Here is a 43,774-nt window from a genome sequence, read left to right as displayed (position 1 = left end):
TGGTGTGTGGACGTAAAGCGAAGCAGTCCACACACCAGCCCCCGGAGGCCCGTCACCGCACCCCGACAGCCCCGCGCAGCGGACCCGCCCGCCGCAGGCGCAACGGCGAGAAAGCCGAACACGTGGGAAGAAAACGCTAAAGCTCAACCTCGCGCATCAGCATGCCTACCTCGGTGTTGGTCATCCGGCGGAGCCAGCCCGACTTCTGGTCGCCCAGGGCGATGGGGCCGAAGCTCGTGCGGACGAGCTTGTCGACCGGGAAGCCGGCCTCCGACAGCATCCGGCGCACGATGTGCTTCCGGCCTTCGTGGAGCGTGACCTCGACGAGGTAGTTCTTGCCGGTGTTCTCCACGACCCGGAAGTGGTCGGCGCGGGCGTAGCCGTCCTCCAGCTGGATGCCGTCCTTGAGCTGCTTGCCCAGGTCACGCGGGAGCGGGCCCTGGATCGCAGCCAGGTAGGTCTTCTTGACGCCGTAGCGCGGGTGCGTCAGGCGGTGTGCCAGCTCACCGTGGTTGGTGAGCAGGATGATGCCCTCGGTCTCGGTGTCGAGCCGGCCGACGTGGAACAGCCGCGTCTCACGGTTGGTGACGTAGTCGCCCAGGCACTGGCGGCCGTCCGGGTCCTCCATGGTGGAGACGACACCGGCCGGCTTGTTCAGCGCGAAGAAGAGGTACGACTGGGTGGCGACCGTCAGGCCGTCAACCTTGATCTCGTCCTTCTCCGGGTCGACCCGGACACCCTGCTCCATGACGATCTGGCCGTTGACCTCGACCCGTGCCTGGTCGATCAGCTCCTCGCAGGCCCGGCGCGAGCCCATACCGGCCCTGGCCAGCACCTTCTGCAGCCGCTCGCCCTCCTGGTCGCCGAACGTCTTGGGCGTCTTGATCTGCGGCTTGTTGTGGCGGGCGCGGTTGCGCTCCTCAACCTGGGCGTCGTACTCGCGGGGCCGCGCGGGCGCCTGGCCACGGCCGCGCTGCGGGCCGCCCTTGGGACCGCCCTTGGCGCCGGGACCGGACTTGGCGCCGGTACGCGGACCGCCCTTGGCGCCGCCACGGGCCGCCGCACCCCGGCTGCCGCTGCTCTTCGGGCCGCCGCTCTTGGGGCCGCCGCCCTTGGTGCCGCCGCCCTTGGTGCCGCCGCGCTCGTCCTTGCCGCCCGGGCCACCGGGGCCGCCGGTTCCGCCCACGTCGTAGCGGCGCTCCTCCGGACGGGGACGGCCGGCGCGCTGCTGCTTCTCGTCCTTCTTGTTGCCCGCGCCGCGGTAGTTGCCCCGCCCGCTGTCGTTGTTCCTGCCGCTGCTTCGCATCAATGATCCGTCTGAGAGTCGCCGCTGTCGTCTACGTCGAACGACGGGATACCTTCCGGGGAGTCGCCCTCGACCGCGTCCGCCTCCGGGAGGAACGGTGCGAGCTCAGGGAGCTCGTCCAGGCCGCGCAGGCCCATCCGCTCCAGAAAGTAATTCGTCGTCCTGTACAGGATCGCACCTGTTTCAGGTTCCGTCCCCGCCTCCTCCACCAGGCCGCGCTGGAGGAGCGTGCGCATCACACCGTCACAGTTCACGCCGCGTACGGCCGAGACACGGGAACGGCTGACCGGCTGACGGTACGCGACCACGGCCAGAGTCTCCAATGCGGCCTGGGTGAGCCGGGCCTGCTGCCCGTCCAGGACGAAGCTCTCCACAGCGTCCGCGTACGCGGCGCGGGAGTAGAAACGCCAGCCGCCGGCCACCAGGCGGAGGTCGAAACCGCGGCCCTGGCGGGTGTAGTCGTCGGACAGCTCGCGCAGCGCGAGCGCGACCGCGCGGCGGGGCCGCTGCAACACCCTGGCCAGGTGTTCCTCGGTCGCGGGCTCGTCGACGACCATGAGGACGGCCTCCAGCGCGGGCTTCAGCTCCAGCTCGGCGGCGCCCAGCGTCCCGGCCGGTGCCCCGGACCGCTCTCCCGGGGTGCCGCCCGCACCGGTCTCCGTGATGTCGTACGCCTCGCCCTCGCCGCTCATGCCCGCTCCTCTCCTGCTCGTTCTGCCCGCTCCGTCCCGGCGGTGCGCTCCCCCGGTTCCTGGTCGAACTCGTCGGTGACCACCGGCTCGGCCCCCTCCGTGCCCGTCCAGCGGACCGTCAGCGCCCCCAGAGCCTCGTCCTGGTCCAGGACGACCACCCGCTCCCGGTAGAGCTCCAGGAGGGCCAGGAAGCGCGCCACGACGGTGAGGGTGTCCGGTGCGTCCGCGCACAGCTCCTGGAAGCTGCACTCGCCGGCCGCCCGCAGCCGCGCCATCACCACCTCAGCCTGCTCCCGCACGCTCACCAACGGCGCATGGATGTGGTCGACATAGACCTGCGGCCGCGCCTTGGGCTGCATCGCCTTCACCGCGAGCCTGGCGAAGCCCTCCGCCCCTGTGCTGATGACGACTTCGGGCAGCAGCTCGGCGAGGTGCGGCTCCAGGCCGACCGTACGGGGGTGGCACCGGGCCTCGTCCGCCAGCCGGCCGCTGAAGATGTCCGCGATGCGCTTGTAGGCGCGGTACTGCAGCAGCCGGGCGAAGAGCAGATCGCGGGCTTCCAGGAGCGCGAGGTCCGCCTCGTCCTCCACTTCGGCCGCGGGCAGCAGCCGGGCCGCCTTCAGATCCAGCAGCGTCGCCGCGACGACCAGGAACTCCGTGGTCTGGTCCAGGTCCCAGTCCGGCCCCATGGCGCGGATGTGCGCCATGAACTCGTCGGTCACCTTCGACAGCGCGACCTCGGTGACGTCCAGCTTGTGCTTCGAGATCAACTGCAGCAGAAGATCGAAGGGGCCCTCGAAGTTGTCGAGCCGGAGGGTGAACCGGCCGTCGCCGTTCTCGGGGGCCTCGGCAGGAGCGGCACCGGGGGCGGCCGCGGGGTCCTCCCCGGCGACGGTCACCTCCGGCGCACCGGCAACCTCCGGCATGTCGGCCGCCGGGGACCCGTCCGGCACCCAGGTGCCAGTGGGCTCGTCAAGCACCCCGGTACCCGCGGGCTCCTCCGGCGCCTCGATGGCCGACGGCTCGTCCGGCGCCCCGGTTTCCTCCGCTGCCTCGGACCCGCCCGGCTTCCCGGGCGCATCGTGCGCCGCGGGCTCCCCGTGTGCCGCAGGCTCCTCGTACGCCGCGGGCTCCTCGTACGCCGCGGGCTCGCCCGGTGTCACCGGGCCCGCGTCCGGCCCGCGGCCGAGGGGTCTACGGGCGCGGGGCGCGGGGGCTTCGTCGTTGGTCGTCGGCATCGCGGTCCATGGTGCTGCGGTCCCGTGCCGGGGGCGACGGGCTGGTCACGGGCGGGACACCCCGCCGAGGAGGCAGGCTATCCCGGCCCGCCCGGCGTGACGTTTCCGCACCGCGGCGGCCACCGCAGGAATTCTCGGCCGTTACCGGCGGGCGACCACGACGGCGCTCCCCGGCGGTGCCGGACCCGCCACACCCCGCGCAGGACCACGGCAACGGGCGTCAGCGGCCCCGCAGCCGCCGCACCAGGATGCTGGCGTCGCCACGCGACTCCAGGTCGGCGAGGACGACGGCGACCGCCTCGCGGACGATCCGGCCGCGGTCGACGGCAAGGCCGTGTTCGCCGCGCAGCACCAGCCGCGCATGTTCGAGGTCCATGAGCTCCTCGGCGGAGACATAGACGGTGATCTTCTCGTCGTGCCGTTCCCGGCCGCTGGGGCGGCGGTTGGCGCCGCGGGAGCCACCGCGGCGGCGGCCCTGGCCGCTGGCCTGCGCGGCCGCGTCGGAACCTGCCTGGCCGCCCTTGCCCGCCTGGGTCCGGTGGCCCTTGGCGGTGTCGCCGTCCGTCTCCCGGCCGCTGTGCTCGGCCGGGGGGCAGACCGCGGGTACCCGGGGCGGTGTGGCCGGTCCGCCGTCACCGGCCGTCGCCGGGGTGTCCGAGCCGCCGGCCCCGGGCCGACGCTGCCGTACCGCGGTGGCCGCCTCCGGCCCGTCCGCCGCCGGATCGGGCTCACCGGCCGGTGCGGGCACCCGGGGCGCCTCACCGTTGGCCGTGGAGCCGTTCGCGGAGCGACGGGGGCTGGAGGGCTGCAGCCCCACTCCCCCGGTGGTACGGAACAGTTCGTCGGCTCCCGGCAGACTCACTCGGCGTGACACCGGGCGAGCACCTCCCTGGCGAGCTGACGATAGGCGGCGGCACCAACGGAGTTGGAGGCGTACGTGGTGATCGGCTCACCGGCGACGGTGGTCTCCGGGAAGCGGACCGTACGGCCGATGACGGTGTGGTAGACGTGGTCGTCGAAGGCCTCGACGACACGCGCCAGGACCTCGCGGCTGTGCACGGTGCGGGAGTCGTACATCGTCGCCAGGATGCCGTCCAGCTCCAGCTCGGGGTTGAGCCGCTCCTGGACCTTCTCGATCGTCTCGGTGAGCAGCGCGACACCGCGCAGCGCGAAGAACTCGCACTCCAGCGGCACGATGACCTTGTGAGCCGCTGTCAGGGCGTTGACGGTGAGCAGGCCGAGGGAGGGCTGGCAGTCGATGACGATGTAGTCGTAGTCGGCCAGCAGCGGCTTCAGGGCACGCTGCAGGGTCGACTCGCGCGCGACCTCGCTGACCAACTGCACCTCTGCCGCTGACAAATCGATATTGCTGGGCAGCAGGTCCATGTTGGGGACCGCGGTCTTCAGCAGCACCTCGTCGGCCGACATGCCCCGCTCCATGAGCAGGTTGTAGACCGTCAGGTCGAGCTCCATCGGGTTGACGCCGAGTCCGACCGACAGGGCGCCCTGCGGGTCGAAGTCGACGAGCAGCACCCGTCGTCCGTATTCGGCAAGCGCGGCGCCCAGGTTGATGGTCGAGGTGGTCTTGCCGACCCCGCCCTTCTGGTTGCACATCGCGATGATTTTGGCGGGGCCGTGGTCCGACAACGGTCCCGGGATGGGGAAGTAAGGGAGCGGGCGTCCGGTCGGGCCGACGCGTTCGCGGCGCTGGCGCGCGGCGTCCGGCGCGAGCGTCGCGGCGTATTCGGGGTCCGGCTCGTACTCCGCGTCCGGATCGTAGAAGTGCCCCTGGGGCAGGTCGTCGTAGTCGGCGAGACGGGCGGGTTCTCCACTGCCCCGGTCGCCGGCCATGGCGTTCACGTGATGGCCGTCCATGCTCTGGTGGGCTGTCGTGGAAATACTCTGACGGGTTGCGACGGTGCGGACCGCAACGGAGCCGACAGCCTCGCGCCCCGAGGGACCCTGGCCCCGTGCAACCACTCCTGGTTGACCGCCTCCGGGAGAAAATGTCGACTCATTCACAAGTCGTCTTACCTCCTTGGACGTGACCAGGAAACTTTATCGATAGGTCAGCGTGGCACCATGCCGACGGTTGGCGACTCTATGGCGTGTCGGGCGTCCGCAGCAACACAATCCACCGGACCCGGCACGATGTGTCGGTAACCGGACCCCCCGATGTCAAGGGCGCAAGCGGTATCGGACCGATGTTTCAGGGGTGCGCGAATCGGTTAAAGGGTTACGTTCGCGGCGAGTTGAGTGCCGGCGGTCCGGAGTGCGGTGCTCCGGGGGTCGCACACGCGACCGGCCGGGCCTTGTCGACAAGGCCCGGCCGGTTCTGTGGCGTTGACGCGCGTCGTTGACGCCTCAGCCGAGGAGGGTGCGCAGTTCGACGTGCTCCAGGCCGTGCGCCTCGGCGACGGGGCCGTAGACCACCTTGCCGTCGTGCGTGTTCAGGCCCTTGGCCAGCGCCGGGTCACGGCGCAGCGCCTCGACCCAGCCACGGTTCGCCAGCTCCACGATGTAGGGCAGCGTGGCGTTGGTGAGCGCGTGGGTGGAGGTGTTCGGCACCGCGCCGGGCATGTTGGCGACGCAGTAGAAGACCGAGTTGTGGACCGGGAAGGTCGGCTCGGCGTGCGTGGTGGGACGCGAGTCCTCGAAGCAGCCGCCCTGGTCGATCGCGATGTCGACAAGAACACTTCCGGGCTTCATCTTGGCGACGAGCTCGTTGGTGACCAGCTTGGGGGCCTTGGCGCCGGGGATCAGGACGGCACCGACGACGAGGTCGGCCTCGACGACGGCCTTCTCCAGCTCGTAGGCGTTGGAGACGATCGTCTGCACCTTGGTGCCGAAGATCTTGTCGGCCTCGCGGAGCTTGTTGATGTCCTTGTCGAGCAGGGTGACGTGGAAGCCGAGGCCCACGGCGATCTGGAGGGCGTTCCAGCCGGAGACGCCACCGCCGATGATGACGGCCTTGCCCGCGTGGACACCGGGGACACCACCGGGCAGCACACCGCGGCCGCCGGCCTGGCGCATCAGGTGGTAGGCGCCGACCTGCGGGGCGATACGGCCCGCGACCTCGGACATCGGGGCGAGCAGCGGCAGCTGGCGGCCGGCCGTCTCGACGGTCTCGTAGGCGATGGCGGTGGTGCCGGACTCCAGCAGCGCGTCCGTGCACTCCTTGGACGCGGCCAGGTGCAGGTAGGTGAAGAGCGTCTGGTCCTTGCGGAGACGGTGGTACTCCTCCGCAATCGGCTCCTTGACCTTCAGCAGCAGGTCAGCGGTGTCCCAGATCTCATCGGCGGTGTCCAGGATGGAGGCACCGGCGGAGACGTACTCCTCATTCGTGATGGACGAGCCGAGACCGGCGTCCTTCTCGATGAAGACCTGGTGGCCGTGGCGGACGAGTTCGTTTACTCCGGCGGGCGTGATGGCCACGCGGAACTCGTTGTTCTTGACCTCGCGGGGGATGCCGACCTTCACGTCGATCACGGTCCTTGAAAGAGAGGGTGCAGGAGGAATTATCCCCTCATGCGCTGCATGACGGAACTGACCGCGCCGAACGCGGCCCAGCCAGTCTATTGAAGGAGCTCTTCTTGTCTAGCCTTGCAAAGCATTAAATCTTGCGAGAAGCACTACCGATTTCGTAGGTCACTCGGAGTGATCTCCAAGGAGTCGCTCTCCGACGGCACGATGGAGCCCTGCCGCTGCTGGATCGCCGAGCCGGTCGAGGGTGTCCGCAATCCGTAGTTGCAGGGCCGCCTCCAGGCGTCCGTCGCCCGCTCTACGGGCGATGTCCAGGGCTTCGAGACAGGTCCGCAGCGCGTCCTCGGGCCGCCCCGCGTACTCCTGCACCCGGGCCACCTCACCGGTCGCCCGCGCCTGGCCGGCCACCTCACCGAGCCTGCGGTAGGTGCCGACGGCCGCCCGCCACGCCTTGAGCGCCTCGTCCCACCGGCCCGCGCAGGCGAGCGCGCCGCCGATCCGGCCGTGCAGCCGCGCCGCGTCACCGCCCTCACCCCGGCCGAGCCGCAGCTCCAGCGCCCGGCCGTACCAGTCGGCGGCCCGCTGCCAGTCGCCCAGCTCGGTGTACGTACCGCCCAGCGACTCCAGCGCCCGGCCGGTGGCCACCGGGTCCTTCACCGAGCGGGCCGCCTCCAGCGCACCCCGGTAGCGGGTGAGCGCCTGCTCGGTCCGTCCCGCCTGCCCGTCCAGGTCCCCGAGGTTCAGAAGGGCGGCGGCCCGCTCCCGTGGCAGCCCGCGCCGCTCGGCGACCCGGAGGACGAGCCCGTGCAGCGCGTAGAGGTCCGGCGCGGCGGCCTCGGCGCCCTGGTGTGCCAGCAGCGTCCGGGTCAGCGCGGCCATCAACCGCCGGTCCAGGGTGTCGAGTTCACCGTCCGCGACGGCGATCCTGGCGGCGTCGAGCAGGGCGCCGCGCCGGCTGCGCAGCCAGTGCGCGGCGGCGGCCCGGGAGCCGAAGCGCAGCGAGCGCGGCAGCCCCGCGGTCTTCTGCCGGACGGGGGAACCGGCCGGCTCGGCCATCGCCCGGCAGGACTGCAGCAGCCGTACGGTCCGCTCCAGCATCCGGGCCCGGGCCAGCTGGACCTCGGCCGGGCGCTCGTGTTCCGTCAGCAGCTCACGCGCCAGCGGGTGGAGGCAGCCGGGAAGCCGGTACGGGAGATACAGGGCGGCGTCCGGCGCGCGGGCGCCGGGGACCTCGTCGCCCTCGGCGGTGACCGGCCGCAGCAGGCCGAGCGCGACGAATTCGCCCAGCGCCGTGGCGGCCACGGCCACCGAGCAGCCGGCCAGCGCGGAGGCGATGTGCGCATCCACCAGACCGCCCGGCGCCAGGGTGAGCAGCCGCAGTATCCGGGCGGCGGGCGCCGGCAGCGCGCCATGGGTGAGGTGAAAGGCGCGGAACAGCGGCCGGGCACCGGTGGGCAGGTCCGGCGGCAGCGGGACGGCGTGCAGCGCCTGGTACAGATCGGCGACCGAGGACATCGGGCGGGCGGCGAGCCAGGCGGCGGCCAGCACCAGTGCGGCAGGCTGGCCGCCGCACTCCTCCACGACGCTGTCGGCGGTCCGGGGGTCGACCGTGATCCGGGTCGGTCCGGCGTCACGGATGAGGATCTCGACACCGGCCGCACCGTCCAGGCCGCCCAGGGTGCACGGCCGGACGTCCGGAATGCCGGTCAGCGGCCCCTGCGAGACCACCACGACCAGGCAGCCCGGGGCGTCCGGGAGCAGCGGTTCGACCTGGTCGGCGCCCGGTGCGTCGTCCAGGAAGAGCAGGGCCCGGCGCCCGGCGAGCGCCTCGCGCAGCCGCTCGGTCAGCTCGTCCTCGGGGGCGCCCGCCGGGGCGCCGGCGCCGAGCGCGGCCAGCAGCTCACGTGCGGTGCGGCCGATGTCGGCCGGTTCACCGCCCGGCCCGGTCAGGGTGGCCCGCAGCACGCCGTCGGGATGGTCGCCGGCCAGCTCCCGCAGCAGCTCCTCGGCCAGGGCCGTACGGCCGGAACCCGGCCGGCCGGCGATCAGCAGCACCCGGCTGCGGGCACCCTTGCGGCCGGAGAGGGTGTCCAGGCCGGCGCGGGCGATATCGGCGTGCAGTGCCTTGAGTTCGCGGCGACGGCCAGCGAATCCCCTGGTGGAAGGGGCGGCGGCGGCCGCGGGAACGGTGGGGCGGGCGGCGGCACCGTCCTGGCGGGGCGCCGCGGCCCGCGGCCCGGACGCTGTCGTGGCGGGCGCTTTCGCCGCCTCCGGCGGGAGGTGCCCCCCGCCCACCGCCTGGTCCGTCACCGGCTCACGCTCCCGTCCACCTGCGCGTACGAATCCGCCGCTGGGGCGGACGCTGCCGAGCGTAGTTCACTGCCTGTCACGTCCCGTGCAGCGCAGGGCGGTTGAGTCACCCGATCGGATCGGCGGATCATCCGACCGGCTCGTGGCACGGCCACGGGGCGGTGGCGCCCGGCGCGGTGGCGCCCGGCGGCTCAGGCCTCGAAGGGGCGGGCCGGCCACGGTGCGCCGGCCGGGCGCAGCGCGTCCAGACCCGCACCGCCCTGGGCCGCGGTGAGTGCCAGCACTCCCACGACGAGGCAGTTGTTGTGCAGCTCACCGGCGAGTACGCCACGGACCAGCTCGTCCTGCGGCACCCGCGCCAGCTCCATGTCGGCCTCCTCCTCGGAGACCTCGAAGCGCTCGCCCTCGGCCTCGGAGAGATCACGGGCGAGGAAGATCCGCACGGCTTCGTCGCAGCCGCCGGGCGTGGTGTAGACATCGGTCAGCACCCGCCAGTTCTCGGCCTTGACGTGCGCCTCCTCGTACAGCTCGCGCTGCGCCGCGTGCAGCGGGTTCTCACCGGGGATGTCGAGCAGCCCGGCGGGGATCTCCCACAGCTTCTGGCGTACGGGGTGACGGTACTGGCGCAGCACCAGCACCCGGCCCTCGTCGTCGAGGGCGAGGACGGCCACGGAACCGGGGTGGACCTGGTAATCGCGGGTGACGGTGGTGCCGTCCGGCATGACGACCTCGTCGGTGCGCACGCTGGTCTTGTTCCCGGTGAACGGCGTCGTGGTCGCGGTGACCGTCCACTCCTCCGGGGTGTCCTTGATCGCCATGGCGCGTCCTCCTGTGTGTTGCCTGAACCAACGCAGAAACCGGGGTACGACCTCGAAGAGGCCGTACCCCGGCAACCGTATCCGCCGCGGGTTCCCTTACTTCGCGGTGCCCGTCTTGCGCGCGACCGCGGCCTTCACCAGCCCGGCGAAGAGCGGGTGCGGGCGGGTCGGGCGGGAGCGCAGCTCCGGGTGCGCCTGGGTGGCGACGAGGTAGGGGTGGATCTCGCGCGGGTACTCGACGTACTCGACGAGCTTGTTGTCCGGGGAGGTGCCGGAGAACAGCAGCCCGGCCTTCTTCTCCAGCTCACCGCGGTAGGCGTTGTTGACCTCGTAGCGGTGGCGGTGGCGCTCCTCGACGTAGGGCTGGTCGTCGTAGACCTCGCGGACGATCGAGCCCTCGGCGAGCTTGGCGGGGTACATGCCCAGCCGCATCGTGCCGCCCATATCGCCCTCACCTGCGACGATGTCCATCTGCTCGGCCATCGTGGAGATGACCGGATCGGCCGCGGCCGGGTCGAACTCGGTGGAGTTCGCGCCCTCGATGCCGGCCAGGTTGCGGGCCGCCTCAATGACCACGCACTGCAGGCCCAGGCACAGGCCGAGCAGCGGGAGCTTGTTCTCCCGGGCGTAGGTGATCGCGCCGACCTTGCCGTCCACGCCCCGGTCGCCGAAGCCGCCGGGAATGCAGACCGCGTCACAGTCCGCGAGCTGCTCCGCGGCGCCGGCCGGCGTCTTGCAGTCGTCGGAGGTGACCCACTTCAGCTTCACCCGGGTCTTGTTCGCGAAGCCGCCGGCCCGCAGCGCCTCGGTGACCGAGAGGTAGGCGTCCGGCAGGTCGATGTACTTGCCGACCAGCGCGACCCTGACCTCGTGGTCGGGGTTGTGGACGCGGTCCAGCAGATCCGCCCACTGGGTCCAGTCCACGTCGCGGAACGGCAGGTCAAGCTTGCGCACGATGAAGGCGTCCAGGCCCTCGGCGTGCACGACCTTGGGGATGTCGTAGATCGACGGGGCGTCCGGGCAGGCGATGACCGCGGCCTCGTCGACGTCGCACATCAGCGAGATCTTGCGCTTGATGGCGGTCGGGACCTCTCGGTCGGCGCGCAGCACGATCGCGTCGGGCTGGATACCGATGTTGCGCAGCGCCGCGACCGAGTGCTGGGTCGGCTTGGTCTTCAGCTCACCGGACGGGCCGATGTAGGGGAGCAGCGAGATGTGCACGACGAAGACGTTGTCCCGGCCGACCTCGTGGCGGACCTGGCGGACCGTCTCCAGGAACGGCAGCGACTCGATGTCACCGACGGTGCCGCCGACCTCGGTGATGACGACATCGACGTCCTCGGTCGCCATCCGCCGGATGCGGTGCTTGATCTCGTTGGTGATGTGCGGGATGACCTGCACGGTGTCACCGAGGTACTCGCCGCGCCGCTCCTTGGCGATCACGGTGTTGTAGACCTGGCCGGTGGTCACGTTCGCGGAGCCGTCGAGGTCGACGTCCAGGAAACGCTCGTAGTGGCCGATGTCCAGGTCGGTCTCGGCGCCGTCGTTGGTGACGAAGACCTCACCGTGCTGGAACGGGTTCATCGTTCCGGGGTCGACGTTCAGATACGGGTCGAGCTTCTGCATCGTGACCCGCAGGCCGCGCGCCTTGAGGAGAGCACCCAGGCTGGAGGCGGTGAGCCCCTTGCCCAGCGAGGAGGCGACGCCCCCGGTGACGAAGAGGTGCTTGGTCGTCGTGGATTTGGGCGGCATGGCCAAGAGGGGGCTCCCGTGGTCGCGAGGTGGAGAGGTGCGAAGCGGCGCTGTCCCGGTTTTCAGGGGTGCCGTCGCTGCGGTTCGGGGGTTCTCGTGCCCACCGGTCCACGGGGTACCAGGCTATCAGCGACCGGGCGTGGTCGCGTCCGGCCACGCACGGCGATCGTGCAGTGACGGCCGGGGTGACAGTGTCACGTGATGGAGGCCACCCGTTCGGAGCACGTCAGTCCTTGCGAGGGTCGCGCGGATCACCCACGTGCGTCGTATCCTGCTCGGACACTCGCAACGAGCCGTCCGGGAAGGCACCACCCCCGCCCGATTTCCGGTCCCGCTGCTCGGCGACGTTTCATGGGCAGGACGGACAGATCACAACGTCCCATGGGGGGCGTGACTCCAGTTCGACGGGAGATGCACGTGGCCGGGCGCATCGAGGACTACGCACTTATCGGCGATATGCAAACCGCCGCTCTAGTGTGCCGGGACGGCACGGTGGACTGGCTGTGCCTGCCCCGCTTCGACTCCCCGGCGGTCTTTGCGGGGCTGCTGGGCACGGAGGAGCACGGATTCTGGCGGATGGGGCCGGTCAACGGTCCCGGGGGCCGGCCCGCGCCGGCCGATCGCCGGCGCTACCGGGGCGATTCGCTCGTCCTGGAATCGGAATGGGACACCCCGCGCGGCACCGTCCGCGTGATCGACTTCATGCCGCCCCGTGATGGCGCGCCGCAGCTGATCCGCATCGTGGAGGGCGTCAGCGGACGTGTCCCGATGCGCTCGGAGCTGCGGATGCGCTTCTCCTACGGCTGGGTCGTGCCCTGGGTGCACAAGGTGGAGGACCGTACGGTCGCGGTCGCGGGCCCCGATTCGGTGTGGCTGGACACGGCCGCGGAGACCTACGGCAAGGACCTGACGACCTTCTCCGACTTCACCGTCTCGCCGGGTGAGCGGATCGCGTTCACGATCAGCTGGGAGCCCTCGCACAAGGAGCCGCCGGCCGTGGCGGACCCGGAGGGGTCGCTGGAGGCCACCGAGGAATTCTGGCGCGAGTGGGTCGAGCACTGCACGTACCACGGCCCCTACCGGGATGCGGTGGTGCGCTCGCTGATCACCCTGAAGGCGCTGACCTACGCGCCGACCGGCGGGATCGTGGCGGCGCCGACGACCTCACTGCCGGAGTGCCTGGGCGGGGTCCGTAACTGGGACTACCGCTTCACCTGGCTCCGGGACGCCGCGATCACCCTGTCCTCCCTGCTGCGCACCGGCTACCGCGAAGAAGCGCGGGCCTGGCGGGAGTGGCTGCTGCGGGCGGTGGCCGGTGATCCGGAGAACCTGCAGATCATGTACGGCATCGCCGGTGAGCGGGAGTTGGGCGAGAACGAGCTCAGCTGGCTTCCCGGGTACGAGAACTCCCGTCCGGTGCGGGTCGGCAACGGCGCCGCGGGACAGCTCCAGCTGGATGTGTACGGCGAGGTCACCGAGGCGCTGCACCTGGCGCACATGACGGGGCTGGCCCGTAACGACTACGCCTCGCTGCTGCAGCTCAAGCTGATCCAGTGGGTGGAGAAGCACTGGGACGAGCCGGACGAGGGCATCTGGGAGGTCCGCGGCCCGCGCCGGCACTTCGTGCACTCCAAGGTCATGACCTGGGTCGCGGTCGACCGCACGGTCAAGCTGATCGAGTCGGGGGACGTCGACGGGCCGCTGGAGCGCTGGAAGGACCTGCGCGAGACAATCCACCGGGACGTCTGCGAGAAGGGTTACGACAAGGAGCGCAACACCTTCACCCAGTCCTACGGCTCGCAGGAGCTGGACGCCTCGCTGCTGCTGATCCCGCAGATGGGCTTCCTGCCGCCGGACGACAAGCGCGTCATCGGCACGATCGAGGCGATCCAGCGGGAGCTGTCCACCGAGGACGGCTTTGTGCTGCGCTACCCGACGTCCGGTGCGGACGACCTCGGGGTGGACGGTCTGGAGGGTGAGGAGGGCGCCTTCCTGGCGTGCTCGTTCTGGCTCGCGGACGACCTGGCGATGATCGGCCGGGTGGACGAGGCCCGCAAGCTCTTCGAGAAGCTGCTCTCGCTCCGCAACGACCTGGGTCTGCTCGCCGAGGAGTGGGACCCCAGGGCCCAGCGGCAGGTGGGCAACTTCCCGCAGGCGTTCAGCCATGTTCCGCTGATCGACACGGCGCTGCGGCTGACGGCCAGCGGGGCGTACGGAGGCTAGCGCCTCCTTCGGGGCGCCAACCTCCCGGCGTTCTGTGGTGCCGCCCGTTTCGGGTGGCACCACTTTTCTGTGTCAGAAGGTGGCACCACTTTCTGTGTCAGAACGGGGTCAGAACGGGGTCAGAACGGGGTGAGGGTGAGGGTGAGCTCCTTCGGGGAGCTGTCCTCGATGTAGGAGGCGAAGCCGGCGACGTCGTCGAAGGCGAAGCCGTAGGCCTTGCCGTCCCGTGTCGCGGCGTGCATGGCCCGGGCGTAGTGGTGGGTCAGCCGCTGCCGGTAGAAGGCGGCCGGGTCGGTGGTGGGCTGGGTGGCGTGCGAGGTGAGGGTGGAGCGGTTGAGGGCGGCGCCCAGGATGGCGGCGACCGGGCCGAGGGTGCCGTCGTTGGGCGCGGCGAGGGTGCCGTCGCAGAAGAGGACATCGCGGGTGGACGGCTTGTCGAAAGAGACCGTGCCGGTGGGGTCGCCTACCGGGCCCTTCATTCCTTGCGGGACGGTGAAGGTGAGCTTGCCGTCGCGGACCCGGCCGGTGAAAGTGCCCGCGTTGGTGGTGACCGAAAGGTCCTTGGCCTCGTAGGCGGACCAGGCCTCGTCGATGGCCGGGGCGAAGTAGTCCTCGGCGAACAGCCCGCTGTCCAGGCCGTGGCCGCGCGATCACCCGCCGGTCGCCGATGACCAGCCGGTCGAAGCCCTCGGCGGCCTTGACGTCGGAGAAGATTCGAGCGCGGGCGCCGTCCTTGAGCATCCCGGTGGTCTGCTCCTTGGCTCCGGAGAGCGTGATCGCGAGCGGCACGCTGAACATGTCGACCATGGTGGTGTTGCAGTACATCCCGCCGGAGTTGTACGTGAACTCGGCGCAGTCGTGCAGCACGTCGTAGTTGGGGTCGCCGGCGACCCAGCCCGCCGGGTAGGCGAGCGCGGCCTTGCCGTTGCCGTCCTCGACCGCCTTGAACTTGAGCTTGCCGCCCAGCGCGGTGTAGATCCGGCCGGACATCCTGGGCAGCTGGAGCGTCGTGGTACCGCTCGCCGCGAGCGGTATGGCGTAGTCGGTGAAGCCGTCCGGCCCGTTGTCGGCCAGTGCGACGGGCTTGAGCTCACCGTCCGGGGTGACGTGCACCTGCTGGGTGCCGTCATTGCCGACGATGTAGATCCAGACCGAGGAGTTGGCGTAGGCACCGGAGTTGTTGACGAGGTGCAGGGGCATACCGGCGGCGGACCGGGCGGGCCCGCGGGGTGCTGCGGACGGGGCGGGCGCGCCGGTCGCACGGCCGGCCAGGGCGATTCCGGAGGCGGTGGCGGCGCCGGCGGCGAGACCGCCGAGCAGGCTGCGGCGAGTGATCACGAGGTGACTCCTTGCGGGGCGGTGCGCCGGTCGGTGGGGGTGGGGGTGGGCGTGGGGGTGCGATGGTCGGTGGGGGTGGCGTCGGTGGGGGTGGCGAAGCCCGCGGCGCCGGCCGGGAACGTGCCGCCCATCGCGAGGTTGAGCAGCAGGAAGTGACCCTGGTGGGTGGCCCGCGCCCAGGTGTCGGCGTCCATCGCCGCCGCGCTCACGGTGTGGGAATTCTGGCCGTCGGCATACCAATGCAGCGACTCCGCGGCGCTGTTGGTGCGGTCCAGCTCCCGGCTTCCCGGTGCCGCATTCTCATGCTCATGACATTCTCTCCTCGGCGCAGTGGGGGTGGTGAGGAGTTCCGTGAGGGTGTCCGGGTTGAGAGCGCTCTCATATCGTGCGCTGTGCACCTTGCCGACTCGACGGCAGACCGTCAAGTCACCGCGTGGAAAAAGGAGTTGAATGGTGTCTGGGTCGAACGGTCCGCGGCCGACGCTGGAGGCGGTCGCGGCGCTCGCCGGGGTCTCCCGCGCCACGGTGTCCCGGGTGGTCAACGGTGGTGCGGGCGTACGGGCCGCAGTCCAGGAGCGGGTGCGCCAGGCGGTCACCGAGCTGGGCTACGTACCGAACAGCGCCGCCCGCTCCCTGGTCACCCGCCGCACCGGGGCGGTCGCCGTGGTCATCGCGGAGCCGGAGACCCGGGTCTTCAGCGATCCGTTCTTCGGACGCCAACTGCGCGGCATCAGCCGCGAACTGGCCGCCGCCGACACCCAGCTGCTGTTGATGTTCGTCGAGCACCGCGCCGACTACGACCGCATCGGCCGCTATCTGTCAGCCGGGCATGTCGACGGCGCGCTGATGTTCTCGCTGCACCGCGACGACCCGCTGCCCGCCATGGCCAAGCGCGCCGGACTGCCCACCGTCTACGGCGGCCGGCCCGGCTGGGCGGGCACCGACCGGGTGCCGCGGCCGCTGTATGTCGACACCGACAACCGCGGTGGCGCCCGGCAGGCCGTACGCCATCTCCTCGACCGCGGCCGCCGCCGGATCGCCGTGATCACCGGACCGCTCGACCAGACCTCCGCGGTGGACCGCCTCGACGGCTACCGGGAGGCCCTGGGCACAGCCGAACCGGACCCACGCCTGATCGCGGACGGTGGGTTCACCGCACCCGGCGGCGAGCGGGCCATGGCCACACTCCTGGACGCCGCACCGGATCTGGACGCCGTCTTCGTCTGCTCCGACCTGATGGCGAGCGGTGCGCTGCGCACGCTGCGGGCGCGCGGGCGACGGGTCCCGGAGGAGGTGGCGGTGGTCGGCTTCGACGATCTGGAACCGGCGGCCTGGGCGGATCCGCCGCTGACCACCGTGCGGCAGGACGTGGAGGAGATGGGGCGGCTGATGGCCCGGCTGCTGCTGCGCCTGCTGGATCCACGGAAGGCGGCGGGGGCGGACGCGGTGGAGCTCGCACCGGTGATCACGGAGGCGCGGCTGGTGGTGCGGGAGTCGGGGTGAGGGGGGCGGGGTGAGTGTGTGGGGGGAGGGGGACCGGGCACCGGGAGGGGAGGGGAGCGCGCCGGGGCCGAGCGTGGCTGGGCGGAGGCCGGGCGTGGCTGGGCGGAGGCCCCGGCGGAAGGCTGGTCGGGGGCCCGGCGGAAGACCAGGCGGAGGGCCGCGGGAGACCGCTTTGGAGGGCCCGGCGGGTGTGCGATCCGGGCGGTGGCGCCCCGAGGCGGCCTGCCCTCCCGGTACCGCACGGCACCGCGATCCGGACCTCGCAGCTCCGGATAGCGGACTACGGGTACCGTCCTCGCCATGGGGCAGGAAGCGAAGATCGAAGCCGAGATCACGGTACGCCGGGCGCTGGAGCTGCCCGCGCTGCGCCGCGGCCTGCCGGAGGTGCTGGCCGGCGGGGACCGGCTGGACCGTACGGTCCGCTGGGTGCACGCGGGCGAGGTCCCGCACATCGCCTCGCTGCTCAAGGGCGGCGAGCTGCTGCTGACCACCGGGCTCGGGCTGGGGGCCCGGCCGTCCGAGCAGCGCGCCTTCATCCGTAAGCTCGCGGACCGCGAGATCGCCGCGCTCGTCGTGGAGCTGGGCTCCCGCTTCGCCTCACTGCCCACCGCGCTGGTCGACGCCGCACGGGACTGCGGGCTGCCGCTGATCCAGCTGCATCGCGAGGTCCCGTACGTCACGGTCACCGAGGCGATCCACACCGAGATCATCAACAGTCACTACGCGCTGCTGCGGCGCGCCGACGAGATCCTGCGGCGCTGCACGGACGTGCTGCTGCGCGGCGGTGGCGTCCCGGAAGTGCTCCGGCTGCTGGCCGTCTTCACCGGCAACCCGCTCTGCCTGGAGGCCCCGGACGGCAGCCCGCTCTACGCGGCGGGGCCGGAGGGCGGCGACGACGGTCCCGCGGATGCCGACCCGCTGCTGGCGTGGGAGGGCCTGCGCGACACCGGTCTCCGTGTCGATGTGCCCGGCGGCGGCCACGGCCCCGACGCGGTCCGCGCCCGCCTCGTTCTGCTGCCCGTCAACGCCCCCTTGGCGCCGGTGCACCGGATCGCCGCCGAACGCGCCGCCGATCTGCTCGCCGTCGTCATGCTCCAGTCCCGCCAGGAGGAGGTACTCGCCGCCCGCGGCCGCGGCGACTTCCTCGCCGACCTGGCGGAGGGCCGGATCTCCGCGGCCGAGGCGCCCGCGCAGGCCCGCCTGTTGGGCTTCCGCCCCGGCGCCGAGCCCGTATTCCCGGTGGTGATGCGGCTGCCCGCGGGGCTCCCCTCCCCCGGCAGCTGGGCGCTGCTCGCCCAGGCCCTGCGCGAGGAACTCGCCGCCCCCGGGGTGCCGGTGCTGCTCGGCGTCCGCCCCGTGGAGGGCCGGGTCCCAATGCTGGTGGCACTGCGCACGGGCCAGGACCGCGACGCGCTCGCCGACCGGATCGCCGAGGCCCTGCGCGCCGGGATCGTCCGCGCAGGCCTGGACCGGCCGGCCACGCACCGTCCGGTGGTCGTCGCCGGTACGCCGGGTGACTGGGCGGCGGCGGGCCCCGGTCTGCAGCATGCGGCGGAGGCGGCGGCCGCGGCTCAGGGCCTGCCGGAACAGCCCTGGTACGACGCCCGCCGGCTGGACATCGAGCTGTTGCTGTGGCGGATGCGCGAACACGGCGAGCAGGGCGTGCTCACCGACTTCGTGGAACGCGCCATCGGGCCGCTGCTGGCCCATGACCGTGCCGCCCGCCAGCCGCTGCTGCCGACGCTGGAGGCCTATCTGGCCAGTGCGGGCCGCAAGGCCGAGACCGCCCGCGACCTGAATGTGAACCGGCAGACGCTGTACGACCGGCTGGCCCGTATCGCCCAGTTGCTGGGCACGGACCTGGACGATCCGCAGACCGTCCTGGGCCTGCGGCTGGCCCTGCGCGCCAGACGCCACACGGACAAGCCGTAACGGGCGGCGGCCACCGGGGGCGCCGCGTTATCCCGCGACCGTCTCGGCCGCCGTCCCCATACCGAGCGCGATCAGCACCCCGCCCGTGGTGCGCTCCAGATTGCGGTGCACCCGGGGACGCCGCAGCCGGCGCAGCAGCCGGCCCGCACAGACCACGACCAGCAGCAGCCAGCCCGCGGCGATGACCGCGTCGACGGCCCCGAGCAGCAGCGTCGTGCCGAGTACCGAGTACCCCTCGGGAAGGAACTGCGGCACCACGGCCACGAAAAAGATCCCGACCTTCGGGTTGAGCAGACAGCTCAGCAGCCCCTGCCGGAAGGCGTGCAGGGGCGCGAGCGGCACGGCGGCGCGGCCGTCCGGTGCCGGGACGTCGAAGGGCTCCGGGCCGGCCGCGGCCGTGGGCGTCGTCACCGCGGCGGACCGCCGGTGCTCCCAGAGCGCCTGCCCGCCGAGCACAACCAAGTAGACGGCGCCCACCAGCCGTACGACCGTGAACGCCGCGTCCCAGCGCTGCAGCGCCGCGGCCAGCCCGACCGCGGCGGCCACCGCCCAGGCGAGCGAACCGACGGCGGCGCCGACAGCCGTGGCAGCCCCCGTACGCCGCCCGCCGCGCACGCAGTTGCGCAGCACCAGAAGGGTGTCCGGGCCAGGAGCCATCGTCACCAACAGGGCGAACAACGCAAAGCCGGCTACCGCAGCTGTCACGGCGCTCTCCTCTCGCACCTGCGACCCATGTGGTGGCGGAGGAACACACATGGGTCGTACACGAATCCGGTTCCGGGGAGCCTATCGCCCGGGTCCGCGGCACCGGCCGGACGTCCGGCTCCCTTGCCGGGACGGACGGACCGACGGACCGACGGACCGACAGGCCGACAGGCCGACAGGCCGACGGAAGGTCCGAAGGGCGGAAGGGCGGAAGGGCGGAAGAACGCAAGGGCGGAAGGGATGCCGGGCGGGAGAAGCAGCAGGCGGCAGAAACAGGCGGGCGAGCCCGAACGGCCGGTCCGGCCGGACCGGCCGGAGCAACTGGAGCGGTTGGACCGGCCGTATTGGCCGGACCGGCTCAATGGACTGAAAGGGGTGAATGGGCTGATTGGGCTGAACCTGCCGCCCCGGACCGGCCGTATGGGGTCAGACCGGCTGAATCGGCTGGGTCAACTCGTCGTAGACGCTGAGGACCTGGGTGACGGTGTCGTTCTCACTGGGCCAGCCGGCCGCCTGGGCGCGGCCCGCCACGGCGAGCGCATCCCGCCGCGCCGGGTCGGCGAGGAGGGCAAGAACGGTACGGGCCAGGGCGGCGGCGTCCCCGTAGCGGACCAGTGCCGCGGCCCGGCCGACCAGTTCGCGGGTGCCTCCGGTGTCGGTGGCGACCAGCGGCACCCCGGCGCGCAACGCCTCCTGAGCGATCAGCGAGCGCGCCTCCCACCGGCTGGGCAGCACCACCAGGTCGGCGGCGGCGAGGAGTTCGGGCACGTCGTCGCGGCGCCCGAGCAGCTGGACGGGCAGCTGCTCGACATCGATCCGCCGCTGCAGCGCGGTCCGCTGCTCACCCTCCCCCGCGATGGCGACCAGCGGCTGCGGGTCGAGCGCGCACCAGGCGTGCGCCGCGTCCAGCAGCAGATCATGGCCCTGGTTCGGATCGAGACGGCCCACCGCCAGCAGCAACGGGCGGTCCACGGCGCCCAGTTCGGCGCGCTCCTTGTGGCGCATCCGGTCGTGGTCCTCGCATTCGTCCGGTGTGCCGCCGGACCGGGGGCGCGGAATCGCGACCGGCGCAAGCCGTGCATCGCGGGCGCCCCGCTCGCGCGCCCGGTCCACAAGATCGGAACAGGCTCCGAGGACGACGGCGGCGGCCCGAGCCACCCGCCGCTCCATCAGATGCACCACCCCGGCGCGCGCACCCTCGATGTGCGCCTTGGTGTGCCAGGTGATGACCAGGGGGACCCGCCGACCACCCCGGGGGCCGCGCAGTCCGCGCAACGCCATCGAGGCCCGCAGCCCGGCCCGCAGGCCGTGCGCATGGACAAGGTCGGCGTCCCAGCAAGCGCTGCGTAGCACGGCCACGCTCGCCGGGTCCATCCGCGGAGGGACCTGCACGAACCGCGCGCCCGCCCCGGTGAAGTCGTAGGCCTCCTCGGTCTCCGGCGTGGCACAGACGGTCACCCGCACCCCGCGCGCGACCAGCCCTTCGGCCAGCGAGCGGACGTGCGCCGCGCTGCCGGCGCTGCCGCGTCCGAGCACCTGGACCGTGCGCAGCGGCGACAACCCGTGCGCCGAGGTCGGGGTGCTGATCACGTGAGAGGGCTCCTGGATCGGGGGTGGCGGGAACGTACCGGCGGGTCGGTCCGTTGTGCTGCGGCACGTGCCCGGCGGCCACCTGCCCGCCCTGCCTGCCCGGCGGACGGGCAAGACGCGGCGAGCGCGCCCGGGACTGCGCACCGCGCCCAGGATGCCAGCCCGGCAAGGTCAAATCGCCACCGTCCGGCCGCCGTTCCGGTGGGAAGTCTCACCCCAGCGCCCACCAGATCACCCACATGGGCGACAAACCGCCCGCGCGGGTTAATGGCTCCTATGGGTGACCCCACTCCCCGGAGTGCGCCTTGCGCCGCGCTACGGGGCGCGTGCGCCGCCGTTCGAAGCGCGGCCGGTGTTTGGCCGAATAAGGCGTTGATGCGTGAGGGGAGCTGTCGGGAATGACTGCCCTGTGCGTGCATGGCTGGTGAAGTGCCATGACCGGGATCGCTCGCCCCCTGCGGCGCTCCGGTGGTGGGGGCAGGTCGGTGGGGCGCTCAGGCCCCCCCGCTCCCGTGGGGTGGGCCTGCAAGGCCGGGCCTTGGCAGGCCAGGCTTGCAAGGTCCCGGATTGCCAAGCCCCGGCTTTGCCAAGGGCGGACTTTGGCGAGGCCCGGCCTGCCCGGTGCAGGGCCCACAGTGGACCGGAGCGCTGAGCGGTGGGTGCCGGGCCTGCGGCGCGTACTCAGGGACGGGCTGCGCTCCCCCCAGACGCGCTGCGCTCCCTCATGGGGCGGGGTCCCCCGGACGGGCGGCCTTCGGCCAGGCCTCAGAGCGCTGCGGCCGCCCGGCTGACGCGGTCGCCCGCTGCCGCGGCAGCGATCAGCCCGGCGGCGTGCGCGGCCAGGCCGCGGCGGCCGTTGCCCGTCACGATGGCGAGACCGAGCGCCGCGCCGAGGGCGTGCGCCCCGGCGTCCCCGATCATCGTGCGCTCCCCGAGGTCGTCGCCGAGGACGGCGGCCACGGCCCCCATGGGCGCGGCGGACAGCACGCCCGCCGGACCGCGGCGCAGCAGCCCGGGTGCGCCGATGGCCAGTACGGCGCCGGCCGCCCGGCCCGGCCGGACGTCCAGGAGGTTCACCAGATGGGCCGAGCCCGCGATCACCACGCCCGCCAGCAGTTTGTCGGCCGGGCGCTCCTTGAGGAGGGCACCGGCCGCGAGCCCGGCGGCGCCGATCCCGAGAAGCTTCACGGCCCCGCTGGTGACCTCTCGCTGCCGGAGCGCCGAGAGGTGCGCCCGGAATCCGCGGCGTGGATCACTGGCACCGAACACGTCGTCGTACGCGCCGCAGCCCCCGGCGGCCAGCACCGCCAGCGCCGTGGCGGCCCGGTTCCGGGCGGGCAGCCCCGGTGCCGTGACGGCGGCGAGAGCGGTACCGGTGGCCGTGGCGAGGCCCGCGTGCAGATCCACGATCCGGCCGGCGTAATTCTTCCGCTCCCACAGGACGGCACCGCCCGGCGGCCGCTTCCTGAGCGCCGTGCACGCGGCCCGGGTCGCGCCTGCCGCCCCCAGGAGCGCCGAGATCCGCCCCAGCGCCCTGCTGCCTGCCACCGTCACCATGCCACTCCCCTCGCCCGGCACCCTGCTGTGCTCGACTCCGGTCACCCTAGAGGCGAGCGTCGCCCGGTCACTCGGGAACGACGCCCCCGGCGTCCGGTGGCAGGCGAGAAGACCGATGTGCCCCGGGCAGGCGCCACTTCTTAGCTGCCCGTACGCGCCGTCTCCAGCAGCTCCTCGGCATGCGCGCGGGCCGTTTCGGAATCCTCCTGGCCGGCCAGCATCCGGGAGAGCTCGCGGACCCGCTCCTCGCCTTCCAGGACCGTGACACCGCTCCTGGTGACCGACCCGTCGTTCGTCTTCGCCACCAGCAACTGCCGGTCCGCGAACGCGGCGACCTGCGGGAGGTGCGTAACGACCACGACCTGCGCCGACTTCGCGAGCCTGGCCAGCCGCCTGCCGACCTCGACGGCCGCCTTGCCGCCGACCCCCGCGTCGACCTCGTCGAAGAGGTAGGTCGGGACGGGGTCGGAGCCGGCGAAGACCACCTCCACGGCGAGCATCACCCGGGAGAGCTCGCCTCCGGACGCCCCCTTGGCGATCGGCCGGGGCGGTGCGCCCGGATGCGGGGCCAGGAGAAGTTCGACCTCATCGGCGCCGGCCGGTCCGTAGGCCACCGTGCGGCCGCCGACCTCGATGCCGTCGGCGTCCTCGGCGACCTCGGTCTGACGGATCTCGACGGTTACCCGGGCGTGCGGCATGGCGAGTTCGGCGAGTTCGGCGGTGACCGCGTCGGCGAAACGCTTCGCCGAGGCCGTACGGGCATCGGTCAACGTTTGCGCCAGTTCGCCCAGTTCGGCGCGGAGTGCGTCCCGCTCTGCGGTCAGCTCACCGATCCGGTCGTCGTCGCCGTCCAGTTCGGCGAGCCGGCCGGCGCTCTCCTCGGCCCAGGCCAGCACCGCCGCGATGTCCTGACCGTACTTGCGGGTCAGATGGTTCAGCGCGGCGCGGCGCTCTTCGACCGTGGCCAGCCGCAACGGGTCGGCGTCCAGGCCGTCCGCGTAGCTGGCCAGCTCGCCCGCCACGTCCGCCATCAGGATGCCGATCTCGCCGATCCGCTCGGCGAGCCCGGCGAGCTCCTGGTCATGGCTGCGTACGGCCTCCAGCGCGCGATGTGCGCCGGCGACCAAGGTGGTGGCGTCGACGCCCTCGGGGTCCTCGGGGTTGCCGGCCAGCGCGGCGTGCGCGACGGCCGCGGCGGAGGCCAGCGCCTCGGCGTGACCGAGCCGCTCCGCCTCGGCGGCGAGTTCGGTGTCCTCGCCGGGCTGTGGCTCGGCCGCCGCGATCTCGTCGAGGCCGAAGCGCAGCAGATCGGCTTCCTGTGAGCGTTCGCGGGCCCGCGTCGTCAGCTCGTCCAGCTCGGTGGCGACGGCGCGCAGCCGGCGGTGAGCGGCGGTGTACTTGGCCAGCGGGACCGCGACCGTGTCCCCGGCGTAGCGGTCCAGGGCCTGGCGCTGACGGGCCGGCCGCAGCAGCCCCTGCTGGTCGGTCTGGCCGTGTACGGCGACCAGGTCGTCGGCCAACTCCGCCAGGAGGCCGACCGGTACGGAACGGCCGCCTACATGGGCGCGCGAACGGCCCTCCGCGGAGAGCGTGCGGCTGATCAGCAGCGACCCGTCGTCCAGCTCCGCTCCGGCCTCCTCGGCCCGTACCGCGGCGGGGGTGTGGGGGCCGACGCTGATCCTGCCCTCCACGACCGCCGATTTGGCGCCAATCCGCACCAGGGCGGGGTCGGCGCGCCCGCCGAGCAGCAGGCCGAGGCTGGTGACGACCATGGTCTTGCCCGCGCCCGTCTCCCCGGTCACCGCCGTGAAGCCGGGGGACAGCTCGACAACGGCGTCGTCAATGACACCCAGGGACCGGATCCGCATCTCCTCCAACACGGATACGACCTTACGAGGTCCGGGGGCCGCCCCGCGACGGCCTCCCCTCACTCCGCTGCCCGACCCTGCGGAAAACCGCATCAAAAAACTGAGGGATTCCGCATGGTGCGCGATCACGCTCAGCCGTCACGCTGATCACAGTCCGGAACGAAAGGTGTGCTCATGTCCAGCGGATCGACGTATGCGAGGCGGCACGGTCACCGTCCCGCTTCCCTCAAGACAGCGGTGGCCACGCGGGGTGCGCGAGCGATTGGCGGCGTATCGATGACGCTCCTCATCCCGACCGGCGCGGACAGCCTGCCGTCCGCCGCGGACAGCGTGCCGCCCGCCGCGGGCCGGGCGACGGCGGCCGGCGGCGCCGCGGCGGGCCCGACCGTCACTCGGCTCCGCAACTGGATCCATATGTCGACATTCGCAATGTCGATCATCGCGAATGCCTCGATGAGGGGGCGGGCCGCCGCCCGGCAGCGCCGCGATTCCGCAACGCTCCGCACGCTCGGCACCGGCTGCCGCCGGCCCCGGCGACCACATGGACGCACCCGAGGTCCTGAGGCAGAGAGGCACCGAGGCACGGGCAGGGAGCTCTGCACTCCACGTGGCTCCGCCCCCGCCCGCGCCCGCGCCCGCGCCCGCGCCGAGGGTCTCCTCGCACACGGGCACAGGGCAAAGGGCAACGGTGGCCACGGGCCCCTTCGCCGATGGGCCAGGACAGGATCCCTAGTGCGGCGCCCCCCGCCACCCCGCCACCGGGAGGGCGAACTTGGCGACCAGACGATCCGTGAAGGAGGCATGGTGCAGACGGGCCAGGCGTACGGGTACGGCGCCGCGGCGGACCTCGACGCGGGCACCCGCGGGGAGTTCGACACTGCGGCGGCCGTCGCACCACAGAATGCCGTGCGGGGTCTTGGGCTGGACCTCGACCGCCAGCACGGAACGCGGCGAGGTGACCAGCGGCTTGGCGAACAGGGCGTGGGCGCTGATCGGGACCATCAGCAGGGCCTCGACCTCGGGCCAGACCACCGGCCCGCCGGCCGAGAAGGCGTACGCGGTCGAACCGGTCGGGGTCGCGCAGACCACCCCGTCGCCCCCGAAGCGCGAGACGGGCCGGCCGTCGACCTCGGTCACGACCTCCAGCATCCGCTCCCGTGCGGCCTTCTCCACCGACGCCTCGTTCAGGGCCCAATCGGTGTGTACGACATTGCCGTTGTTGCGGACGAGGACATCGAGCGTCATCCGCTCCTCGACCTCGTAAGCGCGGGTGACGACCCGGTCGACGACCTTGTCGAGGTCATCGCGCTCGGCCTCCGCGAGGAAGCCGACCCGGCCGAGGTTGACGCCGAGCATCGGCACCCCGGACGTCCTGGCGAAGTCCGCGCCGCGCAGCAGCGTGCCGTCCCCGCCCAGGACCACCAGGAGTTCGCAGCCCTCAGCGGCGCACTGCTCGGAATCGACGCGCTGGACCGACGACGGCAGCGGCAGATCCGCCGCCTCCTCCGCCAGCACCCGCACCCCGATGCCGCTGCGCAGCAGCCCCTGGACAACGAGTTCGGCGCTGCGGATGGCCGCGGGACGGCCCGTGTGTGCGAGCAGGAAAACCGTCCGCCCGGCTCCGGTGTTCTCGTGTGCTGCGCTGCCTTCAACTGCCTGAGTAGTGGTCAACGAGGCCCCTCCGCCACTGCACGGTCGACGTCCGCCGGGTCGAGTGCAGGCGCCCCGGCGCGCAGCCACAGAAAGTACTCGACATTCCCGGAAGGTCCAGGCAGTGGGCTCGCAGTTACGCCAAGTACGCCAAATTCCAGTGCGGCGGCCCGGTCGGCGACCGCGCGTACGGCCTCGGCCCGCAGCTCCGCGCTGCGCACCACCCCACCACTGCCCAGCCGCTCCTTGCCGACCTCGAACTGCGGCTTGACCATCAGCACCAGATCCGCGTCGGGCGCCGCACAGCGGGCCAGCGCGGGCAGTACGAGCCCGAGCGGGATGAACGAGAGATCGCCGACGACGAGGTCGACAGGCTCCGAGTCGATCTGTTCCAGCGTCAATTCACGTACGTTGGTGCGGTCCTTCACGGTGACCCGCTCGTCGCTCTGGAGCGACCAGGCGAGCTGTCCGTATCCGACGTCGACGGCGACGACATGACGAGCGCCGGCCCGCAGCAGGACATCGGTGAAGCCACCGGTCGAGGCGCCCGCGTCCAGCGCCCGGCGGCCTTCGATCTTCAGGCCGAGCGGGACGAAGGCGGCGAACGCTCCGGCGAGCTTGTGCCCGCCGCGCGAGACATAGTCGGGATCGCTCTCGTCCTCGCGGACGACCACGGCCGCGCTGGTCTCCACCTGGGTGGCCGGTTTGGTCGCGGTCGCCCCGCCGACGGTCACCCGGCCTGCGGCGATCAGCTGGCTCGCGTGCTCGCGCGAACGGGCCAGCTTGCGGCGCACCAGCTCCGCATCGAGTCGGCGTCGTGCCACTCCTGCCACCTGTGGTTCAGCTCCTGTTGTCGTGCGGCGTCGAGAAAGTCGAAGAAGGCGCGGGCGGCCCGGGGTGCTGGTCGAGACCGGCCAGCACATCGCGCAGCCCACGATGCACATCCTCGTACACCTGGAGGTGTCCGCTCGCGGGGAGGTGGTCGGCGTCGGCGAGGCGCCGCAGCCCGGCATCGACCGCGGCCTCACCGGTCGGTGTCACTCCCACCCCGATCGGCTGCGGCTCGGCGTGCCCCTCCGTTCCGGCTGTGGTGCCCGGCCGGCCCTGGCCGCCCGGTTCAGCGGCACTGTCCGGCCCGACAAGGCCGGACAGCAGGCCTCCCGCGGTGCTCACGGCTCCGCTGCCCTCGCGTTCCCCGGGCTCCGTGGGCTCCGTGGGCTCCCCTGGCGCGGCTTCCGCGGGCGCCTCCGGCTCCGGGCCGGACGTCGGCTCTTCCATGCCCCCGACGCTACCTCGGCGAAGCCGGTCGAGGACGAACGAGCCGTCCCCGACCTGGCGTATCGTCGATCACGATGGCAACCCTCGACCAGTGCCGCGCCGCTCTCGACCGGCTGGCCCAGAACCTGTCCTCTGCCGACGGCAGCGTCCGCCGCGCCGCCACGTTCGACCGCTCACTCAGCTGCCGCATCACGGACCTGGAGGTGACCTTCCTCGGGCGGCTGGCCGACGGCACCATCCAGGATGTGACCAGCGTGCCCGGCCCGCCCCCGCACAAGGCCGAGATCCGGCTGTCCATGGCCGGCGACGACCTGGTGGCCCTGGTGGACGGAGAGCTGAACTTCGCCAAGGCCTGGGGCAGCGGCCGCGTCAAGCTGGAGGCCGGCCTGCGCGACCTGCTGCGCCTCAGGACGCTGCTCTAACAACAGCCCCGCCCGAGGGCGCCCCTATCGGCGCAGCCCCACTCCTCGCACCCTGGGTCGGCCGCAGGACGGCACATCGCGCCCCGTCGGCCGCACCCCCACTCGCCGCACCCTCGTCAGCCGTACCCCGCTCACCGCACCCCGTCTTCCGCAGGCCGGCCCAGTCACGTCCCGTCCGCCGCAGCCCGCCCAGTCACGTCCCGTCGGCCGCACCCCACGCGCCGCGCCCCGCCGACCGCAGCCCCGCTCATCGCCCCGTCTGCCACTTCCCCCCACCACTTCTCCCCCCACCACTTCCCCGCTCCCTCTCCCGCCCTCCCCCACCACTCCCCCTCTCCCCCACACGACTCCCCGCGCTCCCCCGCTCCTACCGGCCGCTTTCTCAGCCCGCCGTCGCAGGTGCCTTCTCCGCCGCCGTCCGGTCGGCTCGGGAGCCGCCGTTGCGGGACTTGCGTGCGGCCGGGACGACCAGCGGGGTACCGGTCTCCGGGTCCTCGATGATCTGGCAGCCGAGCCCGAAGACCTGTTCCACCAGCTCCGCCGTGACGATGTCGGCCGGCGCGCCCTCGGCGACGACCGCACCGTCCTTCATGGCGATGAGGTGCGTCGCGTAACGGGCTGCGTGATTGAGGTCGTGCAGCACCGCGACCAGCGTGCGCCCCTGCTCCTCGTGCAGCTCCGCGCACAGGTCCAGCACCTCGATCTGATGCTGGATGTCCAGATACGTCGTCGGCTCGTCCAGCAGGAACAGCGGGGTCTGCTGGGCGAGCGCCATCGCGATCCACACCCGCTGCCGCTGCCCGCCGGACAGCTCGTCGACATAGCGGTCGGCCAGCTCGCCGACCCCGGTGGCCGCCATCGACTCCTCGACGATCCGCTCGTCCTCGGGCGACCACTGCCGCAGCAGCCCCTGGTGCGGATAGCGGCCGCGTGCCACCAGGTCCGACACGGTGATCCCATCCGGGGCGATCGAGGACTGCGGCAGCAGCCCGAGCGTCCTGGCGACCTTCTTGGCCGGCAGCGAGGAGATCGCCGCGCCGTCCAGCAGCACCGATCCGCTGGCTGGTTTGAGCATCCGCGAGAGCGCGCGCAGCAGCGTGGACTTACCGCAGGCGTTCGGGCCGACGATGACCGTGAAGGAATGGTCGGGGATGGCGACCGAGAGGTTCTCGGCGATGACCCGCTGGTCGTAGGCGAGGGTGACGTTCTCGGCCGTGAGACGGCTCACTTCGGAACTCCTGGGGTTGTCGTGTCACTGCTGTGGTCCGGCCCGGCACCGGCCGCGCCGTCGCCCGTCAGGGGCGGCACCGCCCTCCGGCCCGCACGCGATTCCCGCCCGGTACAGGCCGCGCCGCCCTCCGGCGCCCGTCGCCCGGCCCGGCCGGCCGCTGTCAACAGCCGGCCGCTCATACCCGGCCCGCCTTGCGCTCCGCGGCCAGCAGCCACAGCAGATAGCCGCCGCCGAGGACGCCGGTGAGCACCCCCACCGGCAGCTGGTCGGCGCCGAAGAGCCGCTGTGACGCCCAGTCCGCGGCGACCAGCAGCACGGAGCCCATGAGGGCGGACAGCACCAGATTGGGACCGGGCATGGGGGCGCCTCCCCCGCCCTTGAGCCACCGCGGGAGGGTCAGCCGGCGGGCGACCTGGGGTGCGGTGAGCGCGACGAAGGAGATCGGCCCGGCCGCCGCGGTGGCCGCGGCGACGAGCACCACCGCCGCCAGCAGCACCACGATCCGGACCCGGTCGACCCGTACGCCCAGCGCATACGCGGCGTCATCGCCCATCTCCAGCATCCGCAGCGGCCGCCCGTGGAACAGCAGCAGCGGGACGAGGACGGCGCAGACGGCGGCCAGCGGCTGGACCTGGTCCCAGTCACGGCCGTTGAGGGAACCGGTCATCCAAGTGGTGGCCCGGGTCGCCTCGACGATGTTCGCCTTGGTCATGAGGAAGAGCACCAACGCGTAGAGCATGGCGCTCGCGCCGATGCCGACGAGCACGAAGCGGTAACCGTGGATGCCGCGCTTCCAGGCGAGCAGGAAGATGGCGATACCGGTGCCCACCCCGCCGACCACCGCTCCGGCGGCGACCCCGAAGGCCCCGGCCTGGAAGTAGACGATGGCGACCAGGGCGCCGACGGACGAGCCCTGGGCGAAGCCGAGGACGTCCGGACTGCCCAGCGGGTTGCGGGAGACGGTCTGGAAGACCGCCCCGGAGATCCCGAACGCGGCGCCGACCAACAGCCCCACCAGCACCCGCGGCAGCCGCAGGTCGTGCACGATGTACTGCTGGCCGGCGTCCCCGCCACCGGTCAGGGCGGCGAGCACCTCGGCCGGCGTCATCGGGTAGTCGCCGGAGCCGATCAGGGCGATGGCGGCGGCCAGCGCAACGGCCAGCAGCAGCAGTCCGACCACCGTGGCGCGCACGTCCAGGCGCAGCGAGAGGCCGCTCTTGGTACGCACCGCCCGCACCCGCCGGGCCGCCGCCGGTATGTTCTCGTCCCCGGGCCCCGTGCCCTTGCCGGACTTCACGGTCGCGCTCACAGCTGGGCCATCCTCCGACGTCGTACGAGATAGATGAAGACCGGGCCGCCGAGGACGGCCGTGACGATACCGACCTGCAGCTCACCGGGCCGGGCCACGACCCGGCCGAGGACGTCCGCGCCGAGCAGCAGGACCGGTGAGAGCACCGCGGAGTACGGCAGGATCCAGCGCATGTCGGGCCCGGTGATGGCCCGTACGGCATGCGGAACCATCAGGCCCACATAGACGATCGGGCCGCAGGCGGCGGTCGCCCCCCCGCACAGCAGGGTGACGGCGAGCATCGCCAGCACCCGGGTGCGGGTCAGCCGTGCGCCCAGCGCCCGCGCCTGGTCGTCGCCGAGCGCGATGGCGTTCAGCGGCCGGGCGATCAGCAGCGCGAGGACGCCGCCCACCGCCAGGAACGGCGCGATCCCGGTGACCGTCGGCAGGGTCGCCGAGGCCAGCGAACCCACCGTCCAGAAGCGCATCTTGTCCAGCGCGGCGGTGTCCATCAGATTGACGGCGTTGATGTAACCGACGAGGACGGCGGTCAGCGCGGCGCCGGCCAGGGCGAGCCGTACGGGCGTGGCGCCCCGGGTGCCGCCGAGGACGTACACCGCGACATTGACCACCGCGGCACCGGCGAAGGCGAACCACACATAGCCGGTCAGCGAGGTGATGCCGAAGAAGCTGATGGCGGAGACGACCGCGGCCGAGGCACCGGCGTTGATGCCGAGAACACCCGGGTCCGCCAGGGGATTTCGGGTCAGCGCCTGCATGACCGTGCCGGCCAGGCCGAGCGCGGCGCCGACGATCAGGCCCAGCAGGGTGCGCGGGAAGCGGACATCGCGGATGACCACGTCGGTGTCGGAACCGGAGTAGTGGAACACCCCGTGCCACACCTGGTCGAGGGGGATCTGTTTGGCGCCGACGGCGATACCGAGGACGACGATGACGGCCAGGACGGCCACCGAGACCACCAGCCCCGCGGAGCGCAGGAGAGGGCGCCGCCGGGGCGTCACGGGGTCCGGAGCCGTTGCTGCTTCAGGGGGACTGTCAACCAACACGAAGGTTAGGTTAGCCTATCCTCACATCGGATTTGCAGCCCCTCCCAGAGAGAAGTGCACCCACCATGAGCGCCTCCCCAAACCTCACTCCGTCCCGTCGCGGCATCCTGGCCGCGGGCGGCGCCGTCGGCATCGGCGCCCTGCTGGCCGCATGCGGCGGAGACAAGGGCTCGGGGGGCGCCAACAACGATGCCAAGAACGGCCCTTGGTCCTTCACCGACGACCGTAAGCAGCAGGTCTCCCTCAAGAACGCCCCTCAGCGTATCGTCGCCTTCACCGGCACCGCGGCCGCCCTGCACGACTTCGGGATCGACGACCAGATCGTCGGTGTCTTCGGCCCCACCAAGCTCAAGAACGGCAAGCCCGACCCGCAGGCCGGCGACCTGGATGTCGACAAGGTCACCATCATCGGCAACGCCTACAACCAGTTCAACGTCGAGAAGTACGCGTCCCTGCGCCCCGATCTGCTGGTCACAAACATGTACGAGCCGGGCGCGCTGTGGTTCGTACCGGACGACAGCAAGGACAAGATCACCCCGCTGGCGAAGTCCGTCGCCATCACCTCGGCCCGGGTCCCGCTCCTCAAGATCATCGAGCGCTACGCCGACCTGGCGAAGTCGCTCGGCGCCGACCTCCGGGCCAAGAAGGTCACCGACGCCAAGGCCCGCTTCGAGAAGGCCTCCGCCGCGCTGCGCAAGGCCGCCAAGTCCCACCCGGTCAAGGTGCTCGCCTGCTCCGGCAGCCCGGACCTCTTCTACACATCCAACCCCGGCATCAACGCCGACCTCATGTACTACAAGTCCCTCGGCGTGGATCTGATCGTCCCCGACCACCTGGACAAGGGCGGCTACTTCGAGAGCCTGAGCTGGGAGAACGCCGACAAGTACAAGGCGGATGTGCTCCTGCTGGACAACCGGACCGCCACTCTCCAGCCCAAGGAGCTGGCGGCCAAGCCCTCCTGGGCCAAGCTGCCCGCCGTCAAGGCCGGCCAGATCACCCCGTGGTCGAGCGAACCGCGCTTCTCCTACGCGGGCGCCGCCCCGCTCATCGAGTCGCTCGCCAAGGCCATCGAGGGCGCTAAGAAGGCCAACTGACGTACGGCCGCGGTGGATCGCCGGACACCGGCCGCACACCACACCCCCGGCCACCACGGTCCACCGCGGCACCACCCCCACACCTCCAGACTTCAGCGCCTCAGCACCCCCACACCTCACACCTCAGCACCTCAGCACCCGAGAGCCACCGCTCCACCAGACCGAACAGTCCCCGCACCGTCCCGGGAGGTTCCCCCACATGACCACGACCGCCGCCCCCGCCACCGCACCGTTCCGCTTCTTCGATGTGCACGTCGTACGGGCCCGACGGGTCAGCCCCTCCGTGGTGCGGATCACCTTCGGCGGCGAACGGCTGGCCGAGCTGGCCTCCGGCGGTCGCGACCAGCGCTTCAAGCTCTTTCTCCCGCAGCCCCACCAGGACCGGCCGGTCTTCGACGACACCGGCGACGGCTGGTACACCGCCTGGCGGGCGCAGGACCCGGCCGAGCGGGCGATGATGCGCTCGTACACCATCCGCGAACAGCGCCATGAGCCACGGGAGTTCGATGTCGACTTCGCACTGCACGGTGCCGGGCCGGGGGCCTCTCCCCTGGCGGGCGGACCCGCCTCCCGCTGGGCCGCCCACGCCCGTCCCGGCGACCGGCTGACCGTCCTCGCCCCGGCCGTCGAGGACAACGGCGGTGTCGACTTCCGGCCGCCGGCCGGCACCGACTGGATCCTGATCACCGGCGACGAGACGGCGCTGCCCGCGATCGCCGGCATCCTGTCCTGGCTCTCCCCCGGCACCCGCGCCAAGGTCTGGATCGAGATCGCGCACGAGGACGACCGGCAGCCGCTGCCGTCGTTCGCCGACACCGACATCACCTGGCTCGTCCGGGACGGGGCGACCGCCGCGCGGCGCGAGCCGGTGCTCGACGCCCTGCGCGCCGCCGAACTTCCCGAGGGCACCCCGTACGCCTGGATCGCCGGCGAGTCCGGCACCGTCAAGGCGGTGCGCAGGCACCTCGTCCGCGAGCGCGGTATCGACCGCAGGGCCGTCAAGTTCACCGGCTACTGGCGCCGTGGGGCCTCCGAGGAGGACCTGCTCGCGGAGCTGACGGCCGGCCCGGCGACGCCCGAGGAGGACTGAGCCACCCCGTCGGACACGCCCGGGCGCCGGGCCTCACCTGCCGATCCGCGCCAGCGCCTTCCCCGTGTCCGCCCCGTAACTGCCGTCTCCCGCAGCCGTCCAGGCCGCCGCGCACAGCGCCCGCAGCCCGTCGACCGGCGTGCCCTCGCCCTCCACCAGGAGCGTGTCCCCGGCCGCCTCGGCCCGCCAGCCGCCGCACCGGAATCCGCCGTCGGCCGCGGTCACCTCCGGCTGCGGGGTCAGCAGCCCGCGCAGATCCTCGTCCACGTAGGCGGGGCGGTGCTGCGGCGGGGCGGCCAGCAGCTCGGCCGGTGTGGTGACGCCGGTGAGCACCAGCAGCGAGTCGACCTCGCCGTTGTAGGCCCCCTCGATGTCGGTGTCGAGCCGGTCGCCGATCACCAGCGGCCGCCGCGCACCGGTCCGCAGCACCGTCTCCCGGTGCATCGGCGGCTGCGGTTTGCCCGCCACCTGCGGTGTGCCGCCCGCGGCGATCCGGACCATCTCCACCAACGCCCCGTTGCCGGGGGCGATCCCGCGCTCCTTGGGGATCGTCAGATCCGTGTTGGACGCGAACCAGGGCACCCCGCGCTGCACCGCGTACGCGGCCTCCGCCAGTCGCTCCCAGTCCAGCGAGGGGTCGAAGCCCTGCACCACGGCCACCGGGTCGTCGTCCGCGGAACGGACGGGCTCCAGACCGCGCTCGCGCAGCGCCACCCGCAGCCCCTCGCCACCGATGGCCAGCACCCGTGCGCCCGACGGCACCTGCTCGGAGATCAGCCGCGCCACCGCCTGCGCCGAGGTGATCACATCGTCCGGACCGGTCGGCAGACCAAAACCGGACAGCTGGTCAGCGACGGCCTGCGGGGTCCGGGCGGCGTTGTTGGTCACATAGGCGAGGTGCATGCCGCCCTCCCGCGCGCGCGTCAGCGACTCCACGGCGTGCTCGATGGCCTGTCCGCCGGCGTAGACCACTCCGTCCAGATCCAGCAGCGCGGTGTCATATGCCTCGCTCAGCGCGTGCCGGCACCCGTCCGGCTGCCTGCGAACCTGCTCGTTCATCCCGTCCCGCTCCTCGCTCCACGCGTCGTACCCAGGGATCCGCCGCCCGGCGGGGCGCGCTCACCGCGCCGCCGGGCCCGCCGTTCTCCGCCTCACGCATACCGGCATTTCCAGCCACGCAGGGGCTGTCCCCCGATCTTCCCTCATCTGTCCGGCGGCATAGCATTCTTCAATGACCAGTACCGACGGCCTCCGCCTCCTCCCGTTCCGCGGACTGCGATACGCCCGGGAGCGGGTCAGCAGCCTGACTGCCGTGATGTCTCCGCCGTACGACGTGGTGGTCCGGCCGGACGGCGTGCGCCACTTGGAGACCGCCGATCCGTACAACATCGTGCGGCTGATCCTCCCGCACGCCGCGGACCCCACCACCCGCCACCGCCAGGCCGCCGACACCCTGCACCGCTGGCGCAGCGAGGGCGTGCTGACGCAGGACGCCGAGCCCGCGCTGTACGTCTACGAGCAGCGCGCCGGTGAGGTGCTGCAGCGCGGGCTGATCGGGGCGCTGCGCCTGGACGGTCCGGTGCTGCCGCACGAGGGCGTCATTCCCGAGGTGGTCGAGGACCGGGCCGCCCTGATGCGCGCGGCGGCCGCGAATTTCGAACCGTTGCTGCTCTCCTACCGCGGCGAGGGCACCTCGACCGGCGCCACCGCGGTCATCGAGCGCGTGGTGGAGGGTGAGCCGCTGCTCTCCACCACTACGGAGGACGGCTTCGCGCACCGCCTGTGGGCGGTCACCGACCCCGCCGACCTCACCGCCATCGACGACGACCTCACCCGCCGGCAGGCCCTGATCGCCGACGGCCATCACCGCTGGGCGACCTACCAGCGGCTGTACGAGCAGCAGCCCGGCGCCACCGCCGGCTCCCCCTGGGCCTCCGGTCTGGTGCTGCTGGTGGACACCGCCCGCTATCCGCTCCAGGTCCGCGCGATCCACCGCGTGCTGCCCCATCTGCCGCCCGCCAAGGCGCTGGCGGACCTGGCCGGCGCCTTCCGTGCCCGTGCCCTCCCGGGTGAGCTGTCCGCCGCTATGGAGGCCCTGGAGGAGACGCCCGGCACCGCCTTCGTCCTCGCCGGCGGGCCGGACTCCTTCCACCTCCTGGACCGCCCCGATCCCGGCCTGCTGGACCGTACGATCCGCCGCGACCGGCCCGAGGTCTGGCGGCAGCTGGACGCCACCGTGCTGCACTCCGTCCTGCTGGACGAGGTCTGGCACATCCCTGACCACCCGTCGGACATCGGCTATCTGCATCACACTGGAGCCGCCGTCGAGCAGGCCGCCCGGCACGGCGGCACGGCCGTGCTGATGCGCGCCACCTCCGAGGAGACGGTCCGCCAACTCGCCGAGCACGGTGTGACGATGCCGCGGAAGTCCACCTCCTTCGGCCCCAAGCCCGCCACGGGCCTGGTCCTGCGCACCCTGGACGCCACCGAGGACTGACCTTCCGGCACCAGCGGCCGCCGCCACGGCACCTCCACTCCACTCGGCGACGCAGTTAGGTTAGGCTTACCTCACTACGTCGCCGGGCGGGGTTCTCCCTGCCCCTGCGCACGCCCCGCCCTGCGCAGGACGTGGTCAAGTCCGCACCAGGGAGGACATCTTCATGAGTCTCCTCGCGCATTCTGCCGAGGACCCGGCCGACAACCGGGCGTATCTGCTCACCAACGGAACGGCCCAGCGCTACCACAGCGCGGTCACCGAGAGCGTCAGGCGGATCAGCGCCAAAATCGCCGGCACCGCCCGCCCGTTCACCGGTATCACCGTCGACGGTCTCACCCCCACCGTCTCCGGCGTCGACCTCGACGCACCACTGCACGACGCGACCGCCGCGCTCGACGAGCTCGAAGAGGTCTACCTCCGCGACGCCGTCTACTTCCACCATCCGCGCTACCTCGCGCACCTCAACTGCCCCGTGGTGATCCCCGCCCTCGTCGGCGAGGCCGTGCTCTCCGCCGTCAACTCCTCCCTGGACACCTGGGACCAGAGTGCGGGCGGCACGCTCATCGAGCGCCGGCTGATCGACTGGACGGCCGGCCGGATCGGCCTGGGAGAGGCGGCCGACGGCATCTTCACCAGCGGCGGCAGCCAGTCCAACCTCCAGGCCATGCTGCTCGCCCGCGACGAGGCCTGCCGCCGGGAGCTGTCCCGCGACGGCACCCCCGCCACCCGGCTCACCGACGTACTGCCCCGGCTGCGCATCCTCACCTCCGAATGCAGCCACTTCAGCATCCGCAAGTCGGCCACCCTGCTCGGCATGGGCGCGGAGGCCGTCATCGCCGTCCCCAGCGACGAGAACAAGCGGATGCGCACCGACGAACTGGCCGCCGAACTGGCGCGCTGCCGACGCGACGGCCTGATACCCATGGCCGTCGTCGCCACCGCCGGCACCACCGACTTCGGCTCCATCGACCCGCTCCCCGAGATCGCCGGCCTGTGCGCCGGGTACGGCGCCTGGATGCATGTCGACGCCGCGTACGGCTGCGGCCTGCTGGTCTCCCGCCGCCGCGACCTGCTGTCCGGTATCGAACGCGCCGACTCGGTGACCGTCGACTACCACAAGTCCTTCTTCCAGCCGGTCAGTTCGAGCGCCATCCTGGTCCGCGACCGCGCCACCCTGCGGCATGTCACCTACCACGCGGACTATCTCAACCCCCGCCGCATGGTGGAGCAGCGCATCCCCAACCAGGTCGACAAGTCGATCCAGACCACCCGCCGCTTCGACGCCCTCAAGCTCTGGCTCACCCTGCGCATCATGGGTGCCCAGGCCGTCGGCGAACTCTTCGACGAGGTCGTCGACCGGGCCGCGGACGCCTGGAAACTGCTGCACGACGACCCCCGCTTCGATGTCATCGTCGAGCCCCAGCTGAGCACCCTGGTCTTCCGGTACGTCCCCACCACCGACCAGGACCCCGAGCTCAGCGACCGGGTCAATCTGCACGCCAGGGAAGCCCTGTTCGCCTCCGGCGAGGCGATCGTCGCGAGCACCGTCGTCGACGGCCGCCACTACCTCAAGTTCACCCTGCTCAACCCGGAGACCACGCTCGAGGACATCGCCACCGTCCTCGATCTGATCGCCGAGCACGCCGGCCGCTTCCTCGCCGAGCAGTCCCGGCCGGCACTCAGCGCGCGCTGACCCTCCCCCACCGACCGCCCCCATCGGAGACTCTGTGTCCGCCCCTTACGACTTCATCGCCATCGGCCTCGGCCCGTTCAACCTGGGCCTGGCCTGCCTGACCGAACCGGTCGACGGACTCGACGGCCTGTTCCTGGACAACAAGGCGTCCTTCGACTGGCACCCCGGCATGATGCTGGACAGCAGCCATCTCCAGGTGCCGTTCCTGGCCGACCTGGTCACCCTCGCCGACCCCACCTCCCCCTTCTCGTTCCTGAACTACCTGAAGGAATCGGGACGGCTGTACTCGTTCTACATCCGCGAGAACTTCTATCCGCTGCGCGCCGAGTTCAACGACTACTGCCGCTGGGCGGCCGGCAAACTCGACTCCGTCCGCTTCGCCCACCAGGTCACCACCGTCGAGTACGACGAGCGCGAAGAGCTCTACGTCGTCCACGCCGAGCAGCTGCCCACCGGCGAACGCCACACCTTCCGCGCCCGCCGGCTCGTCCTGGGCACCGGCACCCCGCCGCACATCCCGGAGTCCTGCCGCGGACTGGGCGGTGATCTGCTGCACAACGCCGGCTACCTCGACGCCAAGGCCGCCCTCCAGGCCAAGGACAGCATCACCCTCATCGGCAGCGGCCAGAGCGCGGCCGAGATCTACTTCGACCTGCTCCAGGACATCGACAGCCACGGCTACCACCTGACCTGGGCCACCCGCTCCCCCCGCTTCTTCCCCCTCGAATACACCAAGCTCACGCTGGAGATGACCTCCCCGGAGTACGTGGACTACTTCCACGCCCTCCCGCCGGCCACCCGCGACCACCTCAACGCCACCCAGAAGCACCTCTACAAGGGCATCGACTCCGAGCTGATCAACGACATCTTCGATCTGCTCTACCAGAAGAACCTGGCCGGCCCGGTCCGCACCCGGCTCCTGACCAACACCGCGCTGCAGCAGGCAAGTTACGACGAAACGTCCGGCACCTACACCCTGGGCCTGCGCCAGGAGGAACAGGGCACGGACTTCGCCCTCGACACCCAGGGCCTGATCCTCGCCACCGGCTACCGCTACCGCGTACCGGACTTCCTCTCGCCCGTCCGCGACCGCATCGTCTGGGACGACGCCGGCCGCTACGACGTCGCGCGCAACTACAGCATCGACACCACCGGCCAGGGCATCTTCGTGCAGAACGCCGAGCTGCACACCCATGGCTTTGTCACCCCCGACCTCGGCATGGCCGCCTACCGCAACGCATGCATCATCCGCGAGCTGCTCGGCCGCGAGTACTACCCGGTCGAGAAGACCATCGCCTTCCAGGAGTTCGCCGCCCCGGCCGGCCCGCACCACCCCATGGAGCTGCCGGCATGAGCACCCCCCTCTTCACCCGCACCGACGCCGCGCTCGGGGAGTTCTCGCTCCGCCCGGTCGACCCGTACGGCGACGCCGAACTGCTGCACCGCTGGGTCACCCACCCCAAGGCCGCCTTCTGGCTGATGCAGGACTGCGACCTCGCCGCCGTCGAGAAGGAATTCACGCGGATAGCCGCCGACCCCTTCCACGACGCCTTCCTCGGCCTGCACAACGGCACCCCGGCCTTCCTCGTGGAGCGCTACGACCCCGCCCACCGCGAACTCGTCGGCATCCACGCCGCCGAACCCGGCGACGTCGGTATGCACTTCCTGTCGGCGCCCACCGACACCCCCGTGCACGGCTTCACCCTCGCCGTGATCACCACCGTCATGGAGATGCTCTTCGCCGACCCGGCCACCCACCGCGTCGTCGTCGAGCCCGACGCCCGCAACACCGCCGTCCACGCCCTCAACAAGGCCGTCGGCTTCGAGATCCTGCGCACCGTCTCGCTCCCCTCCAAAGACGCCTACCTCAGCCTCTGCACCCGCGACCAGTTCCTGGCCACCCGAGGAGACCACCGATGACCGCCCCCTCCGACGGCACCCCGCACCTCTCCGCCCGGGACGCCGTCGCCCACCTCACCCCCGGCCTGTGGGCCCGCGCCAACCGGCTGCTGATCCGCAAGGGCCTCGCCGAGTTCGCCCACGAACGGCTGCTCACCCCCAAGCGCCTGCCCCAGGACGGCCACTACGCCGTCCGCAGCGACGACGACGGCACCGAGTACCGCTTCGCCGCCCGCAGACGAGCGCTGGACCACTGGCAGATCGACGCCGACAGCATCACCCGGCACCGCGACCACGGCGAACTCCCCCTGGACGCCCTGGCGTTCTTCATCGAACTCCGTGACTCCCTGGGCCTCGCCGAGGACATCCTCCCGGTCTACCTGGAGGAGATCAGCTCCACCCTCTCCGGCACCGCCTACAAACTCGCCGCCGGCCGGCCCAGTGCCGCCGAGCTCGCGAAGGCGCCCTTCCAGGCCATCGAGACCGGGATGACCGAGGGCCACCCCTGCTTCGTCGCCAACAACGGCCGGCTCGGCTTCGGCATCCACGAGTACCACGCCTACGCCCCGGAGAGCGCGGCCCCACTGCGGCTGATCTGGCTCGCCGCCCGCCGCGACCACGCCACCTTCACCGCGGGCACCGGCCTCGACTACGACACCCTCATCCGCGACGAACTCACCGACGCGACCCGCACCCGCTTCACCGCGACCCTCACCACCCTCGGCCTCGACCCGGCCGACTACTACTTCTTCCCCACCCACCCCTGGCAGTGGTGGAACAAACTCTCCGTCACCTTCGCCGCCGAAGTCGCCCAGCAGCACCTGGTGTGCCTGGGCCCCGGCGACGACGACTACCTGGCCCAGCAGTCCATCCGCACCTTCTTCAACACCACCAGCCCCACGAAGCACTACGTCAAAACGGCGCTCTCGGTCCTCAACATGGGCTTCATGCGCGGCCTGTCCGCGTCCTACATGGAGGCCACCCCGGCCATCAACGACTGGCTCGCCCGCCTGATCGACGCCGACGACACCTTCCGGGCCGCCCGCTTCTCGATCATCCGGGAGCGCGCCGCCATCGGCTACCACCACCGCCAGTACGAGGCCGCCACCGCCAAGGGCTCCCCGTACCGGAAGATGCTCGCCGCACTGTGGCGCGAAAGCCCCGTCCCCACCCTCGAACCGGGCCAGCGCCTGGCCACCATGGCCTCCCTCCTCCACACCGACGACGACGGCGGCTCCCTCGCCGCCGCCCTCATCGAGGAATCCGGCCTGGAACCCGCCGTCTGGCTCCGCCGCTACCTGGACGCCTACCTCACACCGGTACTCCACGCCTTCTACGCCTACGACCTGGTCTTCATGCCACACGGCGAGAACGCCATCCTGGTCATCGAGGACGGCGCCGTGGCCCGCGTGATCTTCAAGGACATCGCCGAGGAGATCGCCGTCATGGACCCGGACGCGATCCTGCCGCCCACCGTCGAACGCATCCGCGCCGACGTCCCCGAGGACAAGAAACTCCTGTCCGTCTTCACCGACGTCTTCGACTGCTTCTTCCGCTTCCTCAGCAGCACCCTCGACGACCACGGCACCCTCGACGACCACGGCACCCTCGACGAGGACACCTTCTGGCGCACGGTCGCCGCCTGCGTCACCGACTACCAGGCGGCCAACCCCCACCTCACCGACAAGTTCGACCGCTACAACCTGTTCACCGACGAGTTCGCGCTCTCCTGCCTCAACCGCCTCCAGCTGCGCAACAACCAGGAGATGGTCAACCTCCAGGACCCCGCGGGCGCCCTCCAGCTCATCGGCACCCTCCGCAACCCCCTCGCCCCCTACGCCCCGGCCTCCTGACCTTCCCCCCACACGCAGAAGGGCGGGACCCCACCACGGGGTCCCGCCCTTCCTCATGCGTCACATCAGCTCACACCGACGACCGGCTCAGTCCTTCGCGGGACCCGCCTCGCCCTGCGCACCGTCGTCCTCGCCACCGTCCAGCTCCTCGCCACCGTCCAGCTCGTCGGCACCGTCCAGCTCGTCGTCGTCTTCCAGCGCGTCGGTGAACTCCACGCCGTCCAGCTCCGCGAGCCGGTCCGAGGCATCCGTCGTGCCCCCCTGGTCGGCCTCCAGCGCCCTGGCGAACCAGTCACGCGCCTCGTCCTCACGCCCGACCGCCAGCAGCGCATCCGCGTACGCGTACCGCAGCCGTGCCGTCCACGGGTGCACCGCACTCGACGCGAGCTCCGGGCTCTGCAGCGTCACCACCGCCGCGTCCGCCTGGCCCATGTCCCGCCGGGCACCCGCCGCGACCAGCCGCATCTCGACCTGTCCGGCCTTGTCGAGCTTCTGCACCTCGGGCTCACCGGCCATGGCCATCGCCTTCTCCGGACGGCCGAGACCACGCTCGCAGTCCGCCATGACCGGCCACAGCTCCACACTGCCGGTCATCCGCCGCGCCGCCCGGAACTCCGCCAGCGCCTCGCTGTACTTGCCGACCGCGTACGCCGCAAAGCCCGCGGCCTCCCGCACCGCCGCGACCCTGGACGCCAGCCGCAGCGCCACCCGCGAGTACCCGTACGCCTGCTCCGGGTCCTCGTCCAGCAGCTTCGCCACCATCACCAGGTTCTTGGCGACATCCTCGGCCAGCGTCTTCGGCAGGCTCAGCAGCTCCTGACGCACATCCTTGTCGATCTCGTCACCGGTGACATCCTCCGGAATCGGCAGCCGCTTGATCGGCTCCCGGTCCCGGTCCCGCCGCTCGTCACGACGGTCATCCCGCCCCCGGCCACCCCCGTACGGCCGGCGCCCGCCACGCTCGTCATCCCGCCGGAACCCACCCCGGTCATCCCGACGCGGCCCCCGGTCGTCCCGCCGGAACCCACCACGGTCGTCCCGCCGATCCCCGCCACGGTCATCGCGCCGGTCACCCCCGCGGTACCCACCACGGTCCCCACCGGAGGGCCGGTCATCACGCCGGTCCCCGCCACGGAATCCCCCGCGGTCACCACCGGACGGCCGGTCATCCCGACGGAACCCAGGACGATCCCCGCCCCGCTCCTCACGCCGGAACCCGCCACCACGCTCATCATCCCGACGCGGCCCACGGTCATCGCGACGGAACCCACCACGGTCATCACGGCGGTCATCACGGCGGTCACCACCGCGGTCGTCCCGACGGTCGCCCCCACGGAACCCACCGCGGTCGCCACCCGACGGCCGGTCATCACGCCGGAACCCACCACGATCGCCACCGGACGGCCGGTCGTCCCTACGGAAACCACCACGGTCGCCACCACGGTCATCCCGCCGGTCCCCGCCACGGAACCCACCACGATCGCCACCCGACGGCCGGTCATCACGCCGGAAACCGCCACGGTCGTCCCGCCGGTCACCGCCGTAGGGACGGTCGTCCCTACGGAACCCGCCACGGTCGCCACCACGGTCATCGCGCCGGTCCCCGCCACGGAATCCACCGCGGTCACCACCGGACGGCCGGTCATCACGCCGGAAACCGCCACGGTCGCCGCCGGAGGGACGGTCGTCACGCCGGAACCCACCACGGTCACCGCCACGGTCATCGCGCCGGTCGCCACCGCGGAATCCACCACGATCGCCACCCGACGGCCGGTCATCACGACGGAACCCACCACGATCGCCGCGGTCACCACCGGAGGGACGGTCATCCCGACGCGGCCCACGGTCGTCCCTACGGAAACCACCGCGGTCACCGCCACGGTCGTCCCGCCGGTCGCCACCGCGGAAGCCACCACGGTCCCCGCCGGACGGCCGGTCGTCCCTACGGTCACCACCACGGTCACCGCCACGGTCATCGCGCCGGTCCCCGCCACGGAAGCCACCGCGGTCGCCACCGGACGGCCGGTCATCACGTCGGTAACCTCCGCGGTTGTCACCGCGGTTGTCACCGCGGTTGTCACCGCGCGGCCCGCGGTCGTCACGCCGGAAACCACCGCGGTCGCCGTCGTCGCGCCGCTGCGGCCGGCGCTCCGAACGATCGTCGGAAGAGTTGGTGGACATCGACGTGACTCCTGTCTTCGGTACTGCATTCATTCTCACGCACCGACCTGTTCGGCGCGCTTCGGAAAAACAAAAAGGACCCTTGGTCCCAGCGTGAACGCTGGGACCAAGGGTCCTGAAAGATTGTTCGGCGGCGTCCTACTCTCCCACAGGGTCCCCCCTGCAGTACCATCGGCGCTGAAAGGCTTAGCTTCCGGGTTCGGAATGTAACCGGGC

The 43,774-nt window shown here is 71.9% G+C and carries 34 protein-coding genes, 1 rRNA gene and 1 pseudogene; 11 read left to right on the top strand and 25 right to left on the bottom strand.

Annotation, left to right across the window (positions count from 1 at the left end):
- Nucleotides 1-136: 136 nt before the first annotated feature.
- From AB0C46_RS38035 to AB0C46_RS37995, 9 genes are all read right to left on the bottom strand, one after another.
- Nucleotides 137-1,306: a pseudouridine synthase gene (locus AB0C46_RS38035; protein WP_362833682.1), complete on the bottom strand. Its 1,170-nt coding sequence runs from the start codon at nucleotides 1,304-1,306 to the stop codon at nucleotides 137-139.
- Nucleotides 1,306-1,998, bottom strand: coding sequence for an SMC-Scp complex subunit ScpB (scpB, locus tag AB0C46_RS38030; protein WP_362833681.1), 693 nt, complete (start codon nucleotides 1,996-1,998; stop codon nucleotides 1,306-1,308). The genes AB0C46_RS38035 and scpB overlap by 1 nt, the downstream gene beginning before the upstream one ends.
- The gene (locus tag AB0C46_RS38025) at nucleotides 1,995-3,236 is read right to left on the bottom strand and encodes a segregation/condensation protein A (RefSeq protein ID WP_362833680.1); all 1,242 of its coding nucleotides are present in this window, start codon (nucleotides 3,234-3,236) and stop codon (nucleotides 1,995-1,997) included. Before AB0C46_RS38025 ends, scpB begins: the two co-directional genes overlap by 4 nt.
- 220 nt (nucleotides 3,237-3,456) lie before the next feature.
- A complete protein-coding gene (locus tag AB0C46_RS38020) occupies nucleotides 3,457-4,110 on the bottom strand; it encodes a hypothetical protein (RefSeq protein WP_362833679.1) in 654 nt (217 codons plus the stop codon).
- Complete coding sequence (locus AB0C46_RS38015; RefSeq protein WP_362833678.1) at nucleotides 4,095-5,216, bottom strand: ParA family protein; 1,122 nt, start codon at nucleotides 5,214-5,216, stop codon at nucleotides 4,095-4,097. Before AB0C46_RS38015 ends, AB0C46_RS38020 begins: the two co-directional genes overlap by 16 nt.
- Before the next feature lie 384 nt (nucleotides 5,217-5,600).
- On the bottom strand, nucleotides 5,601-6,716 hold the full coding sequence (gene ald, locus AB0C46_RS38010) for an alanine dehydrogenase (protein WP_362833688.1): 1,116 nt from the start codon (nucleotides 6,714-6,716) through the stop codon (nucleotides 5,601-5,603).
- Nucleotides 6,717-6,884: 168 nt separating this feature from the next.
- Entirely contained in the window at nucleotides 6,885-9,029 is a 2,145-nt protein-coding gene (locus AB0C46_RS38005; protein WP_362833677.1) for a tetratricopeptide repeat protein, read from the bottom strand.
- Nucleotides 9,030-9,220: 191 nt separating this feature from the next.
- A complete protein-coding gene (locus tag AB0C46_RS38000; RefSeq protein WP_362833676.1) occupies nucleotides 9,221-9,847 on the bottom strand; it encodes an NUDIX hydrolase in 627 nt (208 codons plus the stop codon).
- Nucleotides 9,848-9,943: 96 nt separating this feature from the next.
- Nucleotides 9,944-11,599, bottom strand: coding sequence for a CTP synthase (locus AB0C46_RS37995; protein ID WP_362833675.1), 1,656 nt, complete (start codon nucleotides 11,597-11,599; stop codon nucleotides 9,944-9,946).
- A gap of 411 nt (nucleotides 11,600-12,010) precedes the next feature.
- On the opposite strand from AB0C46_RS37995, the gene AB0C46_RS37990 reads away from it, so the two are divergent.
- Nucleotides 12,011-13,822, top strand: a complete 1,812-nt coding sequence (locus AB0C46_RS37990) for a glycoside hydrolase family 15 protein (protein ID WP_362833687.1) — start codon at nucleotides 12,011-12,013, stop codon at nucleotides 13,820-13,822.
- Nucleotides 13,823-13,941: 119 nt separating this feature from the next.
- Here the strand turns inward: AB0C46_RS37990 and AB0C46_RS37985 are convergent.
- Together AB0C46_RS37985 and AB0C46_RS37980 are read right to left on the bottom strand one after the other, a co-directional pair.
- Nucleotides 13,942-15,160, bottom strand: a pseudogene (locus tag AB0C46_RS37985) (beta-1,3-glucanase family protein).
- On the bottom strand, nucleotides 15,157-15,558 hold the full coding sequence (locus AB0C46_RS37980; RefSeq protein ID WP_362833674.1) for a hypothetical protein: 402 nt from the start codon (nucleotides 15,556-15,558) through the stop codon (nucleotides 15,157-15,159). Before AB0C46_RS37980 ends, AB0C46_RS37985 begins: the two are co-directional and overlap by 4 nt.
- A gap of 52 nt (nucleotides 15,559-15,610) precedes the next feature.
- Between AB0C46_RS37980 and AB0C46_RS37975 the strand changes: the two genes are divergently transcribed.
- Together AB0C46_RS37975 and AB0C46_RS37970 are read left to right on the top strand one after the other, a co-directional pair.
- Nucleotides 15,611-16,663 carry a LacI family DNA-binding transcriptional regulator gene (locus AB0C46_RS37975; RefSeq protein WP_362833673.1) on the top strand — a complete coding sequence of 351 codons (1,053 nt, stop codon included), beginning with the start codon at nucleotides 15,611-15,613 and terminating at the stop codon, nucleotides 16,661-16,663.
- 300 nt (nucleotides 16,664-16,963) lie between these two features.
- Entirely contained in the window at nucleotides 16,964-18,595 is a 1,632-nt protein-coding gene (locus tag AB0C46_RS37970; protein ID WP_362833672.1) for a PucR family transcriptional regulator ligand-binding domain-containing protein, read from the top strand.
- Between the two features lie 27 nt (nucleotides 18,596-18,622).
- Here AB0C46_RS37970 and AB0C46_RS37965 read toward each other — a convergent pair whose 3' ends face one another.
- The 7 genes from AB0C46_RS37965 to AB0C46_RS37935 form a co-directional block, all read right to left on the bottom strand.
- Complete coding sequence (locus AB0C46_RS37965) at nucleotides 18,623-19,300, bottom strand: LysE family translocator (RefSeq protein ID WP_362833671.1); 678 nt, start codon at nucleotides 19,298-19,300, stop codon at nucleotides 18,623-18,625.
- Nucleotides 19,301-19,726: 426 nt separating this feature from the next.
- Nucleotides 19,727-20,890: a glycosyltransferase family 4 protein gene (locus tag AB0C46_RS37960; protein WP_362833670.1), complete on the bottom strand. Its 1,164-nt coding sequence runs from the start codon at nucleotides 20,888-20,890 to the stop codon at nucleotides 19,727-19,729.
- A 765-nt stretch (nucleotides 20,891-21,655) separates the two neighbouring features.
- On the bottom strand, nucleotides 21,656-22,447 hold the full coding sequence (locus tag AB0C46_RS37955) for a hypothetical protein (RefSeq protein ID WP_362833669.1): 792 nt from the start codon (nucleotides 22,445-22,447) through the stop codon (nucleotides 21,656-21,658).
- Nucleotides 22,448-22,587: 140 nt separating this feature from the next.
- On the bottom strand, nucleotides 22,588-24,315 hold the full coding sequence (gene recN, locus AB0C46_RS37950; protein WP_362833686.1) for a DNA repair protein RecN: 1,728 nt from the start codon (nucleotides 24,313-24,315) through the stop codon (nucleotides 22,588-22,590).
- A 729-nt stretch (nucleotides 24,316-25,044) separates the two neighbouring features.
- Nucleotides 25,045-25,986 carry an NAD kinase gene (locus AB0C46_RS37945; RefSeq protein WP_362833668.1) on the bottom strand — a complete coding sequence of 314 codons (942 nt, stop codon included), beginning with the start codon at nucleotides 25,984-25,986 and terminating at the stop codon, nucleotides 25,045-25,047.
- Nucleotides 25,983-26,798: a TlyA family RNA methyltransferase gene (locus AB0C46_RS37940; RefSeq protein ID WP_362833667.1), complete on the bottom strand. Its 816-nt coding sequence runs from the start codon at nucleotides 26,796-26,798 to the stop codon at nucleotides 25,983-25,985. Before AB0C46_RS37940 ends, AB0C46_RS37945 begins: the two co-directional genes overlap by 4 nt.
- Before the next feature lie 7 nt (nucleotides 26,799-26,805).
- Entirely contained in the window at nucleotides 26,806-27,243 is a 438-nt protein-coding gene (locus AB0C46_RS37935; protein WP_362833666.1) for a hypothetical protein, read from the bottom strand.
- 74 nt (nucleotides 27,244-27,317) lie between these two features.
- On the opposite strand from AB0C46_RS37935, the gene AB0C46_RS37930 reads away from it, so the two are divergent.
- Entirely contained in the window at nucleotides 27,318-27,665 is a 348-nt protein-coding gene (locus AB0C46_RS37930; RefSeq protein WP_362833665.1) for an SCP2 sterol-binding domain-containing protein, read from the top strand.
- Between the two features lie 382 nt (nucleotides 27,666-28,047).
- Here the strand turns inward: AB0C46_RS37930 and AB0C46_RS37925 are convergent, their stop codons facing one another.
- The 3 genes from AB0C46_RS37925 to AB0C46_RS37915 form a co-directional block, all read right to left on the bottom strand.
- The gene (locus tag AB0C46_RS37925; RefSeq protein ID WP_362833664.1) at nucleotides 28,048-28,893 is read right to left on the bottom strand and encodes an ABC transporter ATP-binding protein; all 846 of its coding nucleotides are present in this window, start codon (nucleotides 28,891-28,893) and stop codon (nucleotides 28,048-28,050) included.
- Nucleotides 28,894-29,071: 178 nt separating this feature from the next.
- Nucleotides 29,072-30,154, bottom strand: coding sequence for an iron chelate uptake ABC transporter family permease subunit (locus tag AB0C46_RS37920; protein WP_362833685.1), 1,083 nt, complete (start codon nucleotides 30,152-30,154; stop codon nucleotides 29,072-29,074).
- A gap of 47 nt (nucleotides 30,155-30,201) precedes the next feature.
- Nucleotides 30,202-31,251, bottom strand: a complete 1,050-nt coding sequence (locus AB0C46_RS37915) for an iron chelate uptake ABC transporter family permease subunit (RefSeq protein WP_362833663.1) — start codon at nucleotides 31,249-31,251, stop codon at nucleotides 30,202-30,204.
- A 65-nt stretch (nucleotides 31,252-31,316) separates the two neighbouring features.
- Here AB0C46_RS37915 and AB0C46_RS37910 point away from each other — a divergent pair, with 65 nt between their 5' ends.
- A complete protein-coding gene (locus AB0C46_RS37910; protein WP_362833662.1) occupies nucleotides 31,317-32,345 on the top strand; it encodes an ABC transporter substrate-binding protein in 1,029 nt (342 codons plus the stop codon).
- Between the two features lie 199 nt (nucleotides 32,346-32,544).
- A complete protein-coding gene (locus AB0C46_RS37905; RefSeq protein WP_362833661.1) occupies nucleotides 32,545-33,435 on the top strand; it encodes a siderophore-interacting protein in 891 nt (296 codons plus the stop codon).
- Nucleotides 33,436-33,468: 33 nt separating this feature from the next.
- Here AB0C46_RS37905 and AB0C46_RS37900 read toward each other — a convergent pair whose 3' ends face one another.
- Entirely contained in the window at nucleotides 33,469-34,494 is a 1,026-nt protein-coding gene (locus tag AB0C46_RS37900; RefSeq protein ID WP_362833660.1) for an HAD-IIA family hydrolase, read from the bottom strand.
- Between the two features lie 172 nt (nucleotides 34,495-34,666).
- Here AB0C46_RS37900 and AB0C46_RS37895 point away from each other — a divergent pair, with 172 nt between their 5' ends.
- The 5 genes from AB0C46_RS37895 (at nucleotide 34,667) to AB0C46_RS37875 (ending at nucleotide 41,377) form a co-directional block, all read left to right on the top strand.
- Nucleotides 34,667-35,932, top strand: coding sequence for a DUF1015 domain-containing protein (locus AB0C46_RS37895; RefSeq protein WP_362833659.1), 1,266 nt, complete (start codon nucleotides 34,667-34,669; stop codon nucleotides 35,930-35,932).
- 163 nt (nucleotides 35,933-36,095) lie between these two features.
- Nucleotides 36,096-37,625, top strand: coding sequence for an aspartate aminotransferase family protein (locus tag AB0C46_RS37890; RefSeq protein ID WP_362833658.1), 1,530 nt, complete (start codon nucleotides 36,096-36,098; stop codon nucleotides 37,623-37,625).
- Nucleotides 37,626-37,659: 34 nt separating this feature from the next.
- Complete coding sequence (locus AB0C46_RS37885; RefSeq protein WP_362833657.1) at nucleotides 37,660-38,979, top strand: lysine N(6)-hydroxylase/L-ornithine N(5)-oxygenase family protein; 1,320 nt, start codon at nucleotides 37,660-37,662, stop codon at nucleotides 38,977-38,979.
- The gene (locus tag AB0C46_RS37880) at nucleotides 38,976-39,545 is read left to right on the top strand and encodes a GNAT family N-acetyltransferase (RefSeq protein WP_362833656.1); all 570 of its coding nucleotides are present in this window, start codon (nucleotides 38,976-38,978) and stop codon (nucleotides 39,543-39,545) included. Before AB0C46_RS37885 ends, AB0C46_RS37880 begins: the two co-directional genes overlap by 4 nt.
- Nucleotides 39,542-41,377: an IucA/IucC family siderophore biosynthesis protein gene (locus tag AB0C46_RS37875; RefSeq protein ID WP_362833655.1), complete on the top strand. Its 1,836-nt coding sequence runs from the start codon at nucleotides 39,542-39,544 to the stop codon at nucleotides 41,375-41,377. Before AB0C46_RS37880 ends, AB0C46_RS37875 begins: the two co-directional genes overlap by 4 nt.
- A gap of 87 nt (nucleotides 41,378-41,464) precedes the next feature.
- On the opposite strand, the gene AB0C46_RS37870 is transcribed toward AB0C46_RS37875, so the two are convergent.
- The 3 genes from AB0C46_RS37870 to rrf form a co-directional block, all read right to left on the bottom strand.
- Nucleotides 41,465-42,247, bottom strand: a complete 783-nt coding sequence (locus tag AB0C46_RS37870; RefSeq protein ID WP_362833684.1) for a hypothetical protein — start codon at nucleotides 42,245-42,247, stop codon at nucleotides 41,465-41,467.
- On the bottom strand, nucleotides 42,184-43,407 hold the full coding sequence (locus AB0C46_RS37865; RefSeq protein ID WP_362833683.1) for a hypothetical protein: 1,224 nt from the start codon (nucleotides 43,405-43,407) through the stop codon (nucleotides 42,184-42,186). The genes AB0C46_RS37870 and AB0C46_RS37865 overlap by 64 nt, the downstream gene beginning before the upstream one ends.
- Before the next feature lie 276 nt (nucleotides 43,408-43,683).
- Nucleotides 43,684-43,774, bottom strand: a 5S ribosomal RNA gene (gene rrf / locus AB0C46_RS37860); the annotation flags it as partial.

This window comes from Streptomyces sp. NPDC048637 (assembly GCF_040650675.1).
Lineage (GTDB): Bacteria > Actinomycetota > Actinomycetes > Streptomycetales > Streptomycetaceae > Streptomyces.
This window is presented reverse-complemented; position numbering and strand designations above follow the sequence as displayed.

What these genes read in the sequence shown, in the direction of transcription:
- AB0C46_RS38035 (WP_362833682.1), bottom strand. Translation starts at nt 1,306, where the DNA reads ATGCGAAGCAGCGGCAGGAACAACGACAGCGGGCGGGGCAACTACCGC.
- scpB (WP_362833681.1), bottom strand. Translation starts at nt 1,998, where the DNA reads ATGAGCGGCGAGGGCGAGGCGTACGACATCACGGAGACCGGTGCGGGC.
- AB0C46_RS38025 (WP_362833680.1), bottom strand. Translation starts at nt 3,236, where the DNA reads ATGCCGACGACCAACGACGAAGCCCCCGCGCCCCGCGCCCGTAGACCC.
- AB0C46_RS38000 (WP_362833676.1), bottom strand. Translation starts at nt 9,847, where the DNA reads ATGGCGATCAAGGACACCCCGGAGGAGTGGACGGTCACCGCGACCACG.
- AB0C46_RS37995 (WP_362833675.1), bottom strand. Translation starts at nt 11,599, where the DNA reads ATGCCGCCCAAATCCACGACGACCAAGCACCTCTTCGTCACCGGGGGC.
- AB0C46_RS37990 (WP_362833687.1), top strand. Translation starts at nt 12,011, where the DNA reads ATGCACGTGGCCGGGCGCATCGAGGACTACGCACTTATCGGCGATATG.
- AB0C46_RS37975 (WP_362833673.1), top strand. Translation starts at nt 15,611, where the DNA reads ATGGTGTCTGGGTCGAACGGTCCGCGGCCGACGCTGGAGGCGGTCGCG.
- AB0C46_RS37970 (WP_362833672.1), top strand. Translation starts at nt 16,964, where the DNA reads ATGGGGCAGGAAGCGAAGATCGAAGCCGAGATCACGGTACGCCGGGCG.
- AB0C46_RS37955 (WP_362833669.1), bottom strand. Translation starts at nt 22,447, where the DNA reads ATGGTGACGGTGGCAGGCAGCAGGGCGCTGGGGCGGATCTCGGCGCTC.
- recN (WP_362833686.1), bottom strand. Translation starts at nt 24,315, where the DNA reads ATGCGGATCCGGTCCCTGGGTGTCATTGACGACGCCGTTGTCGAGCTG.
- AB0C46_RS37935 (WP_362833666.1), bottom strand. Translation starts at nt 27,243, where the DNA reads ATGGAAGAGCCGACGTCCGGCCCGGAGCCGGAGGCGCCCGCGGAAGCC.
- AB0C46_RS37930 (WP_362833665.1), top strand. Translation starts at nt 27,318, where the DNA reads ATGGCAACCCTCGACCAGTGCCGCGCCGCTCTCGACCGGCTGGCCCAG.
- AB0C46_RS37910 (WP_362833662.1), top strand. Translation starts at nt 31,317, where the DNA reads ATGAGCGCCTCCCCAAACCTCACTCCGTCCCGTCGCGGCATCCTGGCC.
- AB0C46_RS37905 (WP_362833661.1), top strand. Translation starts at nt 32,545, where the DNA reads ATGACCACGACCGCCGCCCCCGCCACCGCACCGTTCCGCTTCTTCGAT.
- AB0C46_RS37900 (WP_362833660.1), bottom strand. Translation starts at nt 34,494, where the DNA reads ATGAACGAGCAGGTTCGCAGGCAGCCGGACGGGTGCCGGCACGCGCTG.
- AB0C46_RS37895 (WP_362833659.1), top strand. Translation starts at nt 34,667, where the DNA reads ATGACCAGTACCGACGGCCTCCGCCTCCTCCCGTTCCGCGGACTGCGA.
- AB0C46_RS37890 (WP_362833658.1), top strand. Translation starts at nt 36,096, where the DNA reads ATGAGTCTCCTCGCGCATTCTGCCGAGGACCCGGCCGACAACCGGGCG.
- AB0C46_RS37880 (WP_362833656.1), top strand. Translation starts at nt 38,976, where the DNA reads ATGAGCACCCCCCTCTTCACCCGCACCGACGCCGCGCTCGGGGAGTTC.
- AB0C46_RS37875 (WP_362833655.1), top strand. Translation starts at nt 39,542, where the DNA reads ATGACCGCCCCCTCCGACGGCACCCCGCACCTCTCCGCCCGGGACGCC.
- AB0C46_RS37865 (WP_362833683.1), bottom strand. Translation starts at nt 43,407, where the DNA reads ATGACCGGCCGTCCGGTGGCGACCGCGGTGGCTTCCGTGGCGGGGACC.